Raw genomic sequence first — 57,671 nt, forward strand, 5'->3', positions numbered from 1 at the left:
GAATGATCCGGTATCGTTGCGTGATATCCGGCAGGCAGGATGTACCGGAATAGTGACCGCCCTGCATCATTTACCGGTAGGTGTGGTGTGGACGGTGGATGAGATCCGGTCCCGGCAGGCAGAGATTGAATCAGCAGGTATGAATTGGTCGGTCGTAGAGAGTTTGCCTGTTCATGAAGATATTAAAAAAAGGAGTGGGAATTACCGGCAATACATAGCCAATTACCGGGAAAGCCTCCGTAATCTGGGTTCCTGCGGGGTCCCTGTCGTCACATACAACTTTATGCCGATCCTGGACTGGGTACGAACCAATCTGGAGTATGTGGTCGAAGATGGCAGCCGGGCATTGCGCTTTGAGCTGGAGGCATTGATTGCCTTTGATCTTTTTATGCTGGAGCGGCCAAATGCCGCACAGGAGTACTCTCCGTCCCATATCGCGATGGCCAAAGTCTATTTTGACCAATTAGGTGACCAAGCTAAGCAAGAGCTCTACAATACCATCCTGCAGGGATTGCCCGGCAGTGAAGAATCCTTTACAAAGGAAGAAGTTCTTACCGCGTTAAATCAATACCGCCACATTGGTCCGGATGACCTTAAGAGTCACTTATTTGAATTTTTAGAGGAGGTAACGCCCACTGCAGAAGAAGCTGGCGTAGTCTTGGCAATCCATCCCGACGATCCGCCATTTTCTGTGCTTGGACTGCCGCGGATCATGAGTACCGAGCAGGATATTGCCGACCTGATAACTGCGGTTCCCGCTCTGTCAAACGGTCTTTGTTTTTGTACCGGGTCTTACGGAGCGCGGCCGGACAACGATGTGTCAGGCATGGCGGCACGCTATGCAGATAGGGTTTATTTCTTGCACCTCCGTAATACCAGACGGGATTCCAGCGAACATTTTTATGAGGCGAATCACCTGGAGGGCGATACCAATTTACCGGAAGTGATCTTACAGATGACCCTGGAAATGCAGCGGCGCAAACAATCCATACCGGTGCGCCCCGATCATGGCCATCAGATGCTGGACGACCTGGATAAAAAGACCTATCCTGGCTACAGTGCCATCGGTAGATTAAGAGGGTTGGCCGAAATCCGCGGTGTCGAAGCGGGCATCCAGCACTTGTTAAAAGCCACCCAATCCTTATGAATGCTACCGGGTTGATTTTGATCTTCGGGCTGATGATTGGATTGGTCCTGTTCTGGTACCTATTGTTTAAAAAGCCAAAAGCTCCTGCTATCCGGCCGTTTCCTCCCATGTGGAGGGAATTTTTACTGAAAGAGGTGAAATTTTATCAGCAACTTTCTTCCGGGGACAGATTGCAGTTCGAACAACGGATCCAGACCTTTCTTCAAAACGTACAGATCACCGGTGTTGGCACTGAAATCAATGATGACGATCGCCTTCTGGTAGCTGCCAGTAGCGTGATTCCGGTTTTTCATTTTCCGAAATGGACCAGTTATCCCAATCTCGATGAAGTACTGATTTATCCAAACTCCTTTCGCGAGGAGGATTATGGTACGGAAGGTAAAGACCGTGCTGTACTAGGCATGGTAGGCTGGGGTCCCATGAATCGCAAGATCATTTTTTCCCGCCCATCTTTACACCGAGGGTTTGAACAGGAAGGTCTTACGAACACCGGTATTCATGAGTTTATCCATCTAATTGATAAAGCAGACGGGGCCACCGATGGGGTGCCCGAATATTTCCTGCAGAAGCAATACGTGGTGCCCTGGATGCAATTGATCTACCGGGAAATTGAAGCCATACACGCAGGAAAATCAGATATTCCGCCCTACGGCGCTACCAATCAAACTGAGTTTTTCGCGGTTGCCGGCACCTATTTTTTCCAGCAGCCTCACCGTTTCGCTACCGAACACCCGGAACTTTTCCAGATGCTGGAGGGCATCTTCAACCTGTCTTCTGCTGACACTCAAAAATAATTTTCAGGCTGCAGGATGACCTGGAATTGATTTGTGGTCTTTTTCCGAAAAGACTGTAATATGACCGAATCTACCGAAAACAAAAACAAATTCTTCTACTGGTATTTTATGGGAACCGTTACCCTGGGGGTGGCCATGATCATTGTCTATGTTGTCATGAACTGGATGCATCATACCAGCTGATCTGAATTAACTCCATTCCCGACTTTCTTAATATTGTCCGGAACATCTGATCGCACCAGGTGGGTCTAAAGATGAACTATCAACTGGCATCAGGAACCGTCCGGCAGTTAATCCTTTAATGTATTTCAAAGGAAGGATCAAAATCCGGATTTGGAGTTGCCGGAATCGGGGCACCCGTCTCCTGCCACCAAGCAGTCATCATAGACCTTAAGGTATCCTCGACGGGTAATTGCCGGGAATCGAGATTGATTTTTTCACCGGGATCTGCTGACAAATCATACAACTCGTATTGTTGGTCTTCCATAAAATAATGCAGCTTCCAGTTGTGGTATCTCATCGTAGTGCCAGGCCTGGTCCGGAACAATGGATCCCGGCTCTCGTCATCCCCTACCTTGTACGCCTCCAGATAAACCGGAAAATGCCAATAAAGCGCACGGTCTGATAATGGCTTATCTTCCAACAGCAATTTGCCCAATGATAATCCATCCGTTTGGGGTATCGGTGCAATCCCTGCCAGATCCAGGATGGTAGAAAAGAGATCCAGCTGGCTTACCGGGGTGTTGACAACCATTCCCGCCGGAATTTTCCCGGGCCAATAAAAGATTAGTGGCACACGGACACCTCCCTCGTAATAGCTTCCTTTACCAGCCCGTAAAGGCCACTGGCGGGAGAGGTAGGAAATTCCTCCGTTGTCGGAAGTGACGATCACAAGCGTGTTAGATCCTGGATCCAGGCTTTCCAGTATCCGGAGTATGCGCCCGATATTCCAGTCCAACCGGGTGACCATCGCCGCATAATCCGCATTTGATCCCTGACCATCTGATGGCGGCTTATCCCGGTAGTGCTCCACAAGATCCTCAGGTCCCTGCAGGGGTGTGTGAATGGCAAAATAAGGCAGGTATAGGAAAAAAGGTTTCTGTTTATCACTCCGGATAAACCGGATCGCTTCATCCGTCAGTCGGTCTGTGAGGTATTCGCCAGTAGGCCCGTCAGACAACGCAGCATTAGCATACGGACTATAGTAGCTTTTAGGGTGTCCGGCAGATGTACCTCCAATATTAATATCAAAACCCTGACTGCGCGGATCGGCCCCAATGTGCCATTTGCCTATCGAACATGTCTGGTATCCGGATTGATGCAATACTTCCGCGATGGTGGTAAAACTGTCATGCAGTACCATGGTATTTGAGGCAGGAATCAATTGCCGCGCCCGACGGTCTCCCCTTTCTGACGGGCTGACTGTATAGATTCCATGTCTCGGCGTATTGAGGCCGGTTAACAGGCAAGCCCGGCTGGGTGCACAGTTGGATGCACCGGCATAGGCCTGGGTAAACCAGGTGCTCCGTTCACTCAACGCATCCAGATTTGGCGTCTCATAATATCCAGACCCCATAAAACCCACATCTTTCCAGCCGAGATCATCCGCCACAATCAGGACGATATTTGGTTTATCATTTTTGACTGCCGGATGACAGGAAAAGCCAAGAAATGCCATTCCGCAAAGACAGGGAAGCCAACTCCTGAATGAGGCAACACAAACCGGATTGAAGAGAAAAAGCATATAGAAAGTTAACAATATCGGGGTTGATCTGAAGAAAATTCCATTCGAAGTTGCCTCCCGGAAGGATTTCGAGTAATTTAATCGTATACAGTTCAGAATAATATTGAAATATTTCTCTGGTATAGCAATCATTTGGTTTACTTCCCTGCTTTTGATGCATGGTGGGTCCACTTCTGCACAATCGGCCAGGCTGAATGTGAGTGACTTCGTATTATCCGGGGATACCCGCCAAATTGGGGACCGGTGCTTCCGGCTTACGGAAGCCGTAGACTGGGCTTCGGGCTCAATCTGGTACAAAGCGCCCATCCGCCTGGATGCCTCCTTCGAGATGCAGCTCCAATTGATGCTGGGCTGTGATGACCGCACCGGAGCGGACGGGATGGTATTTGTTTTCTCTCCCTATGCTAAAGTCACCGGTCACGCGGGAGAAGGCATGGGTTTCTCCGGTTTGTATCCATCCCTGGGCATTGAAATCGACACCTGGGAAAATGAACATCTTTCAGACCCTCCCCAGGACCATGTGGCAATTCTTCAACATGGGTATGTGGATCATCTGTTTAACCTGGAGGGGCCGGTGATCATCAGGAATGTGGAAGACTGCCAGCTCCATGACTTTACCATCCGATGGGATGAGCCCGGTAAAACTTTGAGCCTGCAGCTGGATGGTGAAATGGTGATCTCTTATCATGGTAATCTTGTAAAGGAACTTTTTGCAGGCAATCCGGTGGTCTACTGGGGCGTTACCGCCGCCACCGGGAAATTCAACAACCGGCAGGAGATCTGTTTCGAAAAACTGGAATTCAGTTCTCCCGCGCCGTTAGCGGTTTATACCCCTGCAGAAGCCAGGGCATTGCTCGGAGGCAAATTGTCCACCCTCGCACATGTCAGTTATCAAAGCGGCAGCACCAGACTATTGCCTGAGTCAGAACAGGAATTGTATAAACTCCTGCAATTGCTGCAGGCAAACCCTGCGCACAAGATCATCATTCAGGGTCATACGGATAACCAGGGCTCCGCCCAGGTAAACCAACAGTTATCGGAAAAGCGTGCTCAGGCTATTGCCAATTTTTTGATATCCCATGGGATAAAACCAGACCGTATCCAGGTCCAGGGGTTAGGCGAAGATTTCCCGGAACAATCCAATGAAACCCCGGCAGGGCGCCTCAGGAACCGGCGTATCATGGTCCAGCTCTACAAGCCACGGGCATAAACAAGATGAAGTCAATACAGATGTATTAATCTTCGTGTGGCATTGAATGGCCTGAAATCAGCTCTCTATTTCATCCAGACTGTCTTCACATTCACAAACTCCATGATGCCGTGGTGTGAAAGCTCGCGGCCGAAACCGCTGAGGTTGATGCCTCCGAAGGGAAGCCGGGGATCTGATTTCACCAATCCGTTTACAAAGCAGCTGCCGGCCTGCACTTCGTACTGGGCAATGCGTTTTGCCTTTTCCTGGTCCCTGGAAAAAACTGCCGCTCCCAGGCCAAAAACGGAATCGTTGGCCAGTGCGATAGCATGTTCTTCACTTTCCGCCCGGATCAGGGGTGCAACCGGCCCAAACAATTCTTCCTCAAAAGCGGGCATATCCGGTGTGACATTCCCCAGGACCGTAGGAGGATAAAACGCACCCTCGCCGATCGGGATCCTGCCACCCAGCAGAATTTTGGCCCCCATTGCGACCGATCGAACAACCTGATCGTGCAGATCATCCCTGAGATCAAGACGGGCTAAAGGGCCTATACCGGTATCTGGGCTGGAAGGATCACCCATACCGATCGCTTGCATTGCCTGGACAAATTGTTTGGCAAATGCATCATACACTTCGGGGACGATAATAAACCTTTTGGCTGCTATGCAGGACTGACCGGCATTGATCAATCGGCTCTGAACACAGGTCTTTACAGCCAGGTCGATGTCTGCATCGGCTAAAATGAGGTATGGGTCGCTACCGCCCAGTTCTAGTACGCACTTCTTTAGCTGTTTACCCGCCTCGGCAGCTACCGAACGACCCGCGCCATCACTACCGGTAAGTGTTATCGCTTTGACTCTGGGATGGGCGATCACATCCCGCACTTTGGAAGAAGGAATCAGTAATGTGATAAATGCATCCTCAGGGAATCCGGCTTGCCGGAAGAGGTCCTGGATAGCCAACGCACATCCGCTCACATTGCTGGCATGTTTCAACAACGCTGTATTGCCTGCCATCAGCGCCGGAGCAGCAAAACGGAAGACCTGCCAAAATGGAAAATTCCAGGGCATGACAGCCAGTATCACTCCTAATGGTTCGCAAGCCACGTAGCTGAGCGAAGCATCGGTATCAATCACTTCGTTCTGCAGGAAAAATTCGGCATGATCGGCATAATAGGTGCAAGCCCAGGCACACTTATCCACTTCAGCAAGAGCCTCTGCCGTCTTCTTTCCCATTTCGAGTGTCATCAAAAGACCTAATTTTTCCCGGTTGGTGTGCAGCAAGTCAGCCAATACTTTCAATTTGGCTGCTCGCTCTGCAAAGGGAGTCCGCCGGTACCCCTCCCAGCAGCGGTGTGAACGCTCGATACAGTCTTCTACATTCGGAGTTTCCGGATAAGTGTGTATCAGGGCACCGCTGGCCGGATTTATGGATTCGAACATGTTTCTGAACATTTTTTGCTGATCTGCAAGGTAATGCATTGAAAAGGAATTAGCCAGAAGATAACCCAACGGATCGGCAAAGGCCTGGTCATTAAAGCAAGAACTCCGCCCGCTGCCGGACGGAGTCAAATACTTAATTTATGCTGAAACTGAGAAGTGTCGTTGTCAATTGTAGAGCGCTGCAAAACTGCAGGTTTCTTCCAGCTTATGCCGGGCCCTGGCCAGGCGCATCTTGACGGCAGAGATGGTCAGATTGGTTGAAGTGCTGATCTCCTTCAGAGATTTGGACTCAAGGTATTTCATCCGGAAGATGTCGCGCATATTCAGAGGCAACCGGGTGGCTGCATCCAGGAGTTGCGCATAGTGCATTTCATGGTCCTGAAGCTGTATTTGTTCATCCTCTTCCTCTGCACGGATCCCGCAAACGAGAGGAGCCACATCATCCAGTTTCACACAGGCACTGGTTTTCAGGTGGTCCATACATTCGTTCTTCACGGACCGGAATATCCAGAACTGGAAGAATTGCTCTTCCCGTAACTGACCGATCTTATCCAATGCATTAATAAATACATCCTGAGCAATGTCAAAGGCAGCTTCCTTGTCGGAGGTCAGCTTCAGGCAGTATTGAAAAAGGCGTGGAAAGTAACGGCTGTAGAGTTGTGAAATGGCAGCATTGTTCTGGTCCAGCTTAATCTGGCGTACTAAATCGGCGTCGGTAGAAAGTGATGCTTGCATCGGTGTGTTTGTTTCAAACAAATGTAGACTGTATTGACCTCCCCGATACGAGGGTTTCAGCGTAATTTGAAGCAGGCGATTTACGTATTTTTCTCTACGAGATTTTCGTAGATCGCGGGTGAAGCATCAATGACCGGGATCGATAAGCTTATTTTTCAACGCGTAGCGAACCAGCCCTGCCGTATTCTTTACACCCAGTTTTTCCAGGATATTGGTGCGATGCGTATCGACGGTACGGATGCTGATGAAAAGCTTGTCGGCTATTTCCTGATTTGAATATTCTTCTGCAATCAGCTGGAGGACTTCAATCTCCCGTTTGGTCAGCGGTATACGCTCCGGTTCATTTTGTTTTTTACCCCGGATCAGCTGATGCAGGATGGTCTGTGACACATGCTGGGAATAATAGGTATCACCTCTGGCCACCGTTCGGATAGCCTGTAACAATTCGGTAGCACCGGCTTCTTTCAATAGGTATCCGGAAGCTCCTGCCTCCAGCATTTTCAGGATATAGGTCGATTCATCGTGCATGGACAACACGAGTACCGGCAATGCGGGATAGTGTTCCTTGATCCATTTACAGACGGCTTCGCCAGGCATGCCAGGCATATGGATATCAAGTATGACCAGATCACAGCCAGGCAAATTCTCGCACTGGTCGATAACTTCTTTTCCAGAAGAAGCCTGACCTACAACCTGAATGTCTTGTTCCTGACCCAACAGAGAGACCAGTCCGTCACGAAAAATTTTATGATCGTCAGCTATCAGTATCCTGATCATATCACCGGTATTTCCACCAACGCCAATACCCCTTTGCCGGGTTGAGATTCCAGGACAAAAGTCCCTTCCAGAGAGCGGGTCCGATTGCGAACATTGCGGAGGCCAATTCCGCTGTCGGCGGGGTCCAGATTTCCCATACCTATGCCATCATCCTCTACGCTGAGTGTCAGGTTAGCACCATCGAAAGATAACTGGACATGAATATGACTGGCCTGAGCGTGTTTCAGTGCATTATGTAAAAGTTCCTGGGCAATGCGATAGATGCCAAGTTCTTTGCCCTGTTCCAGGCGAGACACCGATTTCGGGGCATAATAGGTGATCTCGAGGCCGGGTTGTTCCATCCGCTCGCACAGGCTTTTCAGGGCCGGGGATAATCCGAAATCAAGCAGTGACCCCGGTATCAGTGCATGGGATACAGCCCGGATCTCCCGGGAAGCCGTATGGATGAGCTCTTTGAGTTCACCGGCTACATCTGGTTCACCCGGCGCAGCGGGAGATATACTCTGATCCACTTTCAGTTGGATGGCGGACATCAGCGGACCTACACCGTCATGCAGTTCCCTGGCCAGGCGCATACGCTCCAGTTCCTGCCCTTCCACCATTGCTTCGAGGTTCTTATGTTCCAATTGCTTCAATTCGGTTACATCTGAGGTGATAACCAGTATACCTCCCATCAAAGGCTTTCCCCAGATGTTCAGGTATTTGCCTGCCTCTGTTCGGGAAGCGAAGATGCGAAAGGGTTTAAAATTGTTGGAGGATTGTTTGTGGATGACTTTGAAGAGACCTTCGATGGCGTAAAAAAGTTGATGGTACGAACGTTTTTCAATGGGTTGCTGCGGGTCGAGCTGCAAATGCATGAAAGCATGCTGATTGTGCCAGAGTTCCTGCTTATTCTCGTCAAGTAATACCAGTCCAAAGGGTAACTGACGTACGATATGTTCATTTAACAATGTGCTATCCAAAGACGATCATCAGTTTGATTCTTCAATCCAATATCCCTTTTCTCCGGACATTAAACAAAAACCATAACACAGGTAGTCCGCTTCTTCGCTCAATTTATGCTTTTGATAAAATTCGATCCGCACATTTTCGATCGACACGGTTTTCTGCAAATCCGGAATATGGATCATTCCCTGCAATGGGACCATCCTAAGCGTGTATCCCCGCTTTTTCAGATCTTCGATCAATTTTTCCCGCAGTCCGGCAATTTCCATAACGCGCATGAATCGTTTCTGGAAGAGACTGAATAAGCCGAACTGGTCACCGGATTAATTCCAGTGAGGATTCAGAACTTTCAAAAAGGTCAATCCGTAAAGTTCAAATTCACCTTCATATTTCTGTCGATAGGTATCCTGCAGGTTTTGCCGTTGTTCTTCATCCATCAGGATGAGTTCTTCCGGATCGATGGCATTTTCCATGTCCCGTTCTGCCAAACGGTCACACAATTCCTCCCAGAATGCATCATCCTGAAAGTTTGCCAGAAACTCAAATGCCTCAGCCTGTAGATCTTCAGCAAGAGTCAAATTGCCATCCGTGGAGGTGCTGCTAACAAAATCCAGGCCTTCCCGCCAGGCAGCTTTCATAAACAGGTGAAGCAATTTTTCCAGTGCAACCGCTTCTTCCTGATCCAGCGTCTCCCCGTTCTCATGAATCCACTTGGCCCAAAACAATGTCTTCAACAATATTCGGTATTGGGCTTGCGACATCTTAGCCATATTCTCTGCGTTTAGTTTTTCCAATTGATTCCCTTCGGCATCAGGTGCTTTCACCCCTGCCTATAACCAGCTAGCTGAACCTGTGAGTAAGTTATATTTTTACATTAATAATTCATATATATATCGAAAAAAATAATCTCTTTTTTAAAACGCCTGCTTTAGGCTGCCTCACTGCTGTAAGAATCGTCCAAGACCAATATTGCGTTAACGATATTTAAGCGGGATGACCAGCTTCAGCCCGGACCAGATCGCGTTGACAGAAACCACTTTAACGTCGACAAGCCGGTGTGCCAGGGCCAAATCGCGAATGACATCCTCGGTCACATCGGACTTCCTGCCCGATGACTTCTTAGGCCAGGAGACCCAAATCATTCCGTTCGTTACGATCAGATCCCTCAACCAGGGCAGGTTTGCAGCCAGTTGATCCCGGGAGACTTCGAAATAATGGATGATGTCCATTCCGGCTTCAGGATTCTGAACCCATTGTATCCCATCCGGTAACACGTCAAAAAAAGAGCGGTATTCAGGGGGCTGGTTCAGGCAGCATATGCGTAAGTCCGGCTTGAAGCCTAATTTTCTGGCCAGCGGTGTTCCGGGTGGTTGCATGGTTCATATATGGCTTTAGTCTATTCACATAACGGTACTGGTTGCGACACCTATACGTTATATGCTCCATTGATCCTGGCAAGCGGGATTGATTTGCTTCGCTCAGTCATACCGTTCAGCTACAGAAATCATGGATTCGTCGCAATCCACGCTTGTTTTTCAATAATACCATCTAAATTTACGTTTAACATACTATTAACGCTCGTTGCTTATGAAGTACTCCATCCAATCTTTGTTGTTTGTGCTGTTGGTGACGGGTTCCCTTAGCTTATCGGCCCAGGAAGGGATCCAGCGAGTCGAGAATGTCTATACCGTAGATATTGACGACCTGACGCAGTATGGGATCGATACGGGCTATCTGGTTCCGGCAGGACTGCCGACCGGCATGTACGCCCCGGACTTTTATGCCACCGACCAGCGCGGGCAATCATTCAAACTTTCGGATGTCTACCGGGACCATCAGGTGGTATTGATGTTTTACCGCGGCCACTGGTGCAGCATCTGCAATGCCCAATTACAAAAACTATCCGACTCACTGGATTTGCTCGAAAATAACGGCATCAAAGTCATTGCGGTCACACCCGAATCCATGGCCGGCGTCGCCATTATGTCGCATTCGGTCAATGCACAATTTTCAATCGTCTCGGACACCACCCACTCCATCCTTGATGCCTATGGTGTAACTTTCCATGCTACCGAAGATTACACCCATCGAATCGAACAACGTGCTATTGTCAAGCCTACTGAAGACCTGGCCCATCATCAGGCCATTTTACCTGTCCCGGCGACTTATCTGATCGACCAGGGCGGTGAGATCATCTATGCCCATTTTGATCCCAACTACAGGAATCGCGCCTCCATCCATGAAATCCTCGAGTTTCTCAACTAGCAGGAGCTGCAGATCCCTTTTTTTACAGATGTGGTAAAAATGAGGCTTATCGCTTATTTTTGTCCGCTTAACCGGATCAGAATACTTATGCAGAAATTAAGAATAGCACTCCTGGTGGGGATCAGCTCCTGGACGATCTTTATGATCCCGGCCTGTCAGACCCCGTCCGAAGACATCGCAACGGAACCATTTAAAGTGATCGGTCTGACCGTGATTTCCAGTTTAAAGGAACAACAGAATACCACGGATATTGGAATATTCTGGGGACAACTTTATGCACAAAATGTGCTGCAACGCATTCCGAACAAAGTCAGTGACGATGTATATATCGTATATACTGACTACGCAAACAATCCGGATGAAGGTTTCCGGATCATTATGGGGGCAAAAGTCAGCAGCCTTGACAGCATTCCACGCGGCCTCACCGGACGCACAATCTCCGGTGGCAATTATAAAAAATTCACCGCTCATGGTGAAATGCCCAAAGCTGTAAACAATTTATGGAGTCAGATCCGTTTAATGGATTCAAGCAGGCTAAGCCGCACCTACCTGGCCGATTATGAAGTATATGGTCGTGACCGCAGTTCGCCGGATGCAGAAGTGGATGTTTTCATATCGGTGAAGTAATCAAATTACCTGGAATAAAAAAGCCACCAATTCATAAGGACCTGGTGGCTTTTTCGTATCAATTATTTGATCTTACATCTTCTTCATCCACATTTCGATGGCTTTTTCATTCAACCGGACATAATCCTGGTTGTTGGCTTCCTTGGCCAATGCCATAGATCTTTTAGCTGTTTCAATAGCGCCTTTGAAGTCGCCGTTTTCAGCCTGTAGCTGGGACTTTAAACGTACGATCCAGTAGCGTTCCGGTCCCATGGACAAACACTTATTAACCCATTCCAGGGCTTGTTTGGCATCTTTTCCTTCATTGAAATAATAGCTGGCAGCAGCATAATAATCGTTGGCGGAAGGACCTGCCATGGTGCGGTCAATGCTGGCCATAACAGCCTGATCGGTGTTCAGCTCAACCGGGAATTTTACCAGAGTGTTTTCCCAGCTGATGACCAGGTGGGCGCTTTCGGAACGGATGTGATCAATACCAATGGTCAGCGTCTCCACCGGTGTACTGATCTTTTCACTGTTCACCGTAAGGGTAACCAATGGAGTTTCTTCCGGATATGCCATCCAGTTGGAAGTGGTGTAGGGATAAAGCATGATCTGCCATTCGTCCATGCCGGGTTTGGCCAGCAGCGCATAAGAACCAGCTTTTACAGCGGTACCGCCAATGGTCACATCTCCGCTGAAGGTAATTTTGGTGGCTGAATTGGCCCCTACCCTCCAGACTTCTCCATAGGGTAGTAGATCACCAAATATTTTCCGGCCCTTGACACTGGGACGGGAATATTCGATCTCAATATTGATCAGGCCCACATTCTGGGTCACTGTTCCGGTAGGGCTTGCTGCCGGTGTGGTAATCTGTCCAAAACCAAAACCGGTCAAAGACAACATTAGAAAGAGAATAACTGCAGTTTTTTTCATAGTTGACAATTTTTAAATAAGGCTCTTAACAGGTCAAAAATAGTCTAATCCTGCCGGTCAAAATTAACTTAACACAATCTTAACAAGCTGGAAAAGTGCCCGGTACGGATTGGTTTTTTTTCCTACATTTAGCCTGGTTCATATGCTCAGGGATGTCACTGGATGAGCAGGTGCCCTTCGTATCCTGTTGACCATGAAAGATTCTCAAGGCAGTTTGAACAGGGGCAGGATCAGATTATCTGGTTTTGACAGCGCTGGTTTCTTTTTTTCATCTCTTACAATACACTGGACTAATCATGAAAAGACGTCAATTTCTCCGGGATACTACGCTTTCATTGGCGACGTTGCCTTACATCCACCGGCATCTTGCTCCTGCCGAAGTTATTCTTGGCCACAATGAGCACCGGTATCGCCTGGACCGTCATTGGGGAGACCTGAATCCACAGGTTATTCCGGTCAAAGATTGTCATGAGATGATCCAGGATAAACAAGGCCGCATTTTCTTGCTAACCAATGAGACCAAAAACAACGTGATCATCTACAACAAAGATGGTAAACCGATCACAACCTGGGGTACCACCTATCCCGGCGCCCATGGTCTGACCCTCTCAGAAGAAGGTGGGGAATCGTTTTTGTACATCTGCGATAATAACCGGCATGAGGTCATCAAAACCACACTTGACGGCCGCGAGATCATGGTCCTTCCCTATCCGGCTGAATCCGGGAAATACGAAAGCGCCGAAAAATACATTCCTACCGAGACCACCATTGCTCCCAATGGCGATATCTATGTAGCGGACGGATACGGGTCGCAGTATATCATTCACTACGACAGCCAGGGAAAACTGAAAAACGTATTTGGGGGCCGTGGGCCATCGCCCGCCAATTTTGACAATGCCCATGGAATCGCACTGGACACGAGGCTACCCGGAGAACCGACCCTGCTTATTACAGCCCGTCAGCAAAATAAACTGAAACGTTTCAGCCTTGCCGGGGAGTTGATCAAGGAGATCCCTATCCCCGGTGCGTACATCTGCCGTCCGGTCATCCACGGAGATTATGTTTATTGCGCAACGCTGATCTCACACCTCCCATGGGACTCTGGTTCCGGATTCGTGACCATCCTGGATAAAAACGACCAGGTTGTCAGTGTTCCCGGCGGTTCGGCGCCAACCTACACCAATGGCAAACTCGAACCATTGTTCCAAACCGTACAGGCCTTTAAGCACCCGCACGATGTCTGTGTCGATGAGGACGAAAACCTGTATATCGCTCAGTGGAATTCCGATAAGGTCTATCCGTATAAACTGACCCGGGTGGCATGATACGACTCCAGACCGGCTTACTGCTCATTCTCGTTGCAACGCTATTGCCTGGACAGGAACAGCCTGAGTTAAAGCCAGTCTTTATAAATGGAAATGACGGCTATGCCTGTTTTCGCATTCCCGCGATCGTCAAAGCTCCGAATGGTCGTGTTCTGGCATTCTGTGAAGCCCGAAAATCCGGCTGTGACGACTTTGGGAAAGTCGATATTGTTCTCAAAGAAAGCAGGGACCAGGGCAAAACCTGGTCCGGATTGACGGTAGTCGCTGCCAATGGCTCAGCCAAGGCAGGAAACCCTGCACCGGTCTGGGACCTGTTGGATCCGCGCTACCCGGCAGGCAGACTTTTCCTTTTTTACAACACCGCAAATGCCTCCGAATGGGAGATCCGGTCCGGAAAAGGAGTGACCGAAGTGTGGTGCCAGACCAGTGTGGATCTGGGCAAATCGTGGTCTGAACCTGTAAACATTACAATGCAGGTCCATCATCCCTATCAACCCGGATATCGTGATGACTACCAGGACCCACTGGATTGGCGGACCAATGCCCTGGGTCCGGGGCATGCCCTGCAACTGATCCATAAACCTTACCGTGGTAGACTTTTTGTCCCGGCAAATCATTCCGCCGGAGAGCCCAGGGACAGCTTTTTGGACTACCACGCCTATGGCTTCTATAGCGATGATCATGGATTGTCCTTCCACCTATCCGGGGAAGTCAATGAACCTGGCTCAAACGAGTCCATAGCCACAGAATGGACAGACGGCACCATTTTACTGAATACCCGCCAACAAAGTGGCAGTACACATGAGAGACTGGTCAGTACCAGTAACGATGGAGGTGCGCATTGGGATACCAGTTATTACGACGCCTATCTGCCTGACCCGGTCTGTCAGGCCAGCACCTTTCTGTTCTCCGGGAAGGAAGGCCATGCATTGCTTTTTTGCAATCCCCAGTCCACATCCGGCCGTCGCAACCTGGTTCTGAAAGCCAGCCTCGATGGTGGCCGTCACTGGTCAGAATCCAGGGCAGTATGGCCAGGCGATGCGTCATATTCAGACCTGGTTCAATTGAATTCTGGTGATATCGGCATTCTATTCGAACAAGGAAATAAGGGTGGTATTTATTTTACCAGTGTGTCCTGGCAGTGGGTGAAAGGGGGTAAAAATGCACCAGTTCTGGAATGGGTTAAACCCCATAGACCACCAGGTGAAGACCGGATTGCCCTTGCCGCCCCACAGGTATCTCCGGCAAACACATTTTTTCAGGATCGCATTTTTATGGAAATAAAAGGTGGTGTTTCCGGCACCCGGTATTATTACACCGATGATGGAAGCGTACCGGATGAACATGCTCAACGGTATTACCAACCACTGGAGATCAAAGCATCCAAAGAATTCAAAATCAAGGCTTTTCACGATCAATATAATTCCAGTCCCACCGTTACCCGGTCCTATTACAAGATTAAGGAGTTGCCTGCACTGGATCAGGTAACTCTGGAGATGCAACCTTCACCGCAGTATGGAGGACAGGGAGTTGCAACCCTCCTGGATCACCAACTTGGCACCGGAGATATCAGTGACGGAACCTGGATTGGTTTTGAAGGAAATGATTGTGTGCTGACCTTTCAATACAATCGTCCGGTGGTCTTATCACAACTCATGGTAAGCTGTTTAAACGCACCCGGTCGCTGGATCCTGCCAGCTTCAAGCATTGAAGTCTATACATCAACCGACGGCCACCGTTTTGACTATTGGGATGAAAGCACTCCGGAAAGCACCTCAGGAGAAGGAAATATCATGACCAGAATAGAGCTCACCGGTCGACGTGAGCGCTACCTCAAGGTTGTGATCAAAAATGCAGGCATCTTACCTGCCGGACATCCAGGTGCCGGCAAGCCAGCATGGTTGTTCGTAGATGAAGTCGTCGTCGAGTGAATGGTTCAATCGAATTTGTTACATTTAATGCAAAGCTTTAACCTATGTCTTGGCTGGAATTTCTTGGACGATTTCATCCTGTTTTACTGCATTTACCCATTGGGCTGCTGATCGGGGCATTTGGGTTAGAGCTTATTCAGCGTAAATCCCGGTCTGCCGGAATGAATGCTGCCATTCAATCCCTGTTATTCTGGGGTATGGTCACCGCAATAGTTACCGCTTTACTGGGATTTTTCCTCCAATGGGAAGGTGGTTACGAAGAACGGCTGTTGAACATTCACAAATATCTGGGAATCAGTACGGCAGTCTTGTCCGTTGTAGTCTATTTACTCAAGAAAACAACGACAGATCATAGGGCATATCTACCGGTTTTTGGATTGACCACTACTGTCATGCTTTTAGCCGGCCATTTTGGCGGCTCGCTCACCCATGGCAGCTCCTACCTCTCGGATCAGATGCCTAACGGGCTGCGGTCCCTGCTGGGCCTACCACCAAAATCCGCCCCGGTCGAAGAGATAACTTCGGTTGATGCCAGCTCCCTGGTCTTCCAGGATGTCATCCAGCCAATATTCCGGTCGAAATGTACCAGTTGCCACAACCCTGAAAAAGCCAAGGGTGAATTACTGCTGCACAATCAGGAAGGTGTGGAGAAAGGCGGCAAGGATGGTGCCTTATTTATTGCAGGTGATGTCGAAAATTCCCTTCTGATCAAAAGGATCCTTCTCCCCCTGGACAATGAAGATCACATGCCACCGGAAGGCAAAAAACAATTGACGGAAGATGAGGTAGCTCTTATGGAATGGTGGATCAATAACCACCGGAGCTATGAAGATCGCATCCAGGATGTATCCGTTCCAGACAACATTCAGGCGGTATTTGCGAAGTCCGTCAAACCAGAAAATCCCGTGTTCCGGCTGGATCTGAAAGACCCGGGTGAAAAAAAACTTACCAGCCTGCGTAATGAGGGTGTAAAGGTAATGCGGCTGGCCGCTGAAAATCCTCTCCTTGAGATCAACATGAGTTACCGGCAGGACCTGGAACCCGATTTCCTGAAAAAACTATTTCCCATTGCAGATCAGATTGCCTATCTCAATCTGAGCAAGTCCAATGTGACCGATGATATGATCCGGGATTTGGGACGATTCCCTCATCTGGTACGCCTGTACCTTGATAATACTTCTATAACAGACGCGGGCCTGGAGTCACTCAAAGGCCTGGAATATCTGCAATATCTGAACCTCTACGGAACCGGAATAACCGATGCAGGCCTTACCCATCTGGAATCGCTGCCACACCTTGAGGAACTCTATTTATGGCAATCCCAGGTGAGTGATGCCGGCGTTGAGGCTTTACAAGCTAAAATACCCGGGTTGGAAGTAAATACTGGCATAACCGGCAACAACCTCGGAGGCGTTATTCCATTACAGGCCCCGGTCATCCAGGTAGACGAGACGTTATTCACAGACTCTGTACAGGTACAGCTTATCCTGAATGTGGATGGTATCAGGGTCTATTACACCCTGGACGGCTCCGATCCCGATACCACATCCAACCTGTATAGCAAACCGGTTACAATCAAACGCACCACAGAAATCCGCACCTTTGCCACCAAACCGGGCTGGCAATCAAGCCCTGTCGGTTCAAAACAATTAATTCGCTCCAAATACCGGCCCCAGGATGTTACTCTGAATGTGCCCCCTAACCCAAAGTATCAGGCTTCAGGTCCTTCTACCCTGATCGATTTTAACAAGGGAAGCAACCAGTTTGGTGATGGTCAGTGGCTGGGATTCGAAAAACAGGATGTGACTGCAACCCTGGATATGGGTTCGGCTGTTCCACTCTCTCATGTTACCATCAGCTGTCTTGAAAATGCCTCATCCTGGATATTTTTTCCCCGAGGCATACAGGTGGAAGTCTCCTCAGATGCCAGGAACTGGAAAAATGTTGTCCGGGAGAGCTACCCGGAGGCAACTGAAGCTGCGTCTCCTGCACTAAAGAACTTTTTGGTCACATTCCCGGAACAAAATGCCCGTTACGTCAGGGTGAAAATAACCGGACAGAAGACCAATCCCCGCTGGCACCCGAACCCTGGCGAACCCTGCTGGTTGTTCATGGATGAGATTCTGGTAGATTAAACGCGGGGGCGAAAGGAAAAAGAGGTAGCAGATATCCCCATAGCTCCTCGGTTTTAGCCTGGGGTAAAGTAGAGGCAGCAGAGGTTCCCATAGCCCCACGGTTTTAGCCCTGATACGGCATGAATACAGGTTTCGCCTGCACCAAACCATAGTCATTAGGCACAGTCCATTTTCATCTCATCTGATCCAGGGCAATAAGTAATACCCGGGCGTAATTAACATATCCTTCCGGCAGGAGATGGATACCATCCTTGCCAAAATAATTCTCCGGTAAATTACCATTTGCATCCAGGAGCTGGTAAGCGAGTGGGCTGTAGGTAACCTGTGAAGGGAAAGGATAGGCAGCAAGGCGCCGGTGCACTTCATCGAACGTCCGCCGGTTTTCACTGGATGGATCCTTAGTTGGTAAAGGACCTACGACCAGGACTTTTACATGCTGGTCTTTGGCGCGGATATCCTGCACAATTCCGGTTATGCCCTGGAAAATTTCCTCCGCCTGATCGGACGGAATGTTATTCACACCGATGGTTATCACTATATATTTCGGATGAAGCATCTGCCATGTGCCCTGCCGGACCCGCCGGCGCAGATGTTGCGTACGGTCGCCTGAGATGCCAAAATTATACCATTTCCAGTCCTGGAAAGTTTCTGAAAATGCCGCCTCTCCGGGCCGGTATGCTACAGACCTGCCGGGGCCACCGATACTTTGGGTTATTGAATTTCCGAACAACAACATGTCAACCGTGTCACTGATCGCCGGCAATGCATTCATCTCAGTGAAAAGGCTGTGCCATTCCATGCCAGATTGCCATCCGGCTGCTGAACGGTATTCATTTCCGGGTGCTGGCAGCGAAGCCCAGTTGACCTTGGTTCCATAGCAAGCCTCAATGAAGTCTACGATGGGTGTTGGATTTTGCAGGCTATGAGGATGGTGGTCGACGCCGGGCTTGCGAATAACCCGGATTGTCCCTCCAGCGGCGCGTATCCTGGCCACAAATAAGTCCGTATTTTCAGCGACAGGCACCACACGGTCTGCCTCCCCTACGACGTGTAACATCGGGACATTCTGCCAGGCAATAGAATCCGCCAGGTCCAGGGGATTGCCTTCGAACAATATAGCACTCTGTTCATCCTCCAGACCGAAGTCCTTTTTGAATATTGCCCAGTCCTGAGCACTGCCTGCACTGGTGCCTTTACCTCCCGGCCAACTCTTCATATCCAGTACCGGAGCATCGGCATAAACCCCAGCTACAGATTCAGGACGGTGAAGCAACCAGCGATAAGCATAGATCCCCCCTCGCGAAAAACCTTCCAGAATACCTTTTGGGGCAAAGCCAACAGATTGAAGCCAGTCATAAAACCAGTCCCAAAGCTGCATGTTTGTGGTGTTACCATACCATTCCGCCGCATCGCAATAAATCACATAATAGCCTCGCTCCAGAAGGGCTATTTCAGTCTGCGGCTCATGCCCCCAAAACCGTTGCCGCCAAATCCAGGGATGACCTGCTGCTGCGTAGGTGGGCAATACCACACGCCAGGTGTGTCCCTGATGGTGTCCTTCCACGCCAGCATAACCATGGTAGTCAAAGGCCGAGGTTTGATCATCCGTTCCGGATAATCCCAACACCTGAAATCGATCCTGATGCAAGGCCTGGTAAAAACGTTTTGCAATTGTCCCGGCTCCAATGGACGAGATATGAATACCATCCTGCCAGTATTCCGGGTATGAGGCAAGCACCAGTTGAAGGTCAATGGTTTCCCACCGCATTTGCTGCGCCAGCTTGTAGAACCTTGGTCTTAAGGTCGCCTGGCAGGAGGAATCCGCATATGCAAATTCAGGACTTATACTGCGTGAAGGTAATGCCAGAAAATAACGACTGTGCGGATTCACCTTGAGCAACCCTTGCAGATCGGTTATCCAGGTGTTGTACCAATCCAGTGTATCTCCAATTCCTCCGGTAACTTTCTCCAGGAGATTTATCCAGTCGGGTATCAGAAAGATCACATTCTGGTTTCCCTGAGTGGCTTCAGAACCGGCATCTACGCGGCAGGACGTAATCGAGAAATCTTCACCGCATAATGCCTGCAGTTGCACGGGCAATGCATTTACATCCGGTCTGGTCATGGTGTTCCCGGATATCATCCGGTCTCCCCACAACAGAACTTTTACCGGAGTACCTGCCATCACCGACAACACACCAAAAGCAACAATCAGACCGGCAGCTAACCCATTCTTTGCCATTTTTACTGACATGTACATATTGATTTCAAATATCCAATTGGTTACCAGGGCTGCCGACACGACGCCATGAACCTTTCTTTTCTTCCGTAAATTATGAACTATCGAAAGGATCGGGATGGATCATACCCATTATTTTCACCGAACCGGAGTGATCTCAAACAACAGTGTATCTTAGTGGCTTTTAATTTTGAAGAGAAAATGGCACATTCCCATTATCAGTATTTGCTCATTGATGCTGACCACACCATTTACGATTTCGATCGTTGCCAGGAGGAAGCACTGGAGCAGACCTTCCTTGATTTTGGACAAACATTCCTGCCGGAGTGGCATCCGATCTACACCCGCCTTAATCTGGCGGCATGGGATGCCCATGAACGCGGGATACTTACCCGCGAACAGATCCGTACCGTGCGGTTTTCACAACTGGCGGCGGAAGTAGGAATCCATCTCGACCCTGAATCTTACCATGAGCGGTATGTCGAACACCTGTCCGGTATCGTCCATTATCTGGATACCGCCGAATCCTCCCTGCACGAGCTGGCCAAATCATTTACCCTCGCCATGATCACCAATGGCTTGCCAAATGTCCAGCGTCCCAGATTGTCGCGGTCCAGCATTACACCGCTATTCAGTGCTATCGTTATCTCCGGGGAAATAAGTAAAACCAAGCCGGATCCGGCATTCTTCAATCACACCCTGGATCAGCTGGGAAATCCATCGCCGGAGGATTGTCTGGTAATTGGAGATAACCTGTTCGCCGATATCGGTGGCGGGCAGAATGCCGGCATGCATACCTGCTGGTTTAATCCCCATGGCAAATCCAACGCGGAGCCGGGAGTCACCCCCACCTTTACGGTTCGCAATTGGGATGAAATAAAATCATTACTAGCCTCAGATTCAATAAATTAAATCCGCAGTACATCATCATCACCCTAAGTACCGGAAGTAAATTAAACTGGAAATTCGAACATTTTTTATACCTTCTTCACTATGAAAAAGCATGTCCTCACCCTGACCCTTCTATCTACGATGCACCTGATGTTCAGCCAGGCTTATGTAATGCCCACTGACCCGCTGGTATTGCAAAAGCTGGACTGGTGGCAGGATCAGAAATTCGGACTGATGATGCATTGGGGAACCTACAGCCAATGGGGTGTCGTGGAATCCTGGTCTATTTGTTCCGAAGACCAGCCCTGGTGTTCACGCAATGGCGCGGATTATAGCCAATACAAACGAGACTATGAGGCACTGGCTACAACCTTTAATCCTCAAAAATTTGATCCCCAGCCGTGGGTGAATGCCGCGAAGTACGCCGGCATGAAGTACCTGGTCTTCACCACCAAACACCACGATGGATTTTGCATGTTTGACACCAAAGAAACGGACTATCGAATTACCGGCTCTCAGGTACCATTCCATACCGATCCCCGTGCAGATGTAACCAAAGTCCTGTTTGATTCCTTTCGCAATCAGGGGTTTGGCATAGGTGCCTATTTTTCGAAACCCGACTGGCATTCACCGGATTTCTGGGCACCGGAATGGGCAACGCCCGACCGCTGTACCAATTACGACACCAATAAACACCCCGACCGGTGGCAGAAATTTAGAGACTATACCTACAATCAAATCGAAGAATTAATGAGCGGTTACGGGAAGGTGGATATCCTCTGGCTGGATGGAGGATGGGTACGGCCGGATTCCACAATAAACGAAGAAGTCCGCTCCTGGGGATACCGGATCCCGGACTACCCTCAGGATATCGACATGCCCAGGATAGCCACAATGGCCAGGGCCCATCAACCGGGCCTTCTGGTGGTGGATCGCAGCGTTCATGGTCCCTTTGAAGACTACCGTACACCGGAACAGCAGGTCCCGGAGCGGGCATTGTCGTACCCCTGGGAGACATGCATGACCATGGGAAACAGCTGGTCGTACAGCAAAAATCCGCACTATAAATCTACCCATCAACTGATCCACCTCCTCGTGGATATTGTAGCCAAGGGTGGCAATTTCCTCCTTAACATCGGCCCCAGTCCGGATGGCACCTGGGATCAGGAAGCGTTTGACCGCCTTCAGGGTATCGGTGACTGGATGCAGGTAAATCAGGAAGCCATCTATGCCACACGGGCCATCGCACCTTACAAGGAAGGCAAGATCCGCTTTACACGAAAGAAAAATACGAACACGGTTTATGCGATCTATCTTGCTGATGAACAGGAAAAGAACCCGCCGGAATACTGGTCCATCCAACAGCTGAAAGCCAGAACAGGAAGCAAGGTTTCCGTACTGGAAACCGGCGATGAACTCAGCTGGAAACCAAATGGCGACCAGGGCATGATCATTCAGATCCCTGAAAAAGTCAGGCAGAAAATGAAAAGCCAGCATGCCTGGACCATCCTATTTGAAGCGGACAACATTCATAACTAGCCGCAAATTAAATACTTATAAATAGTAACTTAAACTGATTCGGTAACTTGATTCCACAAAGTCAAAATATTTTCCTTAGCTCCTTTTTTTAAACATACGGTATGTTAAAATATCTGACTGGTCTTCTAATGTTAAGTGCACTTTTTCATTTCGGTTGCCAGCGAAAGCCCCAGCCTATGGCTGATGCTGATGCTTATAACCGCCTGCAGGAACAATTGCTGGATGCACAGCCAGGATCCGTTGTCTTTATTCCTGAAGGCATCTATGAGCTGGACCGGTCACTCTCGCTTGATGCCATCAGCGGGGTAACCATCCGCGGCGCCGGAATTGACAAAACCATACTCTCTTTTAAAACACAGCAAGCCGGTGCAGAGGGGTTGCGGATTACCGCCGATAGTGTAACCCTGGAGGACTTTACGGTCCAGGACGCCCTGGGTGATGGTATTAAACTGCAGGGCTGCCAGCAGGTTGTGATCCACCGGGTGAAGGCAACCTGGACCGATGGTGCAAAATCCTCTAATGGCGGTTATGGGTTATATCCGGTTCAGTGTAAAAATGTACTTATAGACAGTTGTGAAGCTTCGTTTGCTTCGGATGCAGGCGTTTATGTGGGCCAGTCAGAAGATGTCGTCGTGCGCAACTCCTATGCTCATGAGAATGTGGCCGGCATTGAAATCGAAAATTGCATTAATTCCAGGGTCTATGACAATCTGGCCGAAAACAACACCGGTGGCATTCTGGTGTTTGACCTGCCCGACCTGCAGGTTGTCAACGGACATTCCTGCGAAGTTTACCAAAATCGTATTGTAGAAAACAACCATAAAAATTTTGCCGCCGAGGGGAACATGGTCGCTATTGTTCCGCCAGGCACCGGGATCATCCTGCTTGCAGCCAAGAAAATCAATATTCATGACAACACCATCACTGGCCACAAGACCATCGGCACAGCCATTGCCAGCTACCATATTACCGAGCGTCCATGGAAAGATGAGCGTTATGATCCTTTCACCTACGATGTATCCATCCACCATAACCATTATGACCGTAAAAGCGCCATACCCGACCTCAGCAAGGATTTCGGCAAAATGGTCAATCTTCTGTTCCCAGGTAAGCCACAGGACATCCTGTACGATGGAATCACCCGGGAGAATACGGAAGCATCAAACCCGATGAACATTTGCATTCAGGACAACTCGGCGGATCAATTGCGGTTTGCCATGGTTGATGCAGCCCATGATTTTGACGACGTAAGTCAGGATCCTTCACCCTACAACTGCCGGTGATGCGTACCAAACTGTTCTGGGTAGGACTGATACTTATATTTCTGGGGCAATTTTGCAGTACCCCAAACCAAACCGTTCAGCTACCTCCTCCCGGGGCCCCTTTCAGGCATTTATCGGAATACAACTTGTATGCCGGCAAGTTGGCCTCCCTTCAACCAAACGATCGGGTGTTATCGTATGAAGTGATCAATTCACTATTTACCGATTATGCTCTTAAAGCCCGGTTTGTGTGGATGCCTGAGGGAAGTACAGCGTCCCTCATGGAAGACGGCACCATAAGCTTCCCGGAGGGAGCCATACTCGTTAAAAACTTCTATTACCCGGCCGATATGCGGGACATTCATAGTGTCAGGAGGATTTTGGAGACGCGCTTACTGATCCGGGAAAATGACCATTGGTCAGCCTATGCCTATATCTGGAACGATAAACAAAATGAAGCGGAATACAGCCCGGTCGGAGCATTGCTTCCCGTCACCTGGACGGATACCTCGGGTGTTGCCCGGTCGATCCATTATCTGGTTCCCAATAAAAATCAATGTAAGAACTGCCACAACCTGAATGGAACCGTCCAACCGATCGGGCCGAAATTTGCCAATCTGAATCGCCCTGTGAGCCAGGCCGACGGCAGTACCATCAATCAAATCGAACGGTGGATCAACAATGGATATCTGCGACCAAGCTTTCAGACGGATTCACTCGCCACGATGCCCAAATGGGACGATCCCGGATCAGGTGATCTGCAATCCCGGGCGCTGGCCTACCTCGATGTTAATTGCGGGCATTGCCACCGGCCTGAAGGCCCCGGCAACACATCAGGACTTTATTTGCAATTTTCGGAAACCAACCCGACCCACCTTGGCTTGTGTAAGGTGCCGGTAGCGGCAGGTAAAGGTTCGGGGGGCCGCACATTTGACATACAGCCCGGACATCCAGACCAATCCATCCTGATGTACCGCGTCCAGTCCCTGGATCCCGGTGTCATGATGCCCGAACTGGGCAGAACTATCGTACATGAAGAAGGGGTGGCTGTCGTCCGCGATTGGATTGCTTCACTTCAGACCGATTGTTATGACTAGATCATTACTTCGTACCCTTGCGCTTTCAACCGCCTTTATATTATTCGGCGGAGCCTTCATTTCGCTGAAAAGCCAGTCGCTGACACAACGTGTCACCGGGAAAGTCGTGGATCAGGTAACCCACCAACCCTTACCGGGCGTCTCGGTCGTCGTCCTGGATACTGATCCACTGATGGGAACTGTCAGCGATGATGATGGTACTTTTGCCCTTGAGCAGGTTCCGGTGGGCCGGCATCAATTGCAGTGCAGCTATGTAGGTTACCAAACCTATACCACCGAAGGGTTGGTGATCACGTCCGCGAAAGCCGTCCAGATCGACATCGAACTTGCAGAAGGGGTAGACCTGGCCAGCGTGGAGGTTATCGCTTCCGGCTTTGCCAATGCTCCGGTCAACAATCTGGCCATGGTAAGCGCCCGCTCGTTCACGGTCGAGGAAACCGAACGTATCGCTGCCAGCGTCAACGATATGGGACGCATGGCCCTCTCCTACCCCGGAGTACAGCAAGGTGGCGACGATACGGAAAATGACATCATCATCCGCGGGAATTCAAGCTTCGGCATCCTTTGGAGACTGGAAGGAATTGATATCCCTAATCCAAACCATTTTGCCCGTCCGGGCACTTCCGGAGGCGGAATTACCATCTTTAGTGCACAGTTGCTCAGCCGGTCCGACTTTTATACTGGTGGCATGCCAGCCGAATACGGAAATGCACTTTCCGGTGCCTTTGACATTCATTTTAAACACGGTAACCTCCAGGAGCGTGAATACCGGATCAAGACCGGCCTGCTTGGTCTTGACTTCGCTACGGAGGGCCCGATACGCAAAGACCATTCTTCCTATGTGGTCAATTACCGGTATTCGACCCTGGGCTTACTCAATAAATTGGGCTTTCATCTGGTCGGTGAGCGGGTAAGCAATGATTTTCAGGACCTCTCCTTCAACATATACCGGGAGAGTGACGACAAAAAGAAACAGTGGACCCTGTTCGGCATGGGGGGGATTTCCCTGGAGCACTATACACCGGTTACCGATCCGGAGGAACGCGAGCCAGGCATAGCCAACGAATGGGAAGATCGACGACAAGGTAGCAATATGGCGGCCCTTGGTTCCACGTATACCCATCTGCTGAATGAAAAATCCTACCTCAAAGGGGTGGTTGCCCTGATGGGCAGCGACATCTTTCGTATGTATGACACACTGAATCTGGAAGATGTCCGCTACCGCTACAATACGGAGAATTATCTGGACAACCGGCTGTCCACTTCCTGGACCTATTCGGTGCAAATGAATGAGCGGTGGAGCCTGAAATCCGGGTTGATCGGTCACCTGATCTTCTATCGCTTCTTTAATGAGACCAATCCGCGCTCTTCCATCACTGACATCACAGAAAAGCAGCGCCTCACCAACCTGGATGGCGGCGGAACAACCTTTACCACCCAGGCCTATAGTCAGGCAAATATGCAGATCAACAGCCGCTGGAGTCTGCTGGGAGGTGTCCATGTTCTTTTCCTGGGTCAAAATGGAACAGCCAGTGTCGATCCCCGTATTTCCGCCCGATTTCGCTTCAACCCGGATCATTACCTGAGTCTGGCAATGGGAAAGCACAGCCAGATGTTACCCCTCGCAGCGTATTTTTATCAGGACACAAATGGATTTCAACCGAATGCCAATCTGCCGATGATCCATTCCAATCATCTGATCCTCAGTCATACGTACATCACCCGCTCGCATCTCAAGTTCAATACCGAATTGTACCTTCAACAATTGCACAAAGTGCCCGTAAAGCCGGATGCAGAATCCGATTACTGGATGCTTAATGAACAATCCAATTTCCCGCAATTCCCGGTCGTAAGTGTCGGCAAAGGAATGAATTACGGCATAGACCTCGCCATTGAAAAGTTTTTTACCAATCAGGTTTATTTTCTGTTCAATGGTTCCTGGTTCAATGCGACCTACCATGCCTATGATGGAGTCAGCCATCCCAGCCGTTTCGCAAGCAGATGGGTGTCCGCATTGACACTGGGCCGTGAGGTAGCCTTCCGCAACGGTAACACCCTTCAGTTCGGTGGTCGTTATTTATTTAATGGTGGCTTCCGTTACACACCCTATGATCCGGTCTTATCGGAGCTTCAAAACACCTATGTACCACTGGCAGGAGCCAGTTGGGAAGGACAGGTTCCTGCTTACCAGCGGCTCGATGCCCGGATCGCTTACCGATTCAATCGGTCCCGCTACAGCGGTATCCTTTCCCTGGATATCCAGAATGTGCTGAGTACAAAAAATATCAGCTCTGTGGGCTATGATGCTGTCAGGAATGAGCTCTACTTCCGACAATATCCCGGAGGGGATTTTATCCCGGTTTTAAGTTATCAGGTAGACTTCTAAATAAAAACCAAATGCAAATCAAATTCATCCTGGAGTGGATCCTGCGGATCGTGCTGGCCCTGATCCTCGTGCAAACTTTATTTTTCAAGTTCACGGGTGCGCCGGAGAGCATCTACATTTTCGAGAAGACCGGATTGGGAGCGCCTGGTCGCATTGGCAGTGGCATCGTCGAGCTGATCGCCTCCATACTCCTGCTGATTCCAAAATGGAAGACGTATGGCGCTTTGCTTGCTTTCGGCTCTATGTCGGGAGCGATCTTTTTCCACCTCACCTCACTGGGAATCGATGTCATGGGAGACGGTGGCACCTTGTTTTATCTGGCTTGTCTGGTATGGCTGGGAAGCCTGTACCTGCTCATCCGTTACCGGCATGAGTGGATCCCGGAACGGTTCCTTGCTGCCAAAAACAAATAGAGGGTCAACCCTTAACCAACGCTTTAATTTGGTTGAAACAGGTTTGCAGGCAGCGGGGTAAGTACAATTTTGCTGTTGCATTCAGATAACCGCACTATCTGTTCGGTGTCATTTTTTTTCATGGCCCTTTTCATTATCTTACCTTTTTCAAATCTCATCTGAGGTGATCAGCTGATCACTTCAAAAATTCACTTGTCATGAAACAATCACGCCGTTCATTTCTCCGGCAGTCCAGCCTGGCTGCGGGTTCATTTATCATTGTACCCCGGCATGTCCTGGGAAGGGGATTTACAGCTCCCAGTGACAAGATCGGTTTAGGATTTATCGGTTTAGGAAAACAGTGTGGAGGGCTGGCCAATCAATTTGGTAAAATAGAATCGGTTGAAATCCTGGCCGGCAGTGATGTGTGGACGACAAAAATGGAATGGTTCAAGGACCATGTCGGCAAGATATATGCGGAACAGAAAAACAATCCATCTTATTCCGGGCTAAAACTGACCGGGGAGTATGAGGAGCTGCTGGCTATTCCCGATATCGATGCTGTAGTCATTGCGACGCCGGATCACTGGCATGCTGTTCAGGCCATACATGCTATGGAGGCAGGCAAGGACGTATATTGCGAGAAACCCATGACGCATACCGTTCAGGAAGGTATCGATATGGTCACGACGGCTCAGCGAACCGGAAAGGTTGTGCAGGTGGGTTCAATGCAAAGATCGTGGGAGTCCTTCCGGAAAGCCGTAGAGTTGGTTCGGAATGGCTACGTGGGAGACATCTCAAAGGTGCTGGTCAACGTGGGTGATCCGGCCATACCTTACAATTTAGCTGCTGAAGCATTGCCACCGGAGGTCAACTGGGATCGCTGGTGCGGACCAACTAAAAAACTGTCCTATAATAACCGGCTGGCTCCGGCCCGCAATGATGTTGATTTCTGGCCTGATTGGCGGCTGTATAAAGAAACCGGAGGAGGAATCCTGGCCGACTGGGGCGCGCACATGTTTGACATAGCCCAATGGGGCCTAGGCATGGATCGCAGTGGTCCGGTATCCTTTGCTCCACCGGCAGATCCTAAGGCTGTGCGCGGATTACAGATGAAATATGCTAACGGCATTGAAATGGTCCATGAAGATTTTGGGCGGGGTTGGGCTGTACGGTTCATCGGCAGTGAAGGATCCCTGGATGTGAGCAGGCAATTCCTGGATTCGAATCCGGAAAATATTGCCCAGGCGGCTATTAAGCCATCCGACACGATGGTTTACCATTCCGACAATCATTATCAGGATTTTCTGGATGCGATCAAAAAGCGTTCGTCACCTATCTGTGATGTTGAGACCGGCCACCGTTCGGCATCGGTCTGTAACCTGGCAAACATAGCCTACTGGCTCAACCGTCCTCTGACCTGGGATCCGGTAGCCCAACAGTTTCCCGGGGACAAGGAGGCTAACAAATTGCTCAATTACAAGCACAGGAAACCTTATCGAATGTAGAACCCTAGTGCCTTCCAGGATGTAATGGAAGTCATTTTGTGCCAGTCCTGTTTACTTGAAACAGGTGTTGCTTGTTTCCAAACCGAAAGGTTAGGTCAGCCATGATCTATCTCATTAGGCGGGCTGTGCCGGTTCAGTTACCTTTACCTGAAATCATTAACACCGCAAGACCAAATAAAATGACTTTTCGTTGGATCTCCTGCCTGCTTATCCCTGTCCTGCTGATTGGTTGTCAGGAACAGAAATCGGATGAAAACATTGTCGTTATCGGAGGTGGCTTGATGGGGAGTGCCGCTGCCTGGCAATTGGCTCGCCAGGGAGAACAGGTGCTGCTTCTGGAACAACAGGACTCCATTTATACGTTTGGATCCAGTTTCGGTGATGCCCGCATATCCCGAGCACTTGGCCCCAGAAACGATTTATTCACCTATCTCCAGCAGCGCAGTGTCCAGGAGACGCAGCAATTGCTCGACTTTCTCGCTGAAAAATCCGGGCAAACCCAATCTATGGACGAGATATACCATACCTCCCCGGTAACTTATATCTATTATAATTCTGAAAAAATGGCGTTTGATCAATTGGTGAAGAACCAGTCGATCCCTACAGAATACGCAACCAATGCGGATGATGCAAAAACAAAATTTGATCTTTCTGTTCCCGATTCTGCACTGGTTATCCGTGAAATAAACCCCTATTCCGGCACCCTGAACCCCCGGGTACTCATCCATAAAATGCAGGAAGGATTTCGTCTGGCTGGTGGCACGATCCGTTTCCGGCACCGGGTTACCCAGCTGATCAGAACAGATGATGGGTTTGAACTGGAGGTGGAAAATCTTGGTGATGGAAGCAAAGTAACCATTCATGCTGCTCGGGTGGTCTCTGCCGCGGGTCCCTATAATGGACAATTACTTAAAGACATCGCACCCTACGTTTCGGAGCTGATCCATCCCCAGCGGGTATTTCTGAATTATTTCAAGATTGATCCTCAGGTTTACCAGTCGTTGACCGGTGAGCAAAAAGCAAAATTCCAGGATTATTTTCCTGTGGCTGACATGACTCCGGAGATCATGTATGCCATGGTTGAAAAATGGGATCCCGATGGCAGCCCTGTGCTCAAGATCGGCGGACACTACCTGCGACAAGACATTACCAATCTGGATAATGTCTGGCAGAAAGAGGTTTCATCTACGGAAGTTGCCTGGGGCCGGGACCATCTCGCCAGATACCTCCAGCAATTGCATTTGCCCATCACCGGCGAAAATCTGATCAAGACCGGGGCCCATTCCTGTGTCTATTCCCTCACCCGGACTGAGACACCATATGTCTGTTCCCTGATGAACCTGGATAAGCGCCAGGACCCTAATCTTGTTCTGGTAGGGGGTATGTCAGGGATAGGAGCCAAGGGTACACTGACCTATGGACTGATTGCCGCGAACATCCTGCTGGGGAAAGAAGATCCGGCACCTATCTATCACCAGGCAACCTATGCCCTGGGATTTCAGCATTTGATCAGTGACCTTAAAGAATGATTTAATTCTCTTCTTTCGGAAAGTAGTTTACATCTTATAATATTCCGGGGAAACGCTAATTTCAAACCCGGGTCCGCCACAGCCACGGGCGATAAAGGGTGGATCCATGAATATCAATGCGTAATAGCCTTGCTTTGCACTGGCAGATCATGCTGGGGCTAATACTGGGGATCGGATTTGGTGTCCTCTCCGTTCATTTCGGGTGGTCTTCTTTCGTTAAAGACTGGATAAAACCCTGGGGAACCATATTTATCAATTGCCTGAAACTCATTGCCGTTCCCCTGATCCTGGTATCGTTGATCAAAGGCGTATCCGATCTGAAGGATCTGAGTAAGCTGTCATCCATGGGTATCCGCACCGTTGGCTGGTACCTGCTGACCACCGTTACTGCAATAGCGACTGGCCTCATACTGGTAAACCTGTTCAAGCCTGGCCATTTTATCCATGCCGATATGCGCGAGACCTTGCTCCAGTCCTATGGTGAAGGCGCCGCAACCCGCATCCAATCGGCTCAGTCCACAGTGGCTCAAGGCCCGCTGCAACCTTTGATCGATATATTTCCCGATAACATGATGGCAGCCTTTTCGGATAACACCAAAATGCTCCAGTCGATCTTTGTTGCCATCCTCCTGGGAATTGGTCTGATCCTCATTGACCAGGCAAAAGCCAAGCCGGTCAAGGACTTCTTTGATAGTCTGAACGACCTGATTATGAAGGTCGTCGATCTGATCATGCTGACCGCCCCCTTAGGCGCTTTTGCCCTTTTGGCTTCCCTGATCGCTGAAGCACCTTCCTTTGACCTTATTCGGGCCCTGCTATCGTATAGCGGGTGCGTGGTCCTGGGATTGGCGATCCTCTTAAGTGCATTCTATCCGGTACTGGTGCGGTTATTCACGAAGATTAGCTACAAGAAATTCTGGAAGGAAATGTTGCCGGCCCAGCTGGTAGCTTTTTCGACCAGCAGCAGTGCGGCAACGCTTCCGGTTACCATGGAACGCGTCCAGGAACATCTGGGGGTTGATGAAGAAGTCGCCAGTTTTGTTCTCCCTATTGGCGCAACGGTGAATATGGATGGAACCAGCTTGTATCAGGGCGTAGCGGCAGTGTTTATAGCCCAGGCCATGGGCATACACCTGGGGTTAAGCGATCAGTTGGGCATCCTGCTCACGGCCACCCTGGCATCCATCGGGGCAGCAGCTGTCCCGGGAGCCGGCATGATCATGCTGGTGATCGTGCTGGGAGCTGCCGGAATACCGGAGGCCGGGCTGGCTTTGATCATGGCTGTTGATCGTCCGCTGGATATGATGCGGACCATAGCCAATGTGACCAGCGATGCCTGCGTATCCATACTGGTAGCAAGCAAACTTGATAAACTAAACCAATAAGCGGTACGGTTATCCTTTCCAAACAGGATCAACATTAACGCCAGGATTGATGCATGTTATACATACAAATCTTTTGAAGCACGGTAAGATTTGTATTTTCGCGACTTTATTCACAGAAATTAGTCGTCATGACGTCGTTTCAATCCTATGAACACCCCTACCCGATCAATCCGAAATACAAAAAACGGGTTGCTTATTTCTGTATGGAATTTGGCATCGATCAGGCGCTGAAGATCTATTCCGGTGGCCTGGGTTATCTGGCCGGTTCGCATATGCGTTCGGCTTATCAGCTGCAACAGCCGGTCATTGGCATTGGGATCCTCTGGAAATATGGCTACTACGATCAGGTACGCAAACAGGATCAAAGCATGGATGTCCTGTTTATGGAGCGTCATTATAATTTCCTCGAGGACACCGGAATTACCCTGCAAATTGAAGTACATAACAATACGGTCAATTTAAAAGTCTATTATTTACCTCCCACCCGCTTTAACACGGCGCCGATCTTTCTGCTCTCCACGGACATTCCTGAAAACGATTACCTCTCTCAAAAGATCAGCCACCACCTTTATGATTCCAATACATCCGCTAAGATGGCCCAGCATATATTGCTTGGAGCCGGCGGGATGGCTCTGTTGGAAGCATTGAATTACCGGGCCGATATCCATCACTTCAATGAAGCCCACCCATTGCCGGGAGCCTTCAAATTGTATGAAAAATACCATGATCTGGAGGAAGTAAAAAAGAGGCTGGTTTTTACCACCCATACACCTGTTCCTGCCGGAAATGAGATCCTGAACATGGACCATCTCTTCCAGATGAGCTACTTTGGGAAATTGGACATGAGTACGGTGCGGGAAATAACCGGTACGTACGGATCCGAGCTCAATCTGACCCTGGCCATGTTGCGACTGTCACGGAGAGCCAATGCCGTCTCGCAAATGCATGGTGATGTAGCCCGGGAAATGTGGGGCGGATTCTCCGATATCTGTCCTATCGGAGCTATAACCAATGCTCAAAATGCACGTTTCTGGGCTGACCAGGAGATGGCAGAGGCCCTTAAACTGGGCGATGCCGATGCTATTCGTGCCCGCAAACGCCATTTCAAGCAAATTCTATCTGCAGAAGTCGCCGATCAAACCGGTAAGATCCTCAATCCCGATGCACTCACTATTGTATGGGCGCGGCGATATGCCCCCTATAAGCGAGCTCAGCTCTTCACGATGGATCCGGACCGGTTCCACCGGCTGCTCACCGATCAGGACCGGCCCGTCCAGTTTATCTGGGCCGGGAAACCTTATCCATTCGATCATCATGCCATCGAAGTGTTTAATTCGCTGGTGCGGTTCACCAATAATTATCCCAATTGTGCCGTATTGGTCGGTTATGAGATTGGCCTGAGTAAAATGCTGAAGCAAGGCTCCGATGTCTGGTTGAACAATCCAAGGATAGGCAAAGAGGCATCCGGCACCTCAGGTATGACGGCAGCTATGAATGGTTCGCTGAATTTCTCCATACCGGACGGATGGGTTCCCGAGTTCGGCAAGCACCTGCACAATGCCTTTGTATCTGAGCCGGCAGACCCTAATCTGAGCGAATGGCATCAGGATGAACACGACCTGCATAAAATGATGGACATTCTGGAATACGATGTGATCCGGATGTACTACGAGAATCAGGACGACTGGATGCAAATGGTTGTCAACAGCATGACCGAAATCCAGCCCTTCTTTGACTCCAATCGCATGGCCGACGAATATTATGAAAAATTATACCGGTGATCTGCCTTTGATCAGGTGCGTCACCCGTTCCGCAAGACCAGGTATACCTAATTTTAGTTGTCATGTTTGAATACAAGTTCATTCAGATCAAATCCAAAGGCTTCTTCACGTTCGGACTAAACCAGGATTACCACCAGATTATTCGTGATCATGCGAAACTGGGTTGGCGCTTTTGTCAAATCGTACCCATTGAATGGGATAGTCAGGGGAAATGGCGAGAAGTTGAACTGGTATTGGAACGTCCTGCCAACTGGGAAGAGGAAGCTGCATTCGTCTTCAATCAGCATCAGGATTGATTGTAAAACTTTAACACTTCCTGGCCCCACTTTCTATCACCTTGCAATAAGAAACCTACTGCTTTGATTTGCTTATCCTTAGGTAATATACAGTCTTACTCCTGGTGTAAAGCGTGTGTTCCCCAGCACATAGAGTAGTTAATAAAAAGTTAATTTTTTATATCTTTGTTTTACCCTGGCTACCATTTTTTCAATTAAAATCAATCGTCATGAAAAGACTCTTACTCTCATTGGTCTTATTCGTGTGTACTGTTGCCTCGATTATGGCTCAGCGCACCGTAACGGGTACCGTTACCGACATAAGCGGAGATCCTCTGATCGGAGCAAACATCCTGATCAAAGGCACGAGCAATGGTGTTGTAACGGAAATTGATGGATCGTTTTCCATTCAAGTTCCCGATAAGTACAATGTATTGCTGTTCAGCTACACTGGATTTGAATCCAAGGAGTTGGAAATACCAGCTTCCAATGTTTTGGACGTTTCCCTGGCTGAAGGGATCACCTTATCCGAGGCTGTCGTCACGGCACTGGGAATCACCCGGGAGAAAAAATCGCTCTCCTATGCCGCTCAGGAAGTTGAACCCAAAGCATTGAATATTTCCCGCAGCTCCGGCTTTATCGACGCCTTGAGTGGTAAGGTTGCCGGGGTTCAGCTGGTGGGCTCCCCCAGTTCCGGATTTCGCGAAGGCAACATCCGTATCCGTGGTGTAAACGGCCTGAATGGCGTCGATCCGCTGTATGTACTGGATGGCACACCAGTCGATGCCGGCGCCATCAATATGGACAACGTGGAGTCGGTATCCATCCTGAAAGGACCAGCAGCAACGGCATTATACGGCCAGCGTGCTGCCGGCGGTGTTGTGGTGGTAACCAGTAAAAAAGGTGCCTCCGGAAGTGGTCTTGGCATTGAGTTTAACTCATCCAGCACCTTCGATCGCGTATCCTTGATCCCGGCCTATCAGAACGAATATGCCGGCGGTTACAGCCAGGAGTTCCTGAAATTCTCCTTCAACCCGGCCATACACCCCGCATCCTGGTCTGCCTTTGAGGGCCAGAATCTGCTGGATTATTCCGGCGACGAAAGCTGGGGTCCGCGTATGGACGGCTCATTGTACCGGCCCTATTACAGCTGGTATGAAGGTCCTGATTTTGGGAAAGAAATACCTTTGGTACCTCAGCCCAATAACGTTAAAGACTTCTTTGACACGGGAAAGAATCTGAATAACAACGTATCCTTCTCCGGAGGTGGTGAAAACTTTAATTTCCGGGTGAACTACAACAACATAACCAAAACGCTGGTACTACCTAATACCAGACAGGCAAAGAACATTATTACCGTAAACGGTACTTATGACCTGTCGAAGTTTTTAACGGTGGGTGCTAACATCAATTACAAAAACACCGATCAGCAGGGCAACATCCTGGAAGGTTACGGAGCTGGTCTGACCGGCAGCTTCAACCAGTGGTTCCAGCGCCAGGTTCAAATTGATAAGCTGAGAAACTACAAAAATGCGGATGGCACCTTCAATTCCTGGAATATCCAAAGCCCGGAAAATACCAAACCGCTGTACTGGGACAACCCTTACTACGATCTGTATGAGAACGTACCTCACTACAACGAGGGCCGCATCTACGGAGACGTGAATGTCACCTTAAATTTCAGCGAACATTTGAAGGTTCAGGGATTTGTTCGGTCAGACCTGCAAAGCTGGACCGGTGACAGCCGGTATACGGAAGGAGGACTGGGCACCCCATACTTCAGCACTTACAATGGTTCGAACAGTGAATGGAATTATGAAGGTCTGGTTTCGTACTCGAACCGTTCCAATCAGTTGTCTTACGACTTCAACATTGGAGGTAATATCCGGAATGACAATGACAGGCGCTTCTCTGCCGGTACAGTAGGTGGTCTGGCCATACCCGGATTTTACAACATTGCCTCCTCCGTGGACAAACCCAACGTGTCTGCCGCCAACTACGAAAAAGTGGTGCGGTCTGTTTATGGAAGAGGTTCTGTCGGATATAAAGACTTTTTGTACCTCGAAGCATCGGTTCGCAATGACTGGTCTTCCGCCTTACCTGCCGGAAACAACTCCTACCTGTACCCGATGGTGGGTGTGAGTTTTGTGTTCTCGGAATTACTGGGAGCCAATAACATCATCTCCAACGGAAAAGTCAGGTATTCATTCGCACAGGTGGGTAGTGACCTGAGCCCGCATCAAATCAACCCGGTTTACTCGGCTCCGGCTAGCTCCTTCTACGGTAGTTTACCGGCCATGTTCGTTCCGAGCACGCTGCGTAACGAGGCACTCAAACCCCAGTTGACATCGACACATGAAGCTGGACTCGAAATGAGTTTCCTGAACAACCGGCTCGGTTTTGAAGTCACCTACTACAAAGACCTGAACATTGACCAGATCCTGCCGCTTTCAGTACCCAGCTCAAGTGGTTACGAGACAGCCATCGTCAATGCTGGTAAGATCACCCGTAAAGGGATCGAACTCCAGATAAATGGGACACCCGTTCAGACGCGCGATTTCTCTTGGGATATCGGTTTTAACCTGGCTCAAAACCAATCACTGGTGGAAGAGCTGGCAGAAGGGCTGGATAACCGCGTCATTGGCGGTTCCGGCTACGAAGGCGGCCCATTCTGGGGTGGCATTTCCCTCAATGCCCGCGTGGGTGATGAATGGGGTACGATCATCGGCCGTCAGTTCCGTCGTGACGACAACGGCAACAGGTTGGTTGACGAAGACGGGTATTTCCTGTACGATGCCAACCAGGACCTGGGTACCATTTTGCCTGACTTTACCGGCGGTATCTTTAACGCCATTGAATACAAAGGCATTCAGTTGCTTGCTTCCTTTGACTTCCAGAAAGGTGGTCAGTTTTATTCCACCTCAGGGATGTTTAATGCTTATTCCGGCTTAGGAGCAGAAACGGTAGGTAACAACGACAAGGGCAATCCCAAGCGGGATGATCCCTCCACCGGTGGTGGCGTACGCGCAGACGGCTATTTCGAGAATGGACAGCCTAACGATGTTTACCTGAGTGCCGACGAATACTACAAATCGTTGTTCGGATTGCATGAAAACTGGCTGTTTGACGCTTCGTATTTCAAGCTGCGTGAATTGAGCATTGGTTATAATTTCAATCCAAAGAAATTAGGAATCAATTTCGCATCCAAGCTGAACATTTCACTGGTAGGCAGAAACCTGTTGTTCTTCTCTCCAACGAAGGACCGGGGATTTGACCCTTCAGAACTGGAGCGCTATTGGTATGAAGGCGGTCAGCTGCCTCAAACCCGTGGACTTGGATTCAATATTTCATTAGGATTTTAATTCACCTGCAAAAAATCGAATATCATGAAAAAACTAAGATATACCGGGGCCATTCTGGCTTTGATCCTGGTCGGCGCATGTTCCGATTTTGGCGATATCAACATTGACCCCAACAACCCTTCAACCCCGAGCACAGCGGCGTTATTGACCGGCGCCCTGCGATCGATCCCGGGGCACATTACCGCTGAGACCCCTGAGCTGTACGTACAGCACATCTCTCAGAAATATTACACCGACGGTTCACGTTACGCCACCGTCAATTTCAGCTACAACGGATATTATATAGGACCATTGATCGGTCTGCAGGAAATCATCAAATTGCTGGAAGATCCGGCAACCAGTCCGGCACAGTTGAAAAATGGACGATTGGAAGACCAGATTGCCGTTGCCAGGATCCTGCAGTCCTATTATTATTGGCAAATGACCGACGCCTGGGGCCCCATTCCTTACTCGCAGGCGCTGGAAGGACGTGAAAACTTCCGCCCGGCATTTGACGATCAGGATGTAGTGTATAACGGACTGTTTACCACGCTGTCGGACGCCGCAGCTCAGATCGATGTTTCCCGTACGGTGGATGGTGACATCATGCTTGGAGGTGACCTCCTGAAATGGAAAAAGTTTGCCAACAGCATCCACCTGATCGCTGCCCTGCGTTTATCGGAAGTGGCACCGGATAAGGCAAAAGCTGAATTTGTAGCTGCTATGAATGGTGGCGTTCTGGAAAGTAATGATGACAATATTTTCTATACACACCTCAGTGACGAAAACAACGACAACCCCTGGGAGGACCGCTTTCAGACGCGTCTTGACCAATGCGTAAGCAAACCGTTGGTGGACCTGATGAATGCAACGGGTGACCCCAGACTACCAATCTATGCGGATCCGGCTAAAGCAACCGGCGAATACGTCGGTATGCCTTACGGCTTGACACAGGATGAAGCAGGGGATATACCTAATAACAATGTATCCTTCGTCGGTAGCGCAGTCAGACAAAAGACTACACCTACTTTTGTGATCACCTATTCCCAGATCCTGTTCTCATTTGCAGAGGCGGCGCACCGGGGATGGATCGCCGGAGGGGAAGCTGCCGCTGAGCAGTTTTATCTCGATGCCATCAAAGCAAATATGGAGCAATGGGGCGCATATACCGATGATGCCTACAGCGCATTCATCGCACAGGATGAGGTAAAATACGATGCATCCATTGCCATGGAACGGATCATGACCCAGAAGTGGGTATCGCTGTACCTTAACGGGTATGAGGCATGGTCAGAATGGAGACGTACCGGATTTCCGTCGTTGACGCCTCCGGCGTTGATAATCCATCCTACCAAAGCCATCCCGGTTCGGTACGGGTATCCGACTTCGGAGCGTGACCTGAATGGTGAAAATTACGATGCAGTAGTCGCTAAACTGGGCAAAGATGACATCGATGTCCATGTCTGGTGGGATAAATAACAACGAACTACACAAGTTCTGATTCAAAGGCTGTCGTTAAGGCAGCCTTTTTTTATTGGTGGATTAGACGTCAATGACGGGAATCTGAATATGCGACAACCGATTCGTAAAGGAATTATTTGCCTGGCAAGACCAGAACCGGTGAAGTCGTCCTCAGGACAACTTGGCGGGTATGACTTAGTCCGATCAAGCGCTCCCAAAAGTTGTGATGTTCGGGCAGGATCACTGTAAGATCCATCGGATAGGTCTTCTGGTAATTGATGATCCCTTCCCAGACAGATTCCGCATCCATAGTCCGGATCTCGTATGGCTGTTGTGTGGAAAGGAGGTGATTGATACGCTGGTACAATTTTACTTCCCCTTCCTGGAATTCATCCATACCATCGGTGTCGATATGCAAAAAATGCAGGATCGAATCGTGTTGTTCCGCCAGGCGGGCAAGAACCAGAAACGAATTCACAGGAATATCTGACTCCGTGGCTACCAGAATATTTTGATAGGCGTGGTACGCTACGCCATGGGGAATAAGCATCACGGGACATCCGGCATGAAGGGAGACGTGGCTGGATACCGTACCGAATACTTTATCCTGCAGATGATGTTTCGTCCGCACGCCCATATAGATGCCGTCGACAGATCTTTTTTTTGCTTCCCGCACAATTTCATTGGAGGGAAATCCGACGGAAGCAACCAGTTCAAAGGGCTCCTTCGGGGTCTGCGCCGACGCAGCAAAACGATTGAGCTCTTCATAGACCAGTTCTTCAGCTCCTTTCATGGGTTCGAATACCAATGGCTCGTCACTTGAGAACGTGCCATCGTAGGCATGAAGCAGTACGATTTTTGCTGGCTCATCGTCTGATAATGAGGACAATAAGTAGTTTAATGCATTTTGTGAAACCTCTGAAAAATCCGTCGGAACCAAATAGGTCTTCATCAAACTTCCTGATTATGATAAACCAAGATAGGAATTTTCGGCTTGAAGGACATTTGTTTCGTTACGCTGGGGTGGAACCATTTCTCCCAGAAAGGCCGCTTATGGGCCACCATGATCAGCAGATCGATGGGGTGATTGCCCAGATAACGCTCCAGCCCGGAAGCTACCGAGTCGGCATGAACGTGATCAAACTGGATCTCATGGTGGGCAAAATATTCGGTCAGCAATTCGCGGGTTGACTGCGGTGGTTCCTCATGATTTTTATCCAGCACATGAACCAGGTGGATCAATGCACCGAAAGATCCCGACAGGTGTTTTGCCAGGGTAAGGAACGCAGATTTATCGGAATCCGGACTGAACGCATAGGCGATCTGATGGATCGGCTTGAACTCGCTGTTTTCCGGTACAAGCAATACAGGTGTATTGGATTTTTGAGCAATGGCCATGGAGACCGAACCCATCCATTTTTCGAGAACGCTCTTCTCGCCCGTAGCGCCGATGATGATCAGGTCGAAATCCTTGGCATACCGCATGATTTCCTCGGCCGGAAATCCGATGAGGCACTTGGACGAAACAAGTGAGTTGTCGGGAAGGGCAATTTTACCTTTCCATTTCTCTACCAGGCTTTCCAGCTGCTTCACTTTATCGCTCTGTATCTTCTCCAGGTCATTGATCCCGATGATGGAACCATACTGAGGATCAACGGGCGGCATGTACACATTTACCACTTCCAGGGAACTGCCAAAATGAGCAGCCCAATGCAACGCATATTGCAGAGCCCGCTCAGAGGCTGGGGAGAAATCAACCGGAACTAACAGCTTTTTCATCGTATAGGCTTTGGTAAAGGTTAGTAAGGTAAGGTGGATTGCCTCGATAAACAAGTGCGTGTTATCAAATTCTTTGTATGCCAGAGATGCGGTTCCATTGATTTTGACAAACGGAATGCTCTCAATGTCCTGATCCACCATCGTCTGCACATCAGAAACCTCCTCCAGCTCAAAATCATAACCGCCGTTTTCCAGCAAATGCTGCAACTCATTGCGAATGGCAAGATATTCTGGAGTCTGAATTCCGAACAATTTGATTGAAAGCATATTCCTTTACTTGTGGGCTAAACTAGTTGTAACTGCCGGCCGAACGAATGATCTAAGTCACCGGATCTCATAGTGTGTGTCAACCGATACGGCATGCGGGCTTCTCTTTTCCAGGCTGAATGCTTATTTTCGCACCAAATTTGAAGGTAAGCGATGGAGGATTCCAAGGCATTGATCTCTGTTTTTGAGACCGTGATCGATGCCATTATCATCATAGACCGAAAAGGAACTATCGTTCGGGTCAATCCGGCGGTTGTCAAATTATTCGGTTATGATCAGGATGAGATGCTCGGGAGAAATGTTTCCATGTTGATGCCCGAACCGGATCACTCGAATCACGATGGGTACATCAACCAGTACATATCAACCGGCCAGGCCAAGATCATTGGCATCGGGCGGGAAGTAGTGGCCAGACGCAAAGATGACTCCAGGTTCCCGATCCGTTTGGCGGTAAGCAAGGTCTCCATTGAAGGTCAGCTCTATTTTACCGGTATTATCCACGACCTCAGCAAGATCAAAGAGGCAGAGCGTAAAGTTCTGGAACTGAATCAGGAACTGGAGCAGAAGGTGCATGAACGCACCCAGGAGTTATCCGAAGTCGTCAACCGGTTACTGGATACCAATCATAAACTGAAATTTGAGGTTGAAGAACGGGTCAAGGCTGAAAATGCCCTGCTGATCAATGAGCAGGAACTCAAAAATTCACTGGAAAAGGAGAAGGAACTCAATGAATTAAAGACGCGGTTTGTGTCCATGGCCAGCCATGAATTCCGGACGCCCCTGAGCACCATCCTTTCTTCTGCATCCCTCATCAACAAGTACACGGATGGAGAACATCAGGAGAAACGGGAAAAGCACATCACGAAGATCAAAAACAGTGTTGCCCACCTGACCAACCTGCTCAATGACTTCTTATCGATCAGCAAGATTGAGGAAGGCAAACTACGGCTCCAGATGGAGAACATTGAGATCAACAATTTCTGTCAGGACATCATTGAAGAAATATCCCTGACTGTAAAATCCGGGCAACAGGTGACCTGCACGTTGTTACCCGAGCCCACGGTTTACAAACTGGACAAGACCATGATCCGGGCGATACTTTACAATCTGCTGTCGAACGCAAGTAAATATTCTCCGGAAAATGCGACCATCGAGTTACAACTGCGCAAAGACGGAAGAGGTCTGGAAATAGGGGTTATGGATGAAGGAATAGGCATCCCTGAGCTGGAGCAAAAACATCTGTTTGACCGGTTTTTTCGAGCTTCCAATGCCGGTTCCATCCAGGGCACCGGTTTGGGCCTTCACATCGTCAAACGCTATGTGGATTTAATCCATGGAAATATTACTTTTACGAGCCGGGAGTTTAAAGGCTCAGCATTTTATGTAAAATTACCATTACAAAATGGAGAAGGATAAAATTCTGGTCATTGAAGACAATCAGGAAGTTCGGGAAAACATCTTAGAGATTCTCGAACTATCCAATTATGAAATCGTTGAAGCCGCACATGGCAAAGAAGGCGTGGAGCAAGCATTTGCTACCCTGCCCGATCTGATCCTGTGTGATGTCATGATGCCTGAACTGGATGGTTTTGGCGTATTGCGTATATTGGGCAGAGACATTCGTACCCGCGATATTCCTTTCATCTTTCTAACGGCTAAAACGGAAAAACCGGATTTTCGCAAAGGGATGGGACTGGGCGCTGATGATTACATCACCAAGCCCTTTGACGATACCGATCTGCTTGCTGCCATTGAAATGCGGCTTTCCAAGCGGAAACGCCTGGAAGCTAAATCGTCTCCGCAGCAACTGACCAGTCCTGCCCGCTTTCAGCAGGAGCTGGATGCCTGGCTGGAGAACCGCGAAGAGCGGCATTTTCAGTCCAAAGCCATTGTCTTTGAAGAAGGTCAGATTGCCAATTATCTGTATTTCGTCGAACATGGCGTAGTAAAATCATTCATGCTGAATGAGCTGGGCAAGGAGTTGATCACCGGACTCTACAATCCCGGTCAATTTATGGGCTACCTGCCTATCCTGCAGGACCAGGTGTATAATGAAAACGCCATGGCGCTGGAAGAAGCAACCATCAAATTGATCCCCAAGAAAGATTTTCTGGAATTTTTGCACCGTACGCAGGGAGCTTCTGACCATTTCCTGAAAAAATTGGCTCAGAATGTGACCCGTATGGAGCAGCTGCTCCTGGATATCGCCTACTCTTCCGTGCGTAAGCGGCTGGCCAATGCCCTACTGGACCTCTCTGACCAGTTCCAGGCAGACGAGTTTTCCATCAGCCGCGAAAACCTGGCCAATGTGATCGGCACGGCTAAAGAAACGCTGATCCGTACCTTATCAGACTTCAAAGATGAGCGTCTCATCGCCATCGAGCAGCATAAGATCCAAATCCTTAACAAGGGCAAGTTGCAGAATATGCCGAATTGAGCAGGCATTGACCATTCAACTCAAAATATTTAACACCACCCACCACTAAAAAAATGCCCCTGCATAAGAAGAGCTTCTTAAGCAGGGGCCTCATCGCTGGCTATGAAGGTAAAAGTTGACGCTACATTTGGCGTCTTTGCATTACCGAATATGTAAGAGAGTTAATTCTTTTTCTTAGGAAGAAAATGTTCAACACGGACGCCCAATAAGGCGGCCAGGAATACAATCGGAACAAAAACCAAAGCCCAATATTGATGCGTGAATAAGCTTCCGATTACAATGGCCATCACCAGATAGAATCGCCACATGATCGTAACTATATTCGCTTCAAATAATTTCATAGTTGCTTTTGTAATAATGTATCCGTTATCTTCAATTACATTGTAAATGTAAGGCGGTCAGATCCTATCCGTGATAAGGACGGTCATCGCAGACAATGATCTAGATCAGCCTTCATACCTGACCTAACACAACACTGTAATCCATGAATGGAGAAAGCACTTATTTAGTCATCATCGCGGGATCCCTGATCCTTATCTTATCCTACATCTTCAATTTAATTGCTGAGCGCACCAATATCCCTTCGGTGCTCATGCTTATTCTGCTGGGCGTGGTGATCCAGTTTGGGCTGGAACTGATGCACTTCCAGCTGGCTGACCTGTTTCCGGCATTGGAAGTGCTGGGTGTTATCGGACTGATCATGATTGTTCTGGAGGCAGCACTGGATCTTGAATTGAACAAGGAAAAACTGCCCCTGATCGGCAAGTCACTGGTTGTAGCTTTATCCGGCTTGGTACTGGCCACAATGGCCATAGCCGGTCTGGTCAAACTTTTTTTCACCATTGATTTTGCCCACGCCATCCTGCTGGCCACACCGCTGGCAATCATGTCCAGTGCTATCATCATTCCTTCGGTGCAGAAGCTCACAGCTACCAAACGGGAGAACATGATCTATGAATCCACTTTTTCGGATATTCTGGGGATCATGCTATTCTACTTCATGATCTCATACCTGGAAGAAGGTGGCGGTACGGCTGCCCTTCATTTCGGCGCCAGCCTTATCCTCACCATCCTGGTAGCCGTAGTTGCCAGTTATTTACTGATCTACTTCTTCAAGGATTTTACCGGTAATAAATTATTCCTGCTGATAGCCAGCTTACTTCTCCTCTATTCGCTGGGAAAGATCATGCATTTATCTCCACTGCTGATCATCCTGGTATTCGGTCTGGCCCTTTCCAATCACCAGCGATTTTTCTGGATTTTCAAGACGAGCACCGGAGCGGATGACCCGATCGAACGCATCGAGAAGGAATTCCATATCATCACCATGGAAACAGCTTTTGTGGTAAGGACCTTTTTCTTTGTGATCTTTGGCATGACCATCCAGCTCTCCGACCTCATCGACGGAAAAGTTGCCCTGATATCGGCGCTGATCCTGCTGGCACTTTATGCTTCGCGGTGGCTCATTTTGCGTTTGTTGCAGGGTTCATCGATGGTGCCGGAATTGTGGCTGGCTCCCCGGGGACTGATTACCATCCTGCTCTTTTTTGCCATCCCACCGGCACTGCAGATCGATGGATTTAAAAATGGTATCCTGCTTTATGTGATCATTATAAGCAGCCTGCTGATGACCTGGGCGCTGGTTGACCACCACCGCAAGTCACCCGGTGCGGAAACAAGCCCAACTACGACAGATCCGGCCCCGGTATCAGATCCTGCAGATACCGGGATCTCCAATACTCCGGAAGAGCCGGATGATCCACCAAAATCCAATGCCCCGTTGTTTTAAGCCCGAAAGCCTCCTGACGGTAGCGGGGCCTCTCCGTGCCATGCGATCGTATATTCAACAGGATCCGAACCTTCATTGTGACATCACTGGTCATGTGGGTCTTTACCTAATTCTGACCTTCAATATTGAAAAAATCACGATTTGAAAATCCTGATCCGCCAATAAACGTTATATCAGTATGACAAAAGCAAAGAACAAAAAGCGCAGGATTGGCCGTATCATCCTGGTGGCCTTCAGTCTTATCATCGTGTTCCTCTTACTCACTCCAGTACTCTTTAAGAACAAAATACTGGAGCGGGTGAAGCAGGAGGTAGACCGTAATACCGAGGTTACACTGGACTTTACGGACGTATCCATCAGCTGGTGGAAGCATTTTCCGGACTTGTCCGTCCGCATCGACCAGCCGGTCGTGACCGGTAAGGATACCTTTGCCGGTCTTGCATTATTCCGGTCCAGAGCGTTGGGCGTTGATTTCAACTTCTGGGATGTACTGAAAAACAGTGATTCACTGCGCATTCAGGGCATCCACCTCGACCAGCCGGATATCCGGGTTAAAGTGCTTGCCGACGGAACCGCCAATTACAATATCACCAAACCACAGGAGACCGAAGCTACCACATCGGCAGCGACTGCTTTCAGGCTGGATTTACAGCGCCTGGACTGTCAGGGGGGAACGCTTGATTATCAGGATTTGTCCCTGGACACCTATTTTCATCTGGCTCACCTGAATCAGGATGGCCAGATCACCTATCAGGATAACAAGGTGGAAATTGGACTGGATGCCCAAGCGGACAGTGTCACCCTGCTCTACGGAGGCATCACCTATCTTAATGCCGCCGGGGTAACCTGGCAAGGCCCATTATTACTGGATCTGGATGCCGAAAAGTACACGTTTGATGCCAACGCAATAACCCTTAATGCATTGCCGGTTGACCTGAACGGATGGGTCGACCTGGAGCCTAAATCGGTCGATATGGATCTTGCTATCCGCACCCCGGGCGGCGATGTCAAACAAATGCTGTCACTGATACCAGGAGCATACCACCACTATTATGAGGGAATTACTGCCAGTGGAGAAGCAAATCTGGAAGTAACCCTGAAAGGCCCTTACCAGGACAATGTGTCCTACCCCGCCCTGCATCTTACCACGCAAGTCAAAAATGGCCGCATTCAATATGCCGGCGCTCCCTTCCCCATCGAGCAATTGCGTGTTGATGCTGAAATCAACTCCAGGGATGCCCTTTACAATGCTATGGATGTGGCACTCAGGGACCTCCATGCTGTGGTCAAGGACTCTCCGCTGGACGGACAGCTGCTGATAGATTATACCCTTCAGGACATTGTAGCCCGCGGACATCTAAAAACAAATCTGGACCTGGCCTCCTGGGTGGAAGCGCTGAAATTAGCAGATCAGTATCCGGTGAAAGGGATTCTGGCCGGTGAAGCGGACTTTGATTTCAGTCAATCAGCAGTAGTCCAAAAGAAATATGAGCAGATCAAATTTAACGGCGCTTTCAGCGGCAAAGACATTGCAGGTCAAATACCCGGTTATCCGGCTTTTGCGGCATCCAATGCTACCATCAACCTGAATCCGGAGCGCGTCGATATGCAGATCAGTGAAGCAACCGCCGGGCATTCACAAGGGTCGGCAGGCATCAATATTCAGGATCCCCTTTCCTACCTGACCGGCGGTAGTCGCACCGTCGTAGCCATTGATGTTAATATGCCAAGACTGGATCTTACGGAGTGGATGTCTTCCTCGCCCGCAGATACCGTCACGCAGGTTCCGGTCTACCAATCTCCCTATCAACCGCTACCTCCGGTTCAGATCCGCTGGAATGCATCGATAGACCGGCTGGATTACGATCAGTACGATATCCGGAATTTACGTACCAATGGCTCCTTTAAGAACGACACATTGCAGCTGCAAACCGCGTCGTGTTTGCTCTCCGGAGAACCGGTTTCGATCGCTGGCACCTTACGCCATCCCTATCAATGGTACAGCGATCCGGGTAGTGGGATGAGCGGCGATCTTAAGCTGGAGGCCCGGAAACTGGACCTGAACCCCTGGCTTGAAGTGGATACCTCTACGACAACAACTCAGACAGCTGCAACTACCAGTGAGAAGATCCTTCCGGCTAATGTGAATATTCAGGTAAAAGCATCGGTGGGTGAGCTGATCTACGACAAGTATCACCTCAACAATAGCTCGGGAATCATAGAACTGGCCGATCAGCAACTGGCTTTTAATGAGATGAAAACAAACCTCCTCGGAGGCCAGGTCGAATTTGCCGGACTCTACTCCGAACAGGGTGAACATCCGGATTTCGACCTGAAGTATGATATGCGCAAAATGAAATTCGCACCCTTGTTCCAGACTTCCCAGACATTCCAGAAACTGGCGCCTATCGCTTCTTTCCTGGATGGCGTCTTCTCCAGCACGCTGGTATTATCCGGGAAATTGGGTGACGGATGGATGCCGATCTGGGATCAGCTCAATGCAGCTGGTTTTCTGGAGACAGAGTCTGCACGTCTGAACAACTTCGAGCCGATCAATGAAGTGGCTAACCGATTACAGATCAAACAACTGGAAAATATCAACTGGAAGAATTCCCGCAACTGGTTTGAGGTCGAGAATGGTACGGTAACCATCAAGCCATTCACCTTTGATTTTCAGGATATGCGCTTCACCGTTCAGGGGCAACACCAGATCGACCAGGATATCAAATACCAGGTCCTACTGCAAATACCGCGGTCTCTGCTGGCAAAGTTGAATCTGGACCAGCCGGTCAATGCCGGCGTCCAATGGCTACAGTCACAGGCACAGAAATACGGGGTTCCTATTGGTCAATTGGATACGGCTTTCGTGCGGGTGGTCTTTACCGGACAAATCAAAAAGCCACAGGTCCAGCTGCAATGGGTTACGAAAGATGGCACTGGTTCTGTCCAGGACGCCGTCAGGTCCCAGTTTGAAGCGGAGGTGGAGAGAGGAAAGGACACTCTTATCCAGAAAGGCGAAGAAGTGCTGGATAAAGCCAAAGACACCATCAGTAAGGTGATCGACAAAAAAAGCCAGGAGGTGATCGACAAAGCCCAGGACAAAGCACAGGAGGTGATCGATTCTGCCAAGAATGCGGCAACACGTGAAGCCCGGGAGCGCCTGGATTCTTTAGCCGGGAAAAAAGTTGGCGAAGTCCTGGACACTTTGTTGCCTCCAGGGCTTGATTCACTGGGCGGAGCAAAGACTAAGGAAGAAATAGATAAGCTGAAGAACATCCTCAAAGGCTGGGATCCGCTTAAAAAGAAGAAAAAATCCGGGAGTGGCAACGAGTGACCGGCATATTACCGGAGGACAGCCATTTACCCGTTCAGCGGACTCCCCATTCCCAGATGCCGAACTGGATTTTTTTATCCACCGGATGACCGCTTTGCTTCAGTGAGAGCATGATCTGTCCACGGTGATGTGATTCATGGGAAATCAGATAACCGAGGAACGCTGCAGGATGGGGTTTAAATCCTTTAATCCGCCCATCCCTAAATCCGCGATCAAGTAATGAGGCCACCGCATCGCCGCTTTGCATTATTGATTCTTTTAATATATTTATTGTCAAGAGGTTACCTTTTTCCAGCTTGACCAATCCTTCAAGCAATTCAGGCAAAGACGCTTTGATCCACATCAACCTAACATTGTGTACATGTGCAAATTGTTCACCCACATTGCGTCCCCTGGAGGCCGACAGGTCCGTCAAATGTTCTTCCTGCAGAGCATCAAGCAGGTATAAATTGATCCGGTTGTGGATATGCCAGGTATCGATGATTTCAGTGCTCATAATTCTGATTATGCATCAAATTAAATCGGAAAATCAAAATCTTGTAACTGCCGCTGCTTTTCCATTCTCTAGTTAATCATTTCCGTGTAGAACCAAACCCTCATGGGATGAATGAAGCGGACTTGCTGCTGTTTGACCATAATTTTGTGAGGAAGCCACCCAGCGGTTTTCATACCTGAAACAATGGATTTGGTCCCATCCCGGCTAGAATGGAGCCCTGAATGGTTAACTTCGGTTATGTCTAGAACTTATTCTGTTCTACTTGAGGTGCTTATCCATATCCTCTTCTGGGGATTGACTTCCTGGTTGATCCTGAGCAGTTTCTCCATTGAGTCCATCGAATACACGATTGACCAGGGGGTGGAGCGGATGCAAATTGTCCGCAATCCGGAGATCATCCATAAGTTGGTTGTAACCCTGATTCTGAGTGCCCTGTTGTTCTATGGCAACGCGTTCAGTATTTTACGATTCTACCACGCCGGCAAAGTCAGGAAAATGTTATTTTCTTCATTACTGATCATAGCTGGAATCTTCGGACTGCAATCGCTGGCCATCAGAACTTTTCCCTTTTTTAATGGACCCGCCTTGCATAATCAGGTAAATTGGGCGATCCTGGCCTTCTATTTCATTGTTTCGACCGGCTATGCACTGGGGCGGATCGTCTGGCAAGCTACCCTTGATCAGAAGTCCCTGTTACTGGAGAAAAAACAAGCGGAATTAAATGCACTACGGCTTCAGTTGCAACCACATTTCCTGTTCAACGCGCTTAATAATTTGCTGGCTATGGTCGATCAGCAAAGGAATCCAGCCCTGGCAGGAGCAATTGACCAGTTATCCCATCTGCTAAGACATGTTGTAGACACGCAAAATCCCATCGTCGTAAGCCAGGAAATTGATTTTATCCGGAATTACATACAGATTCAGCTATTGCGCTACGCGGAGAAAGAAGTAAACTTTGACCTGCAGGTCCTGGGGACCAATGATCAACAGCTTGTCGAACCCGGCATCTTTATTCCTTTCGTAGAGAATGCCTTCAAACATGGTACGGAACCAGAGACCCGCAGCAGTATTTCGGCCCTGTTTGATCTGCGAAATATCAACCAGATATTTTTTCGGATCAGCAATCCTAACTTCAGGCACGGAAGTTCCGGCAATGGTACCGGATTAAACGACATCCGGCGGCGTCTTGAACTATTGTACCCGGATCAGTACATACTGGATATTGAAGAAAACGAGGAATACATTGTAAAACTAACCATCTGTACACATGAAGGCAATCATCGTTGATGACGAACCCAAAGCTATCGAGCTGCTCAGCAACTATCTTCGCATGTGGGGCGGTATAGAACTCGTATCCACTTTTCGGAACAGCCTTAAAGCGCTTGAATTCCTGCAGGAGCATCCCGTCGATCTGATCCTGTTGGACATCAACATGCCCCATTTATCCGGCATGGATCTGGCCAGGATGATTCCCGCTCATACCCGTATAATATTTACGACCGCCTATTCCGAGTTTGCTGTTGAAAGTTATCGTCTCGATGCTGTCGACTACCTGCTCAAACCCATCACTCTGGAACGCTTTATCCGGGCTATTAATAAACTCGGGTTTCATCGGGAGAGTGGCCCAGATGCTAATATCCAGTTAATCAAAAGCGGAAACCGGACCTATCAGATACCTTCAGACAAAATAGCCTTCCTGGAAAAAGAGGGGAACTACATGACCTACCATACAGACCAGGAAAAGATCCTCGCCCGTCAGTCGATTTCCGAAGCGCTGGAACAACTGCCTGATCATTTTATTCAGATACACAAATCCTACATTGTCAATCTTCATCGTGTGGTATACTGGAGTAAAGAGGAAGTCAAAATACAGGATGTCATCCTGCCGGTAAGCACTACCTATCGGGCGGCACTTGAATCACACTTCCATAAAGAACTCTAGTCCAATTCAATGCGGGATGCATGGGTATAAATATTGAAGCGGCCAGGTCCGGAAAACCCAACCAGCGTCATCCCATATTGTTCGGCCAGGTCCACGGCCAGAGAGGTGGGAGCACCTACAGCTATTAATACCGGACACCGGAGGACGATGGCCTTCTGGACCAGTTCGAATGCCAGCCGACCGCTCACGACCATCACGCAATCCGCTGCATCCACGTTTCCTGACATGACGCATGAGCCAATTAATTTGTCGACAGCATTATGACGGCCTACGTCTTCCCGAAGGCAGATGATCTGACCGGATTTATCACAAAGCGCCGCGGCATGCACACCGCCGGTGATGTCAAATAACTGCTGCTTTTCCCGGATCAGCCCGGGGAGCTGGCCTATCAGCAAAGCAGGCAAAGGTTTTTTCCAGGTCGGAAAAGGCATTGCTACCGGGCTGAGTAATTGTTCCATGGTCGTGCGTCCGCAAACGCCGCATGCTGTAGTAGCAGAGTAGCTACGTTCCGGCAAATCCGTTGGCCAGGGCACATCCTCAGTCAATTCGACCAGGTAGGTCCCGGATGCCTCCGTGCGTATCGAGCGGAGATCCTGTTTACTCCGGATGATTTGTTCGGAAAACAATAATCCGGCAATCAGATCTTCATCCGCCCCCGGCGTGCACATCAGAAAACCAAGATCAGCTTGCCGGTTGCCCTGCCGGACAAAAATATGCATGGGGCTTTCCATCGCAATGTTATCCTCGAACTGCTGCACCCTGCCCTCCTCATAATGAATGATTTGCCGCAGCTGAGTCGCTTGTATCGACTTCAGTTCCATTTCCGCTTTGTGCCTCATCTCCTGAAGATAGCACAACTTCCGATGTCCGTCAAACACCAGCGTCAAGCTTTAACAGAGGACCCGGAAAGACGTACATCATTCGTGGGACGAATGAAATTTCTTATTTTACCAAAAGCATTAACCACATTAAGGATCATGGATTTTCAAGCGATATTTCCTGAGTGGCTTCAACCTGGCACCTTTGTCTACAATGTGCTGCTATTTCTGGTTATTACGGCAGCTTTCCTGACCATCGGCTGGATACTGCGCAAGTTTTTCCTGATCCGCATTGCCGACACCACGCAGCGGTACCGGATGCGCAAGATGGTTAACTTTCTGGGGTACTTTCTGATTATTTTGATCGGGATTCTGATTTTCGCTGAGCAACGGTCCTACCTTACCCTCTCCATCGGATTTATCAGTGCCGGCATTGCTTTCGCATTACAGGAAGTGATACTGAGTGTTGCCGGATGGATATCCATTTATTCCTCGCGAGCCTTTAAACCTGGGGATCGCATCTCCATGCAAAATGTAAAGGGAGATGTAATTGATGTGGGAATTCTGAAAACTACCCTGATGGAAATTGGCGAATGGGTCACCGGTGATAATTATACTGGCCGCATTGTCCAGATCAGCAACTCAGCAGTATTCAAGGGGGCTGTCTACAACTATTCAACCGACTTTCCTTTTGTCTGGGATGAGATAGCCATTCCGGTACGCTTTGGCAGCGACGTAGACAAAATGCAGGAGATATTAGCCCAGGTCATCAAAGAGTACCTCATGGAATATACCCGCTATGCGGCCCAGGAATGGAAGGTTCTCGTGCGTCGCTATCTCATCGAGGATGCACGCGTGGATCCCATCGTCTATACGGAGCTGACCGATAACTGGATCAACTTCACCCTTCGGTACGTTGTTGATTATAAGAAACGGAAAAGCACCAAAACCAAGCTATTCCTCGCTATTCATCAAGCTGTAGAAGCCTCTCACGGGAAAGTTAAATTAGGTTCGGCCACTTATGAGATTGTCGGAATGCCGGATCTTTCCATTCGGGATCCAAAACCAAAACCCTGAGCCTGCCCTATGATAAACTGCCGAACATTCCGTTCCGGATACATGACCCTCTTGTGGATATTAAACTTCATAATCCAGGCTTCGGCCCAGGATTCGGTATCCATAGAACAAATCCGGCATCTATCCGGCCATCCCCGATTATTACTGCTGGCCGGAGAAGAAAATAACATCAGAGACCGTCTGTCGATGGATTCAACCTGGCAGGATGTCCACCAGACCATCCTCGCCGAATGCGAAACAATAATGTCCCAGTCACCGGTCGAACGAATCCAGATCGGCCGCCGTCTCCTCGACAAATCCCGGACTTGCCTCCAGCGAACTTTCTTTCTAAGTTATGCCTACCGCATCACGGGTGAACGAGACTATGCAGAAAGGGCGAAGCAGGAAATCCTGCAGGTATGCGGGTTCTCCGACTGGAACCCTTCCCACTTCCTTGATGTGGCAGAAATGACCTTAGCCGTGGCGGTGGGGTACGATTGGTTGTTTGATTTCTTATCATCCGAAGACCGGGCAGTAATTCGGCAGGCCATCAGTGAGAAAGGGATCCGGCCATCTTTTGATCCGGAATACAATTGGTTTTTAACGTCCAACCATAACTGGAATCAGGTGTGCAATGCCGGAATGCTCTTTGGCGCCCTGGCAATCGCCGAAGATGACCCTGAACTTGCGTTACAAGTCACCAACCGGGCCATCCGAACCGTCAAACTAGCCATGAACGCGTATGGCCCGGATGGAGCGTATCCGGAAGGCTATGCTTATTGGGATTACGGTACCAGCTTTAACGTATTATTGGTCAATTGTTTAGAAAAGCTATTTTCAACAGATTTCAACCTGCTTAGCATCCCGGGATTTTTAAACACTGCAGGGTTTATGGAAAGCATGACCGGGCCAACCGGAAACTGTTTTAACTGGGGTGACAGCCGGCAGGCTGCCAGTCTCAGCCCGGCAATGTTCTGGTTTGCCCAAAAACGTTCAGACCCATCCATTCTGTGGGTTGAAAAACAATACTTGCAGGCAGGCCTATACCGGACGATGCGTCATGACCGCCTTTTGCCTGCACTTATCCTGTGGGGCTATCCGGTGCAGATTGAGCAAGTTATGCCTCCACCGGATCTTTGCTGGTCTGGCCAGGGAGAAAACCCAGTCTGTCTGATGCGCACCTCATGGAGCACCTCTGATGCCATCTATGTGGGCTTAAAGGCAGGTTCTCCTCAGGTCAATCATGCTCATATGGATGTAGGCTCCTTCATTGTCGAAGCCAATGGTGTCCGTTGGGCATCGGACCTGGGAATGCAGAATTACGAATCACTGGAATCCAAAGGCATCGAATTGTGGGGCCGCTCGCAGGATGCTCAGCGATGGACCATCAAGCGTCTGAATAATTTTGTACATAACACCTGGACCTTTTCCGGCAGCTTGCAGCGTGTGAATGGCTATGCGCGTATCGAACGCTCCTCCTGTAATCCGGATCATCTGTACGCCATAACGGATCTCAGTACATTGTATTCGGATCAGGTCCGGTCGGTTTGGCGGGGAATTGCCATCAAAGATCAATCCTCGGTAATGGTCCAGGATGAGGTATACAACGGTGATCATCCTACGGTAATGCGCTGGACGATGCTTACAACATGTCAGGTGAAAGCAACGGCAGACGGCCTGGACCTTGAAAAAGATGGCAAACGCCTCCGCCTGATCGCTCATGGTCCCGTCAAAATCAACTGGCAAACCTGGAGTACCGAGCCAACCACGGACTACGACGAAGCCAACTCAGGAACGATCCTGGTGGGGTTTGAATACCTGGCAAATCCAGGAGAAAAGGCCAGTTTCCAGGTATTGTTTCTGTCGGAGAATAGTCAGGGTTCATTTGACGAAGTACCACTGGAAGCCTGGAAATAAGGTGACTTGACTGCTTTTAACAAGTCATTTAAATTAGAAACGTAACTTTGAATGGATTGCCTGATTGTATTCACTTCAGCTTAAACGACAGGGTATGCAACTAACTAAACCCCAATTGATGACAAAATCAAACCTTCTGATCATAATGATGGGCTTGCTCATTGCAGCACCTGCCTTTGGTCACGTGCATCTTAAATATCCGGAAGGAGGTGAACACTATATGGCTGGTGAACAAGTCATGATCCGTTGGGAAATCGAAATTCCCCATGATCAGAAAGACTGGGACCTGTACTTTACAACAGATGGCGGCACCACCTGGAATACCATCATCGAAAACCTGCCGGTAACAGACACCAGTTACCAGTGGGTCGTTCCGGGTGTATCAACCACTCATGCCAAAATCAAGGTCGTACAGGACAACAACACCGGCGACTATGAAGACAACAGCGGTGAATTTACGATCGGGAATGCAACCGCCGCCCGCAATGACCTGTTGGAACGGAACTGGAAGATTTACCCCAATCCCTCCCATGGCGAAGATATCCACATTGTTGCGGCACATCCGGACCACCGTCAGTTACAATCGATTTATCTGGTTGATGAAGCTGGCAGAGAATTATGGAGAGGCAATGCAAGCGCCGAGGACTGGATCCTCCCGGTTCCGGCCCACGCCTCGGGAATTTATTTCCTGGTCGTCCGTTATCCCCGAGAAATCCGTCAACAGAAACTTACCATTGTTTCCAGTCAATAAATCGGCGCCTTATTTTGTACCGATCACTTTAAAAGTCCTGTTCTGAACCCCTACCCCGGTTATGGTCAGTTTTTTCCAGGCGGCAGGTAGTTTGCTATTGATCTGCCGGATCCCCTCATCCGAAATTTCCAATCCGCCAAAACCCATCAGGACAGCCTGCAATACTCCGCCGGCACCGGTGCCGAAGTAAGGATTGGTTCCTCCTTTGGTTTCTGCAATGACGCGAAAAGGAGGATTCAGATTTGGCAAATAGGCTTCCTGAAACCACCTAAATGCATCCTCCCCATTACCCAAACGGGCATACAGAGTCGCAAATACGGCCTGAGTCATGGCCGGTGTCCCTGCATCCGGAACCTTTTGCTGGTAATATTCAAGATCTCTCAGGATGGCATCCGGAGCCGTGATTTCGTGTAGCGGATAAGCCAATAGGTTTACATCGGCTTGTTTGATGCCTTCTCCCTGGTAGTCTGCATGTTCCCTGGTGACTCCATCACGCAAAGTCAATATCGGTATGTTAGCTGCTACCTCCTCCCACCTGGGGTCGGCGACATAACCCAGTAATTTAGCAGCCATGGCAGCATAATGCAGGTTAGCTTTGGCAATGGCATTGGTAAATGCATTGTTATCCACATTTTCTGCCCATTCATCCGCAGCAACCACATTTTTGATGTCGTACTTCCCCTGATCATTGCGCTCTACCCTGCTAACCCAGAAAGCTGCCGTTTCAGACAGGATCGGCCAACCTTTGGTACGCAACCAGTCCTGATCCTGGGTCACGCAATAGTAAAGCCAGGCAGCATGAGCGACACAACCGGTGATGTGGTGTTCGAAGGGGCCGCTCAATGCCCAGACGGGTGTCTCCTCAACCCCGGTCTCTGCACTTTCCCAGGGAAACATGGCTCCCTGGTAGCCATTGGCAAATGCATTACGACGTGCTGCCTCCAAACGTTGATACCGGTATTCGACCAACGATCTGGCGATCTCCGGATGCAGGACCAGCAAGGGTGGATACATCCACAGCTCACTATCCCAAAATACATGGCCATTGTACCCCAGTCCACTCAATCCCATAGGTGATGGTGATAAGGCTGTTCCGGCCCTCGTAAAGGAATATAAATGATACAGCATGCTATGCACATCCTGCTGGCTCTGCGGATCCCCGTCGATCAGGATATCACTGGCCCACAATTCATCCCAGGCAGCTCGATGCAACTTCAATAGCCGGTCGTGTCCCTGGAGCTTTGCATAAATCGTCAGACGTTCCGCTTCATTCAGCGGGTCGTCATGGTGCGCAGAGGTAATCGACGTACCGATGATGGAAAAACGGTATGTTTGACCCGCTGGGATCTTTTTATTGAATCGCATCAGGTGCCGGTTGTTATCCCACATCTCATGGATAACCCGGGGTTCCTCACCGTGTTTTTCTTCGAAGAGAAATGTATTCGAGGCACACATCAGCAGTTTACCAGTGGGGCTTTTGGCAGTTGAAGTCAACAGGCTGATCAGCACGTGAGGCCGGTCAATTTCATTGTAATAATTTTCAACATCCCGCAGGGCATCCGGTGCTTCCATAACGCTGGACCCGGACAGGTCCAGATCTTGCTTGGCATACACCTCCACATCCATTAGAACGGTATAGGGCATCTGTCGCAGGGCATAATAGGTGTAGGTGATTGCCGCCTTATCCCCCACACCAAGCGTGGTCCGAAATGACGCTTCACGCATATCCAGCGTCTGTTTCATATCCTTGGTGGTGGAAGCAGAAACCTGCTGGCCATCGATCGCCAGTGACATGTTGAGTAAATTAAAACTCCGCAAAAAATTACTGACCCTGCCACGACCGTAAAGATCATAAGCGCCAGCCAGAACGACGTCCTTAACCTGAAAAGGCTCGGGAGACGAAACAATGCCGATCATACCATTTGCAACCGTCACTCCATAATAATTTCCCGGGTCGGGGCTACCTGAAATTTGCCAGGGATCCTGGGCACAGAGACCTTCCAGGGTCATCCAGATCAGCAGCAT

46 protein-coding genes (2 of these 46 only partly in view) are annotated in these 57,671 nt (G+C 49.3%); 30 read left to right on the forward strand and 16 right to left on the reverse strand.

Going from position 1 to position 57,671, the window contains the following annotated elements; translation table 11 throughout:
- A protein-coding gene (gene uxuA / locus H6570_10040) for a mannonate dehydratase (protein MCB9319612.1) crosses the window boundary here: on the forward strand, positions 1–1,147 show its 3' portion. Its footprint begins 38 nt before the window's first position; only the last 1,147 of its 1,185 coding nucleotides appear in the window; the start codon falls outside the window, past its left edge; it ends in the stop codon at positions 1,145–1,147.
- A gap of 41 nt (positions 1,148–1,188) precedes the next feature.
- A complete protein-coding gene (locus tag H6570_10045; protein ID MCB9319613.1) occupies positions 1,189–1,941 on the forward strand; it encodes a zinc-dependent peptidase in 753 nt (250 codons plus the stop codon).
- A gap of 298 nt (positions 1,942–2,239) precedes the next feature.
- Here H6570_10045 and H6570_10050 read toward each other — a convergent pair whose 3' ends face one another.
- Positions 2,240–3,619, reverse strand: a complete 1,380-nt coding sequence (locus H6570_10050) for a sulfatase (GenBank protein ID MCB9319614.1) — start codon at positions 3,617–3,619, stop codon at positions 2,240–2,242.
- Positions 3,620–3,839: 220 nt separating this feature from the next.
- Between H6570_10050 and H6570_10055 the strand changes: the two genes are divergently transcribed.
- Positions 3,840–4,895 carry an OmpA family protein gene (locus H6570_10055; GenBank protein MCB9319615.1) on the forward strand — a complete coding sequence of 352 codons (1,056 nt, stop codon included), beginning with the start codon at positions 3,840–3,842 and terminating at the stop codon, positions 4,893–4,895.
- A gap of 65 nt (positions 4,896–4,960) precedes the next feature.
- Here H6570_10055 and H6570_10060 read toward each other — a convergent pair whose 3' ends face one another.
- The 7 genes from H6570_10060 to H6570_10090 all read right to left on the reverse strand — a co-directional run bounded on the left by H6570_10060 (position 4,961) and on the right by H6570_10090 (position 10,152).
- Positions 4,961–6,319: an NAD-dependent succinate-semialdehyde dehydrogenase gene (locus H6570_10060; GenBank protein MCB9319616.1), complete on the reverse strand. Its 1,359-nt coding sequence runs from the start codon at positions 6,317–6,319 to the stop codon at positions 4,961–4,963.
- Between the two features lie 165 nt (positions 6,320–6,484).
- Positions 6,485–7,054 (reverse strand): RNA polymerase sigma factor, encoded by a 570-nt coding sequence (locus H6570_10065; GenBank protein MCB9319617.1) that lies wholly within the window; start codon positions 7,052–7,054, stop codon positions 6,485–6,487.
- 126 nt (positions 7,055–7,180) lie between these two features.
- Positions 7,181–7,831, reverse strand: coding sequence for a response regulator transcription factor (locus H6570_10070; GenBank protein ID MCB9319618.1), 651 nt, complete (start codon positions 7,829–7,831; stop codon positions 7,181–7,183).
- The gene (locus H6570_10075) at positions 7,828–8,793 is read right to left on the reverse strand and encodes a sensor histidine kinase (protein MCB9319619.1); all 966 of its coding nucleotides are present in this window, start codon (positions 8,791–8,793) and stop codon (positions 7,828–7,830) included. Before H6570_10075 ends, H6570_10070 begins: the two co-directional genes overlap by 4 nt.
- A 9-nt stretch (positions 8,794–8,802) precedes the next feature.
- A complete protein-coding gene (locus H6570_10080; protein ID MCB9319620.1) occupies positions 8,803–9,054 on the reverse strand; it encodes a hypothetical protein in 252 nt (83 codons plus the stop codon).
- Between the two features lie 45 nt (positions 9,055–9,099).
- Positions 9,100–9,546, reverse strand: coding sequence for a hypothetical protein (locus H6570_10085; GenBank protein ID MCB9319621.1), 447 nt, complete (start codon positions 9,544–9,546; stop codon positions 9,100–9,102).
- A gap of 204 nt (positions 9,547–9,750) precedes the next feature.
- Positions 9,751–10,152, reverse strand: a complete 402-nt coding sequence (locus H6570_10090) for a DUF3052 domain-containing protein (protein MCB9319622.1) — start codon at positions 10,150–10,152, stop codon at positions 9,751–9,753.
- A gap of 211 nt (positions 10,153–10,363) precedes the next feature.
- Here H6570_10090 and H6570_10095 point away from each other — a divergent pair, with 211 nt between their 5' ends.
- Both H6570_10095 and H6570_10100 read left to right on the forward strand, forming a co-directional pair.
- Positions 10,364–11,041 carry an AhpC/TSA family protein gene (locus H6570_10095; GenBank protein MCB9319623.1) on the forward strand — a complete coding sequence of 226 codons (678 nt, stop codon included), beginning with the start codon at positions 10,364–10,366 and terminating at the stop codon, positions 11,039–11,041.
- Positions 11,042–11,128: 87 nt separating this feature from the next.
- A complete protein-coding gene (locus H6570_10100) occupies positions 11,129–11,668 on the forward strand; it encodes an effector binding domain-containing protein (protein MCB9319624.1) in 540 nt (179 codons plus the stop codon).
- A 72-nt stretch (positions 11,669–11,740) separates the two neighbouring features.
- Here the strand turns inward: H6570_10100 and H6570_10105 are convergent, their stop codons facing one another.
- Complete coding sequence (locus H6570_10105; GenBank protein MCB9319625.1) at positions 11,741–12,583, reverse strand: DUF2911 domain-containing protein; 843 nt, start codon at positions 12,581–12,583, stop codon at positions 11,741–11,743.
- Between the two features lie 296 nt (positions 12,584–12,879).
- On the opposite strand from H6570_10105, the gene H6570_10110 reads away from it, so the two are divergent.
- The 3 genes from H6570_10110 to H6570_10120 are packed head-to-tail and all read left to right on the forward strand — an operon-like array spanning position 12,880 to position 17,974.
- Positions 12,880–13,908, forward strand: a complete 1,029-nt coding sequence (locus H6570_10110; GenBank protein MCB9319626.1) for a 6-bladed beta-propeller — start codon at positions 12,880–12,882, stop codon at positions 13,906–13,908.
- Positions 13,905–15,839: an exo-alpha-sialidase gene (locus tag H6570_10115; protein ID MCB9319627.1), complete on the forward strand. Its 1,935-nt coding sequence runs from the start codon at positions 13,905–13,907 to the stop codon at positions 15,837–15,839. Before H6570_10110 ends, H6570_10115 begins: the two co-directional genes overlap by 4 nt.
- A gap of 44 nt (positions 15,840–15,883) precedes the next feature.
- Complete coding sequence (locus H6570_10120) at positions 15,884–17,974, forward strand: chitobiase/beta-hexosaminidase C-terminal domain-containing protein (GenBank protein ID MCB9319628.1); 2,091 nt, start codon at positions 15,884–15,886, stop codon at positions 17,972–17,974.
- 172 nt (positions 17,975–18,146) lie between these two features.
- On the opposite strand, the gene H6570_10125 is transcribed toward H6570_10120, so the two are convergent.
- The gene (locus H6570_10125; protein ID MCB9319629.1) at positions 18,147–20,228 is read right to left on the reverse strand and encodes a prolyl oligopeptidase family serine peptidase; all 2,082 of its coding nucleotides are present in this window, start codon (positions 20,226–20,228) and stop codon (positions 18,147–18,149) included.
- Between the two features lie 81 nt (positions 20,229–20,309).
- Here H6570_10125 and H6570_10130 point away from each other — a divergent pair, with 81 nt between their 5' ends.
- The 13 genes from H6570_10130 (at position 20,310) to H6570_10190 (ending at position 39,078) form a co-directional block, all read left to right on the forward strand.
- Positions 20,310–21,125, forward strand: coding sequence for a noncanonical pyrimidine nucleotidase, YjjG family (locus tag H6570_10130; protein ID MCB9319630.1), 816 nt, complete (start codon positions 20,310–20,312; stop codon positions 21,123–21,125).
- 81 nt (positions 21,126–21,206) lie between these two features.
- Positions 21,207–22,643 (forward strand): alpha-L-fucosidase, encoded by a 1,437-nt coding sequence (locus H6570_10135; protein ID MCB9319631.1) that lies wholly within the window; start codon positions 21,207–21,209, stop codon positions 22,641–22,643.
- A 176-nt stretch (positions 22,644–22,819) separates the two neighbouring features.
- Entirely contained in the window at positions 22,820–23,926 is a 1,107-nt protein-coding gene (locus H6570_10140) for a right-handed parallel beta-helix repeat-containing protein (protein MCB9319632.1), read from the forward strand.
- A complete protein-coding gene (locus tag H6570_10145; GenBank protein ID MCB9319633.1) occupies positions 23,926–25,002 on the forward strand; it encodes a hypothetical protein in 1,077 nt (358 codons plus the stop codon). Before H6570_10140 ends, H6570_10145 begins: the two co-directional genes overlap by 1 nt.
- Complete coding sequence (locus tag H6570_10150) at positions 24,995–27,388, forward strand: TonB-dependent receptor (GenBank protein ID MCB9319634.1); 2,394 nt, start codon at positions 24,995–24,997, stop codon at positions 27,386–27,388. The genes H6570_10145 and H6570_10150 overlap by 8 nt, the downstream gene beginning before the upstream one ends.
- Positions 27,389–27,399: 11 nt before the next feature.
- A complete protein-coding gene (locus H6570_10155; GenBank protein MCB9319635.1) occupies positions 27,400–27,801 on the forward strand; it encodes a DoxX family protein in 402 nt (133 codons plus the stop codon).
- A 197-nt stretch (positions 27,802–27,998) separates the two neighbouring features.
- On the forward strand, positions 27,999–29,288 hold the full coding sequence (locus H6570_10160; protein MCB9319636.1) for a Gfo/Idh/MocA family oxidoreductase: 1,290 nt from the start codon (positions 27,999–28,001) through the stop codon (positions 29,286–29,288).
- Between the two features lie 179 nt (positions 29,289–29,467).
- On the forward strand, positions 29,468–30,817 hold the full coding sequence (locus H6570_10165; protein ID MCB9319637.1) for an FAD-dependent oxidoreductase: 1,350 nt from the start codon (positions 29,468–29,470) through the stop codon (positions 30,815–30,817).
- 116 nt (positions 30,818–30,933) lie between these two features.
- The gene (locus H6570_10170; protein ID MCB9319638.1) at positions 30,934–32,202 is read left to right on the forward strand and encodes a dicarboxylate/amino acid:cation symporter; all 1,269 of its coding nucleotides are present in this window, start codon (positions 30,934–30,936) and stop codon (positions 32,200–32,202) included.
- 128 nt (positions 32,203–32,330) lie between these two features.
- Positions 32,331–33,983, forward strand: a complete 1,653-nt coding sequence (gene glgP, locus H6570_10175) for an alpha-glucan family phosphorylase (GenBank protein MCB9319639.1) — start codon at positions 32,331–32,333, stop codon at positions 33,981–33,983.
- A gap of 62 nt (positions 33,984–34,045) precedes the next feature.
- A complete protein-coding gene (locus tag H6570_10180; GenBank protein ID MCB9319640.1) occupies positions 34,046–34,279 on the forward strand; it encodes a DUF4177 domain-containing protein in 234 nt (77 codons plus the stop codon).
- Between the two features lie 209 nt (positions 34,280–34,488).
- Complete coding sequence (locus tag H6570_10185; protein ID MCB9319641.1) at positions 34,489–37,620, forward strand: SusC/RagA family TonB-linked outer membrane protein; 3,132 nt, start codon at positions 34,489–34,491, stop codon at positions 37,618–37,620.
- Positions 37,621–37,644: 24 nt separating this feature from the next.
- Complete coding sequence (locus tag H6570_10190) at positions 37,645–39,078, forward strand: SusD/RagB family nutrient-binding outer membrane lipoprotein (protein MCB9319642.1); 1,434 nt, start codon at positions 37,645–37,647, stop codon at positions 39,076–39,078.
- A 115-nt stretch (positions 39,079–39,193) separates the two neighbouring features.
- On the opposite strand, the gene H6570_10195 is transcribed toward H6570_10190, so the two are convergent.
- Complete coding sequence (locus H6570_10195; GenBank protein ID MCB9319643.1) at positions 39,194–40,012, reverse strand: universal stress protein; 819 nt, start codon at positions 40,010–40,012, stop codon at positions 39,194–39,196.
- Entirely contained in the window at positions 40,012–41,106 is a 1,095-nt protein-coding gene (locus H6570_10200; protein MCB9319644.1) for a universal stress protein, read from the reverse strand. Before H6570_10200 ends, H6570_10195 begins: the two co-directional genes overlap by 1 nt.
- Positions 41,107–41,259: 153 nt before the next feature.
- Here H6570_10200 and H6570_10205 point away from each other — a divergent pair, with 153 nt between their 5' ends.
- Complete coding sequence (locus tag H6570_10205; protein MCB9319645.1) at positions 41,260–42,522, forward strand: PAS domain-containing sensor histidine kinase; 1,263 nt, start codon at positions 41,260–41,262, stop codon at positions 42,520–42,522.
- Complete coding sequence (locus H6570_10210; GenBank protein MCB9319646.1) at positions 42,509–43,543, forward strand: response regulator; 1,035 nt, start codon at positions 42,509–42,511, stop codon at positions 43,541–43,543. The genes H6570_10205 and H6570_10210 overlap by 14 nt, the downstream gene beginning before the upstream one ends.
- 161 nt (positions 43,544–43,704) lie before the next feature.
- Here the strand turns inward: H6570_10210 and H6570_10215 are convergent, their stop codons facing one another.
- Positions 43,705–43,884 (reverse strand): hypothetical protein, encoded by a 180-nt coding sequence (locus H6570_10215; GenBank protein MCB9319647.1) that lies wholly within the window; start codon positions 43,882–43,884, stop codon positions 43,705–43,707.
- Positions 43,885–44,027: 143 nt separating this feature from the next.
- Between H6570_10215 and H6570_10220 the strand changes: the two genes are divergently transcribed.
- Entirely contained in the window at positions 44,028–45,332 is a 1,305-nt protein-coding gene (locus H6570_10220) for a cation:proton antiporter (GenBank protein MCB9319648.1), read from the forward strand.
- Positions 45,333–45,510: 178 nt separating this feature from the next.
- Positions 45,511–48,666 (forward strand): AsmA family protein, encoded by a 3,156-nt coding sequence (locus H6570_10225; GenBank protein MCB9319649.1) that lies wholly within the window; start codon positions 45,511–45,513, stop codon positions 48,664–48,666.
- A 34-nt stretch (positions 48,667–48,700) separates the two neighbouring features.
- Here H6570_10225 and H6570_10230 read toward each other — a convergent pair whose 3' ends face one another.
- Positions 48,701–49,162, reverse strand: a complete 462-nt coding sequence (locus H6570_10230) for a hypothetical protein (GenBank protein ID MCB9319650.1) — start codon at positions 49,160–49,162, stop codon at positions 48,701–48,703.
- A gap of 237 nt (positions 49,163–49,399) precedes the next feature.
- On the opposite strand from H6570_10230, the gene H6570_10235 reads away from it, so the two are divergent.
- The gene (locus tag H6570_10235; protein ID MCB9319651.1) at positions 49,400–50,449 is read left to right on the forward strand and encodes a histidine kinase; all 1,050 of its coding nucleotides are present in this window, start codon (positions 49,400–49,402) and stop codon (positions 50,447–50,449) included.
- Positions 50,430–51,104: a response regulator transcription factor gene (locus H6570_10240; GenBank protein ID MCB9319652.1), complete on the forward strand. Its 675-nt coding sequence runs from the start codon at positions 50,430–50,432 to the stop codon at positions 51,102–51,104. Before H6570_10235 ends, H6570_10240 begins: the two co-directional genes overlap by 20 nt.
- Here H6570_10240 and fdhD read toward each other — a convergent pair.
- Positions 51,101–51,943, reverse strand: coding sequence for a formate dehydrogenase accessory sulfurtransferase FdhD (gene fdhD, locus H6570_10245; protein ID MCB9319653.1), 843 nt, complete (start codon positions 51,941–51,943; stop codon positions 51,101–51,103). The two genes, H6570_10240 and fdhD, sit on opposite strands and share 4 nt — an antisense overlap.
- A 138-nt stretch (positions 51,944–52,081) precedes the next feature.
- Between fdhD and H6570_10250 the strand changes: the two genes are divergently transcribed.
- The 3 genes from H6570_10250 to H6570_10260 all read left to right on the forward strand — a co-directional run bounded on the left by H6570_10250 (position 52,082) and on the right by H6570_10260 (position 55,646).
- Positions 52,082–52,999: a mechanosensitive ion channel gene (locus H6570_10250; GenBank protein MCB9319654.1), complete on the forward strand. Its 918-nt coding sequence runs from the start codon at positions 52,082–52,084 to the stop codon at positions 52,997–52,999.
- Between the two features lie 9 nt (positions 53,000–53,008).
- On the forward strand, positions 53,009–54,895 hold the full coding sequence (locus tag H6570_10255; GenBank protein ID MCB9319655.1) for a heparinase II/III family protein: 1,887 nt from the start codon (positions 53,009–53,011) through the stop codon (positions 54,893–54,895).
- 118 nt (positions 54,896–55,013) lie between these two features.
- Positions 55,014–55,646, forward strand: coding sequence for a T9SS type A sorting domain-containing protein (locus H6570_10260; protein MCB9319656.1), 633 nt, complete (start codon positions 55,014–55,016; stop codon positions 55,644–55,646).
- 9 nt (positions 55,647–55,655) lie between these two features.
- Here the strand turns inward: H6570_10260 and H6570_10265 are convergent, their stop codons facing one another.
- Positions 55,656–57,671 carry the 3' portion of a glycoside hydrolase family 65 protein gene (locus H6570_10265; GenBank protein ID MCB9319657.1) on the reverse strand. The gene runs 18 nt beyond the window's last position, so only the last 2,016 of its 2,034 coding nucleotides appear in the window; its start codon lies beyond the right edge, outside the window; its stop codon occupies positions 55,656–55,658.

It is taken from the genome of Lewinellaceae bacterium, from assembly GCA_020636135.1.
GTDB lineage: Bacteria > Bacteroidota > Bacteroidia > Chitinophagales > Saprospiraceae > JAGQXC01.

Bases quoted from the DNA above. Each gene is read 5' to 3' on its own strand.
- H6570_10180 (MCB9319640.1), top strand. From the start codon at position 34,046: ATGTTTGAATACAAGTTCATTCAGATCAAATCCAAAGGCTTCTTCACG.
- H6570_10090 (MCB9319622.1), bottom strand. From the start codon at position 10,152: ATGCAACCACCCGGAACACCGCTGGCCAGAAAATTAGGCTTCAAGCCG.
- H6570_10085 (MCB9319621.1), bottom strand. From the start codon at position 9,546: ATGGCTAAGATGTCGCAAGCCCAATACCGAATATTGTTGAAGACATTG.
- H6570_10065 (MCB9319617.1), bottom strand. From the start codon at position 7,054: ATGCAAGCATCACTTTCTACCGACGCCGATTTAGTACGCCAGATTAAG.
- H6570_10205 (MCB9319645.1), top strand. From the start codon at position 41,260: ATGGAGGATTCCAAGGCATTGATCTCTGTTTTTGAGACCGTGATCGAT.
- H6570_10130 (MCB9319630.1), top strand. From the start codon at position 20,310: ATGAACTATCGAAAGGATCGGGATGGATCATACCCATTATTTTCACCG.
- H6570_10070 (MCB9319618.1), bottom strand. From the start codon at position 7,831: ATGATCAGGATACTGATAGCTGACGATCATAAAATTTTTCGTGACGGA.
- H6570_10140 (MCB9319632.1), top strand. From the start codon at position 22,820: ATGGCTGATGCTGATGCTTATAACCGCCTGCAGGAACAATTGCTGGAT.
- fdhD (MCB9319653.1), bottom strand. From the start codon at position 51,943: ATGAGGCACAAAGCGGAAATGGAACTGAAGTCGATACAAGCGACTCAG.
- H6570_10095 (MCB9319623.1), top strand. From the start codon at position 10,364: ATGAAGTACTCCATCCAATCTTTGTTGTTTGTGCTGTTGGTGACGGGT.
- H6570_10080 (MCB9319620.1), bottom strand. From the start codon at position 9,054: ATGCGCGTTATGGAAATTGCCGGACTGCGGGAAAAATTGATCGAAGAT.
- H6570_10255 (MCB9319655.1), top strand. From the start codon at position 53,009: ATGATAAACTGCCGAACATTCCGTTCCGGATACATGACCCTCTTGTGG.
- H6570_10165 (MCB9319637.1), top strand. From the start codon at position 29,468: ATGACTTTTCGTTGGATCTCCTGCCTGCTTATCCCTGTCCTGCTGATT.
- H6570_10215 (MCB9319647.1), bottom strand. From the start codon at position 43,884: ATGAAATTATTTGAAGCGAATATAGTTACGATCATGTGGCGATTCTAT.
- H6570_10135 (MCB9319631.1), top strand. From the start codon at position 21,207: ATGAAAAAGCATGTCCTCACCCTGACCCTTCTATCTACGATGCACCTG.
- H6570_10145 (MCB9319633.1), top strand. From the start codon at position 23,926: ATGCGTACCAAACTGTTCTGGGTAGGACTGATACTTATATTTCTGGGG.
- H6570_10190 (MCB9319642.1), top strand. From the start codon at position 37,645: ATGAAAAAACTAAGATATACCGGGGCCATTCTGGCTTTGATCCTGGTC.
- H6570_10235 (MCB9319651.1), top strand. From the start codon at position 49,400: ATGTCTAGAACTTATTCTGTTCTACTTGAGGTGCTTATCCATATCCTC.
- H6570_10150 (MCB9319634.1), top strand. From the start codon at position 24,995: ATGACTAGATCATTACTTCGTACCCTTGCGCTTTCAACCGCCTTTATA.
- H6570_10115 (MCB9319627.1), top strand. From the start codon at position 13,905: ATGATACGACTCCAGACCGGCTTACTGCTCATTCTCGTTGCAACGCTA.
- H6570_10160 (MCB9319636.1), top strand. From the start codon at position 27,999: ATGAAACAATCACGCCGTTCATTTCTCCGGCAGTCCAGCCTGGCTGCG.
- H6570_10105 (MCB9319625.1), bottom strand. From the start codon at position 12,583: ATGAAAAAAACTGCAGTTATTCTCTTTCTAATGTTGTCTTTGACCGGT.
- H6570_10210 (MCB9319646.1), top strand. From the start codon at position 42,509: ATGGAGAAGGATAAAATTCTGGTCATTGAAGACAATCAGGAAGTTCGG.
- H6570_10050 (MCB9319614.1), bottom strand. From the start codon at position 3,619: ATGGCATTTCTTGGCTTTTCCTGTCATCCGGCAGTCAAAAATGATAAA.
- H6570_10125 (MCB9319629.1), bottom strand. From the start codon at position 20,228: ATGTCAGTAAAAATGGCAAAGAATGGGTTAGCTGCCGGTCTGATTGTT.
- H6570_10260 (MCB9319656.1), top strand. From the start codon at position 55,014: ATGACAAAATCAAACCTTCTGATCATAATGATGGGCTTGCTCATTGCA.
- H6570_10055 (MCB9319615.1), top strand. From the start codon at position 3,840: ATGCATGGTGGGTCCACTTCTGCACAATCGGCCAGGCTGAATGTGAGT.
- H6570_10240 (MCB9319652.1), top strand. From the start codon at position 50,430: ATGAAGGCAATCATCGTTGATGACGAACCCAAAGCTATCGAGCTGCTC.
- glgP (MCB9319639.1), top strand. From the start codon at position 32,331: ATGACGTCGTTTCAATCCTATGAACACCCCTACCCGATCAATCCGAAA.
- H6570_10230 (MCB9319650.1), bottom strand. From the start codon at position 49,162: ATGAGCACTGAAATCATCGATACCTGGCATATCCACAACCGGATCAAT.
- H6570_10220 (MCB9319648.1), top strand. From the start codon at position 44,028: ATGAATGGAGAAAGCACTTATTTAGTCATCATCGCGGGATCCCTGATC.
- H6570_10120 (MCB9319628.1), top strand. From the start codon at position 15,884: ATGTCTTGGCTGGAATTTCTTGGACGATTTCATCCTGTTTTACTGCAT.
- H6570_10225 (MCB9319649.1), top strand. From the start codon at position 45,511: ATGACAAAAGCAAAGAACAAAAAGCGCAGGATTGGCCGTATCATCCTG.
- H6570_10185 (MCB9319641.1), top strand. From the start codon at position 34,489: ATGAAAAGACTCTTACTCTCATTGGTCTTATTCGTGTGTACTGTTGCC.
- H6570_10250 (MCB9319654.1), top strand. From the start codon at position 52,082: ATGGATTTTCAAGCGATATTTCCTGAGTGGCTTCAACCTGGCACCTTT.
- H6570_10195 (MCB9319643.1), bottom strand. From the start codon at position 40,012: ATGAAGACCTATTTGGTTCCGACGGATTTTTCAGAGGTTTCACAAAAT.
- H6570_10155 (MCB9319635.1), top strand. From the start codon at position 27,400: ATGCAAATCAAATTCATCCTGGAGTGGATCCTGCGGATCGTGCTGGCC.
- H6570_10060 (MCB9319616.1), bottom strand. From the start codon at position 6,319: ATGTTCGAATCCATAAATCCGGCCAGCGGTGCCCTGATACACACTTAT.
- H6570_10200 (MCB9319644.1), bottom strand. From the start codon at position 41,106: ATGCTTTCAATCAAATTGTTCGGAATTCAGACTCCAGAATATCTTGCC.
- H6570_10110 (MCB9319626.1), top strand. From the start codon at position 12,880: ATGAAAAGACGTCAATTTCTCCGGGATACTACGCTTTCATTGGCGACG.
- H6570_10170 (MCB9319638.1), top strand. From the start codon at position 30,934: ATGCGTAATAGCCTTGCTTTGCACTGGCAGATCATGCTGGGGCTAATA.
- H6570_10100 (MCB9319624.1), top strand. From the start codon at position 11,129: ATGCAGAAATTAAGAATAGCACTCCTGGTGGGGATCAGCTCCTGGACG.